The sequence below is a fragment of the Endozoicomonas sp. G2_1 genome (assembly GCF_017744155.1).
Lineage (GTDB): Bacteria > Pseudomonadota > Gammaproteobacteria > Enterobacterales > Alteromonadaceae > JAGHQT01.
Window position 1 is genome coordinate 1 of record NZ_JAGHQT010000004.1, and the last position, 57,671, is coordinate 57,671.

Here is a 57,671-nt window from a genome sequence, read left to right on the forward strand (position 1 = left end):
ACCTTGAATACCGTATTTATCTTGAGCCTGTTTGTAAGTCATCTCGCCTTTTTCAACTTGGTCGACGACCGCCAATTTAAAAGCGAGTGAGTAATCCTTTTGAGTTCGTTTAGTGGTTGATTTCATGGCACTCTCCAATTCATTGATTGAAAAGTGTCAACCTTATTTAGGACGGGTCAGTCTTGTGAGAAAAAGTCGGCATTAGCCGACTTTTTTTTGCCTAATGCTTTTTAATTGGCAAGCAAATGGTCTTTTTATCGATATCTGATTGTCGTTTTTATTATGCTTGCCACAGGTTTTTTTGAAGTAAAAAATAAAGTTTTGGTATAAAAATCCCTCGACTTGCTTGAAATCTCAGCAAACAGTTAAAAAATCAAAATAAATTGCAAAAAACTGTTTGACTTATCCCTGAGATCCATTAATATTCGCACCCACTGGTGAGGTGGCCGAGAGGCTGAAGGCGCTCCCCTGCTAAGGGAGTATAGGCGTTATACCCTATCGAGGGTTCGAATCCCTCCCTCACCGCCATTATCTTTACAGATAATATTACGGACGCGTAGTTCTACTGGATAGCTTATCTAGTTTATGTTGGCTACGAACAAGGTTCGTTATCTCTTCAACCTGAGATATAAATAAATGGTTATTGCGGACGCGTAGCTCAGCTGGATAGAGTACCTGGCTACGAACCAGGCGGTCGCAGGTTCGACTCCTGCCGCGTCCGCCACTTTCTTTCAAGTGGATAAATAATGAAAGCTAGCTACTATTAAGGCTAGTTAAAGAAATTAATAGACCGCGGACGCGTAGCTCAGCTGGATAGAGTACCTGGCTACGAACCAGGCGGTCGCAGGTTCGACTCCTGCCGCGTCCGCCACATTATAAAACCAGTCTGAAGACTGGTTTTTTTTCCTCTCTGATAAGCGAGTACCTTGAGTATTTAGGGAGTATCAACGTTAACCGTTGTAAGCTTATTATCTCTTTTACCTGAGATATAAATAAATGGTTATTGCGGACGCGTAGCTCAGCTGGATAGAGTACCTGGCTACGAACCAGGCGGTCGCAGGTTCGACTCCTGCCGCGTCCGCCATATATAAGAAACCAGTCTTTTGACTGGTTTTTTTTTGCCTTATTTTTGTCTTTTTACATGGTGCTGTTGTTAAGTGACTGTAGACGCCTAGCTCAGCTGGATAGGCTAATATTAGAAAAGTGGCTACGAGGGGCAGGCGGTCGCAGGTTCGGACTCCTGTAGCAATCGCTACATATAAGAAACTAGTCTTTTGACTGGTTTTTTTTCGCCTCGCTTTTGTCTTCTTACACATTGCTGTTATTAAGTGACTGCAGACGCCTAGCTCAGCTGAATAGGCTAATATTAGAAAACTGGCTACGATTCCTTACCTCAAACATAGGCAGTCATAGGTTAGTATCCTGTAGAAGTCTTTAACTGTTAAAAAGAAGTTTCATATATCAGGCTTTATTACTTCCAGCTTGCTCTCTTTTTTGAAACTTTGTTCAGCTTTGATTTACTTTCTATTAATAATTGTGCATTACACTGATACCGTCTTTTGATATCAAACTAGGATTGTTTTTAGTTGTCTCGACTAAATGTTGTGTAACAAATAATCATCTTGAAAGTGCCTGTATAACTTTGAGTTATGTGTAAGGTTTATTAGGTTATCTTATGCTAAATTGTATACAATTATCTTGTTTTACTCGCTATTCCATGTAATTCAATAAGTAGAGATTGTATACAATTTGCCATTTTCTGCTTTAAGTTATTGATTTTTACTTTTTATCCTTACATTTTTCATTGATATTATTTTATTTGCCTTTTTAGAGGTTGCTTTTTAATAATTCGAGTGATTATTCTATTTATCCATTTTCGGGGTGAGAATAATAACAATGGAACAACTTAACCAACTGTTTTTAGATGCTGGCATATTGATGCTTGCGGGTATGGTCTTTGTGTTTGTCTTTTTGGGTATCTTGGTTTTGTTTATCAACAAAATACTTGCGCCTTTAGCAGACAAATTTCCAGATGCTACACCTAAAACCCCTGTGAGGCAGTCTGCGCCTGCGCCACAGCAAGGGTTAAGTAATAATGTTGTTGCCGCTATTTCTGCAGCAGTAACTCAGTATCGCCACAACAATAAAATTCAATAATCAGGAGCCAGTCATGACTAAACCGTTAGGAATTACCGAAGTTGTCTTACGAGATGCCCATCAATCATTGTTAGCTACGCGTTTGCGCTTAGAAGATATGTTGCCCATTGCTTCAAAATTAGATGAAGTAGGCTTTTGGTCGATTGAGTCGTGGGGTGGTGCCACGTTTGATTCGTGTATTCGCTATCTAGGCGAAGATCCATGGGAACGCATTCGCGCGTTAAAAGCAGCGATGCCAAATACCAAGCAGCAAATGCTATTTCGCGGCCAAAATATTTTGGGCTACCGTCATTATGCCGATGATGTTGTTGAGAAGTTTGTTGAGCGTGCACACGTTAACGGTGTTGATGTTTTCCGTATTTTTGACGCGATGAATGATACTCGTAACTTAGAAACGGCGATTAAAGCCGCAGTTAAAGTAGGTGCACATGCTCAAGGCACATTGAGTTATACCGTTAGCCCTGTCCACAACCTCGAAGGTTGGTTAACCATGGCGAAAAAACTTGAAGACATGGGCGCTCACTCATTGTGTATTAAAGATATGGCTGGTTTACTCAAACCATATGACGCAGCAGAACTCATTGGTCGCTTGAAAGAAACCGTTGCATTGCCGATTGCATTGCACTGTCATGCAACCACAGGTTTGAGCATTGCAACTCACATGAAAGCGATTGATGCTGATATCGATGTGTTAGATACGGCAATTTCTTCAATGAGTATGACCTATGGTCACAGTCCTACAGAAACGATTGTTTCGACCGTTGAAGGTACTGATCGTGATACCGGCCTTGATATGGCTAAACTTGCTGAAGTGGCGGCATATTTTAGAGACGTTCGTGAAAAATATGCAAAGTTTGAAGGTAGCTTAAAAGGCGTTGATGCCCGTATTTTGTTAGCTCAGGTACCTGGTGGCATGTTGACTAACATGGAGAACCAATTACGTGAACAGGGCGCGGCAGACCGCTTAGATGAAGTATTAACTGAAATTCCAAAAGTTCGCGAAGATCTCGGTTTTATTCCTTTGGTGACACCTACCTCTCAAATTGTTGGTACACAGGCGGTGTTGAATGTGCTAACTGGCGAGCGCTACAAGTCGATTACTAAAGAAACTGCTGGCGTACTGAAAGGCGAATACGGTGAAACCGCAGCGCCTGTTAATGCTGAGTTACAAGCGCGCGTATTAGATGGCAGTGAAGCAATTACTTGTCGTCCTGCTGATGTACTTGACCCTGAAGTGGATAGCTTAACGGTAGAATTAGATAAATTGGCGCAAGAGAAGGGGATTACGCTTGCTGAAGACAAGATTGATGACGTATTAACCTATGCCTTGTTCCCGCAAATTGGTCTTAAGTTCTTAGAAAATAGAAATAACCCTGATGCTTTTGAACCTGCACCGGGTAAAGAAACAGTATCTGAGAAAGTTGAAGCTGCGCCAGCAGTTAAGCCAGCCACTCAAGGCCAAGCAGAGAGTTACGCTGTCCGCGTAGACGGTAAAGTATACGATGTGGTTGTTGCGCCAGGTGGCACTATTGAAAATATCGCACCAGCGAGTTCTGCCGTGCAACGCGATAGCGAAATTATGCAACAAAGTACCTCGGTTTCGGCAGAAGAAACGTTAAATGCGCCATTGGCGGGTAACATCTTCAAAGTCATGGTCAGCAATGGTCAGCAAGTTGCTGCCGGTGATGTTGTCATGATCATGGAAGCGATGAAAATGGAAACGGAAATTCGCGCCGTCAGTGACGGTCAAGTGGTTAACGTTCATGTCAGAGAGGGCGACTCTGTTGCCGTTGGCGATGTTTTACTAAGTTTGGCGTAGGAAACATCGATGGAACAATTACATACACTTTGGTTATCGACTGGCCTTGCTCATTTTGAGAGTGGCCAAGTGATTATGATGTTAGTGGGTTGTGGCTTGTTGTATCTTGCTATCGCCCGTAACTTTGAACCGCTATTGCTAGTACCTATGGGCTTTGGTGCCATCCTCACCAACATTCCGCTAGCGGGCTTTTCTGAAATTGGCGGATTACTGCACTATGTGTATTACGCCGGGATCGATACCGGGATCTTCCCCTTATTGATCTTTATGGGTGTAGGAGCAATGACCGACTTTGGCGCCTTAATCGCCAACCCTAAAACCTTATTTTTAGGGGCAGCAGCACAGTTTGGTATTTTCGCAACCTTGTTTGGCGCAATTGCTTTAAATGCGATTCCAGGCTTTGAGTTTACCTTACAAGATGCTTCAGCAATTGCGATTATCGGCGGTGCCGATGGCCCAACAGCGATTTTCTTAGCATCGAAATTGGCGCCAGATTTACTGGGCGCGATTGCAGTAGCTGCATACTCTTACATGGCCTTAGTACCGATCATTCAGCCGCCAATCATGAAGTTATTCACTAGTGAAGAAGAGCGCAAGATTGAAATGGCACAACTGCGCCACGTAACCAAAGTTGAAAAGGTTATCTTCCCGTTGGGAGTATTGATGATGACGATTTTCTTCTTACCAGCGGCAACGCCGTTAGTGGGCATGTTCTGTTTGGGTAACTTGATGCGCGAATGTGGTGTTGTTGACCGCTTGAGCTCAACTGCGCAAAACGAGCTAATTAACATTGTTACCATCTTTTTGGGCTTAGGTGTTGGTTCAAAGTTAAGTGCGGACGCATTCTTAAATGTTGAAACTTTGGGTATTTTGGCACTAGGTGCGGTGGCGTTTTCAATTGGTACTGCCTCAGGTGTACTGATGGCGAAATTTATGAACACCATTACCAAAGAGAAGGTTAACCCGCTTATTGGTGCTGCTGGTGTTTCTGCGGTACCTATGGCGGCTCGTGTGGCCAACAAAGTCGGTTTAGAAGCAAACCCACACAACTTCTTGCTCATGCACGCGATGGGACCAAATGTTGCCGGTGTACTTGGCTCAGCGGTTGCTGCCGGTATTTTATTAGCACTGGTTGGCCAAGGTTAACACTACTTTTTCCATTATTTTTTTAATAGCATTAAAAGGCTCTGTAACAGTTATTATAGAGCCTTTTTTATTACCATTTGATTTTTATTAGCGCTTGCATGTTTTAAATGCTTTGGCTACACCTAAAGATACTCGTCGATTTTAAGTGAAGGAATTACTTAACTTCAGCTTAGCCTGTAGCGAGTGAAAAAATTTAAATCACGGAGGAATTGAAATGAGTAAATTTGCTAATAACAGGCTGATGTTAAAACTCGTGTTGCTTTGCTGTTTAGTTGGCTTTAACAGTCAAGCTGCAATTATTCTCTTGGAAGACTTTGAGGATAACAACCTTACTTTCTCAGCATCTGATGGTTTGTTTTTCGATACAGGGCGAGATTTGTTTACTATTAGTCCACTTAACGGTGTTGCAAGCCCAATTGATGGTGCCTATAACGGCTTTAACGGTGAAAACTTTTTTGCCGCTGATGATATTGACGATCCTCAAGGGCCAGGCATTAGATCACAAACCTTGACGTTTAATCTAAACATATCAGGCTTTAACAATTTGTTGTTTAGTGGCTTGTTTGGCGCTGGTGGCAATAATTTGAACGGCAATGATAGTACTGCACGTTATGACAGTGCCGATGGTTTGCGAGTTCGAGCGCAGATCGACGGCGGTACGATTCAGGATTTGTTGTTTTTTGAAGCGGAACAACCAGGTGGCGACGTTACCAACAATCGATTGTTGCAAGATACCAATTTCGATGGCATTGGCGATGGCCTGTTACTCAGTACCTCTCTGACGGCTTTTAACAATATTGCCATTAACGGTCTAGGCTCTAGCTTGTCCTTGTTTATTGAAATACATGGCGATGCCCAATCGGAGTCTTTTGCCTTTGACGATATTACGATTGCTGGCGAGCGAATTAGTACACCACCACCAACCGATATTCCAACGCCAAGTAGCTTACCTTTGTTTTGCTTTGCCATAGTATTAACACTTAGCAATGTCGTCTGTAATAAACGGGCTTAGTATTTTTTAAGCTCTATAAAAGCAATAACCCGTTATCAAATGCTGAGTACTGCAAAATAACGGGTTGTTTGTACTATTGTTTTAGCCGGTATTTAGTGGGTAATTTGACTATGTTATTACGGGTGCAGTTTTAGCGTTTGCCAAGCTTGAGTTTGGCTGTCTTTTTCAAAACACAGCCTGTCGTGTAAGCGGCTCGCACGACCTTGCCAAAATTCAAAGTAATGAGGTTCTACTTGCCAGCCACCCCAAAATTCAGGATGCGGTACTTGTTCGCTGCCAGCGAATTTTTCTTCGTATTTTTTGACGCGATCCTTTAGCTCATCATCGTAGCTTAGTTGCTGACTTTGTTTCGACGCCCAAGCACCTATTTGACTGCCGTGATCACGACTGTGAAAGTAATTGGCCGATTGCTGAGATGATGTTTTGGTAACCGTACCTTCGATGCGAATTTGTCGTTGTAGGACGTTCCAGTGAAATAACAGAGCAACTTTTCTGTTTTCTGATAAATCAGCGCTTTTACGACTGCCGTAGTTGGTATAAAAAACGAAACCGTTTGGGTCAAACTCTTTTAGCAATACCATCCGTGAACTGGGTTGACCATCAGGGCTACAACTTGCAACAGACATCGCCTCTGGCAATAAAATGCCAGATTTATTAGCGTCGTTAAACCACTGCTCAAACAAAGCAAATGGATCTTTGGCCTCGGAAAATTCAGGCAAAGGCAGCGCGACACCTTGGCCAAAAGTAAACAAACAGCGAAGTTTTTCCAAAAAAGTCATGTTAGCTAACTTAGTTTATTGATTGATGTAAATATTTTGACTGAGAGTATAAATCTTTTTGCTAAATAAACTAGCGATTGTAGTACGTTGTTTGAAAGAAGTTTGATCAGCGATAAATTAAGAAGAACGGGATAAAAGTGAAATGCCCAGCCAGCTTTTTCATAACTTGGCTGGGCATTAGAGAGGTTAGTGCTTGTTCATATAGTCAATGGTGAGATCACTGAGCAGCTTAACACCTGTTTTCATGCCACTTTCATCAATGACGAAGTTCGGCGTGTGGTGGCTAGGAGCTTGTTCACTAGTCATATCTTTTGATCTACCGCCAACGAATAAGTAAAGCCCCGGTACTTTCTCCTGGAAAAATGAGAAATCTTCAGCCCCGGTGACTGCATTAGTTGGTACTACATTTTCTTTGCCTGCACTGGCTTGCAGCGAAGGTAACATTTCACGCATTAAGCTCGGTTCGTTGTAGGTAATAGGGTAGCTGTAATCAAGCGGTAGTGTCACTTCGGCAGTTGCATTCATACTTTGCGCAATACTGGTGGCCTTGTTGTGAACGGCTTGATGAATCATTTCTCGGGTCACAGGATTTAAGGAGCGGATAGTGCCGACCATTTCGACTTCGTTAGGAATGATATTAGAGCGATTGCCCCCTTCAATTTTGCCGACCGTAACCACAGCGGCACTGTCGATGAGTTCAACATTGCGACTGACAATCGTCTGTAAGCCCATAATGATTTGGGCAGAGGTTACAATAGGGTCGACACTGTGCCACGGGTACGCGCCGTGTGCTTGCTTGCCTTTAACAACAATTTTAAATGGATCAACCGCGGCCATAATGCCGCCTTCGCGGTAGCGCACTGTGCCTACTTCTACTTTCGATGAGATGTGAATACCGAAAATCACATCAACTTCAGGGTTGCTGAGTACACCTTCTTTCACCATGACTTCAGCGCCACCGACTTCACCCTCTGGTGCACCTTCTTCAGCGGGTTGGAAAATGAACTTCACTTTGCCTTTGAGCTGGTCTTTCATGTTAACGAGAATTTGTGCTGCGCCCATCAACATCGCCATATGTGTATCGTGGCCACAGGCGTGCATTACGCCGACATCTGCGCCGTTGTATTCTGATCTAACCGTTGATGCAAATGGTAAACCGCTGGTTTCAACAACAGGTAACGCATCCATGTCTGCTCGTAAGGCAACTACCGGCCCGGGTTTACCTGAATCAAGAATCGCGACAACACCTGTTTTGGCAACGCCTGTTTGTACTTCCAGCCCTAAATCCTTTAAATATTTAGCAATCGTTTTAGCTGTATTGAATTCGCGATTTGAGAGTTCTGGATTTTGATGGAAGTGACGACGCCACTTTATTACGTCCTCCTCAACTTGGTCTGCGTATTTGGCAACGTCTTGATTACTGGTTGAACTGGCGAAAACTGGTGCGCTTAAGCTGGTAAATAGCGCTAGGCACAAGCCACTTAATGGCAAGCGTTTAAAGGTTGGTAGTTTTTTCATGTTTGACCTAGATTTGTTGAATAATTGTTATAACACTGTCTACCATACGAAAATTTTTAGCATATTGCTAACAAGGCTAACGCTTTTTTATTACCAATCGTCGCTGTCATCAAAGAGCTCTTTGAGGCGCTTTTGCTCGAGTAAATCTTCAATGCGTTTTCGCGCTTCAGCGTTTCTGCGCGCTTGCTCGTCTTGTAGAATAATATCGTGGCTGGCATCATCGTTTTCGTGCTGATCAATTAAGTAAGTTTGGTTTTTTACTGACATCACTAACTCCTTATCTCAGACGTTTGTTTGAACATAGGCAATAAGTTTTTATTTTTCAAATTAGTTGGGCAAATTGATACACTTAGGTTATTACGTAGCGTCGGAAATTTTAGTTTGTCTAAACAATTAAATAGCTGGTTTGAATGTCGAAAAAACGAGTTGATGATCGCTGGTCATCGCCAGTTGATTGTGCTTGTTGGTGATCTTGATTGGGCGCTTGCTTATTTTGGCCAGTTATCTGCTCAAAGTGACGATAAACAAGCATTCACAAACTTGTTAGTGACTGATTTTGTCTTATCTGAGCAGCAGCACGCTGAGCAATTAGCGAGAAGTGTTGAGGTAACCAACAAAAATCATCGCCAGTTACTAGGCAGTGAATACCAACACATTTTGTTAGCTGCGCAGTCTTTTAACCCGGAAGCTTTTGCCGCACTGTCGGGGACCTTAGTCGCTGGCGGGAGTTTGTTTTTATTGCTATCACCAGCCGAGTACCAAGAGCCCAGTTACTTTCTGCAACGCTTTTTGATACTACTTAAACAGCAAGTAGGTAATGGTGTTTATCTTTTAAGGCAAGGGGACGAAAAAGACTTGATTGCTGATTTTGCGGGGGCTGATTTTGGCAGCCAAACGCAGAGTCAAGGTTTGCCGAAATGTGATGATAACCGAGCACACGAGCTGTCAGGTGAGTTTGCTTATCAATGTGCAACCGCCGATCAAGTAAAGGCTGTTGAAGCCATTATCAGGCAAGTCAGTGGCCATCGTCATCGCCCCTTGGTGTTAACTGCTGATCGCGGGCGTGGCAAATCTACTGCCTTGGCACTTGCTTGTGTCGAGTTGTTAAATGACGTTGATGAAAAGAACGCCACCGGTGGTGTAATCGATATTGTCGTGTGCGCCCCCCAGCTAGCAGCATTACAAGTTTTTTTTCGCCAGCTAAGCATTAATTTGCCTGAAGCTAAAGTGTGTTTACAAACCGGAACTTGTCAATATCAAGGCTCGACCATCACATTTTATCCAATCGATAAATTACTACTAGACAAGCCTAAATGTCAGTTATTAATGGTCGATGAAGCGGCATCGATTCCGGTTTACCTGTTAACTAAGTTGCTAGCTAATTATCATCGGATAGTGTTTGCCAGCACAGTGCATGGCTATGAGGGCGCGGGTCGAGGCTTTGCCATCAAGTTTAAAAAAGTGCTTAATGAGCACTATCCGAACTGGCGATCTTTAGAAATGACTCAAGCTATTCGCTGGCGAGAGGGCGATCCACTTGAAAATTTTGTCAACCGAAGTTGTTTGTTAGATGCAAGCTTGGCGGCGGCTAACTGCCAACAATTTAGCCAAGCGAACATTGATACCCTTAGCATGCGCTTAGTCACGCCAAGTGAATTATTAGCACAGCCGTATTTACTTGAGCAAGTATTGGCAATTTTGGTGACGGCACATTATCAAACCAGCCCAAACGATTTACAACTCATTCTAGACAATCCCAAAGCGCAGTTGCTAGTGCTTAAGACTGAGAGTGCAAACATTGAGCAAGTACAAGTTGTCGCCGTTACGTTATTGTTATCTGAAGGCGCTAATTCTGGCATTTCTGAATCAGAGATTAATGGCGTCATAGATGGCCGCAGGCGCTTAAAAGATCAATTTACTCCCCAGTCTTTAATTAATCACTGCGGTCTTTTTAGTGCATTTGACTGGCAATACTTGCGTGTGTTGAGAATTGCAGTTCATCCAGACTGCCAAGGTCTTGGTATTGGTCGTTATTTTTTAGGCAAAATTACTCGCTTCGCCAAGCAACAAGGGGGCGATGTTTTGTCGACAAGCTTTGGTTTGAACAGTGAACTGTTGTGGTTTTGGCAACGGGCCGGATTTAGCTTAGCTCGCATTGGTTTTAGCCAAGACCAAGCCAGTGGTGAATACTCAGGCTTGTTATTAAAAGCACTTAACGACAGTAGCGCAGAATTTGCTGGCATCGCGACAACCGGTTTTTATCAGCAATTGCCGTATTTATTGGCTCAACAATATCAACACCTTAGCGCTAACTTAGTTGCTGTTGTTGCCAGTGCTTGGCCTCAGTCGGTTCTACCTGTGCTTACTGAACTTGAGGAATATCAAATATCAGCATTCGCTGAAGGTAAAATGCAGTACGACAGTTGTGCTTATGCACTGCAGCACTGGCTAATCATTCATTTAGTGGAGCTTGCGAAGCAGCTAAAACCGACAGCACAAAATTCAACAACAAGTGTGTTACCTTTGATCAAGCGCTTGCTAATCCGAGCCAGTGTCGCAGAGATTTGTGCTGAGTTTGGCTTTACAGGTAAAAAAACGTTAAACCAATATTTAATTGATTACGTTAAACGGCACTACAGCCGCACTACTCGCATTACTAGTACTTAGCCATAACACGGTGACACAGTGAGCTAGTGCTGTTGGCTTTGCCAATGCCAGTATTTTCTCATTGCGTAATATTGGCACTGTTTGTCACCATCACAGGTAATATCACTGTCTTGCAGAATGCGGTTAATGTAGTAGTCAATCACCTTGGCAAGACTTTGGCTTGGGTGGTCGCTATAGGTTTGGGTGAGTATTGCTAGCCAGTCTTCCAACTGATTAGCGGGCTGTTTCAAGGCTGTTTCACTTTTAGTGGTGATTTGAGTATATGAGTCTGTTGCGGATTTAATTGCTACTGTTTCCATGCTGAGTCCTTGGTGTTGATTTGTTTAAACCGCTGAATTTTGAGCAACGCTGCTACTGAGCAAAGATTGCCAAATAATTTGTTTAGCGTTGGCGTCTAAACATTTACATTCGCTGCCTGGCAATAAACCCGATACAATAAGTTTTGCGAGCAAATCGCCAGATATTTCGACCTTAGCTGTGTCTGGTAAAACTTGTGATAGTGTTTGTCTGCTCATAACAGTTCTCCTTTGGTGTTATGAATTAAGATAGACTAAAATATTTTTTAATGCAAATGATAATTGTTATCATTTGTTGGGTTTTGTTATTTAGTGTGCTTTGTCAGTTAGATTCACTTTAGCGACTAAGCCCGCTTAACAGCTGTGCTTTCAATAGCTTTTCATATGATTTTTAGGATGACTTCGTTTTATCCTTTTTTGTTCAAGGAGTTACTTGCTTAATGAGTGAGCAAAGTGTTATCACCGTTCGCGGCTTAGTTAAGCGCTACGACGATTTAGTCGCGGTTAACAATATTGATTTTGACGTTCACCAAGGCCACTGTTTTGGTTTACTTGGCCCTAATGGTGCGGGCAAAACAACCACGATTGAAATGATGGAAGGAATTATTAAACCGACATCAGGTGAAATCAGCTATCGCGGCCACAAAAGTCTTGATGAAATTAGCCACCATATCGGCATTCAGTTTCAAAATACCGCCCTGCAAGACTACTTAACCGTACGCGAAACCTTGAAGTTGTTCTCCGCTTTTTACCAACATACGGTTGCACATGATGAATTAATTGAGCTTTGCGATTTGAGCGAATTTTTAGACCGTGATAATCGCCAGCTTTCAGGTGGCCAGCGTCAACGTTTATTGCTTGCACTTGCCTTGATCAATGATCCCGATATTGTTTTTCTCGATGAACCGACAACGGGCTTAGATCCACAAGCGCGCCGCCATTTTTGGCAGTTGGTAAAAAACATTAAAGCGAAAAATAAAACCATTATTTTAACCACGCATTATATGGATGAAGCCGAACAGTTGTGTGATGAGATAGTCATTATCGACAAGGGCCAGATCATCGAACGAGGTCAGCCTTTTAAACTGCTGAAAAAGCACTTTAGCAACACCTTTATTATGTTGCCAAAAGAGCAAGTTCCAGCGGATATAGTGACAGAGAATGGCTGGCAAATACGCGATGACAGAGTAGAGATATCGACCGCAAATGTAGAGCAAACACTTGCTGATTTGATGGCCAAGGGCATTTCATTGCAAGGCTTACATGTGCAATCAGCTAATCTTGATGACTTATTTTTAAAACTAACCGGCCACTCACTACGCGAATAGGACTATTGAAAATGAAACGATTTTGGGCTGTATTTCAAGCGCGTAATTTAGAATTTTTCCGCGACCGCGCCTCACTCGGTTGGAATTTACTGTTTCCGGTATTACTGTTAGCGGGTTTTTCTTTTATTTTTTCGGGCGACGGAAGGCCGGCTTATAAAATTGGTATTCTCAATCAAGGGCAAGCGCTGACTCAGGTGCAGTCGCCAATAGAACAAGCCTTTAGAGCGACCAAACACATTGAGTTTGTTGACTATGGCTCAGAAGAGAAAGCGCTGCGCAAACTCGACCAACACGGTATTGATTTGTTGATTTCCTACCCAACCAAGCAGTATTGGCTCAATACCGAATCACCGCAGGGCTACTTGGCAGAAAAAATCTTTCTTGGTAGCCATCAAAATTTTACTCGGCTTGAAACCAACAGCGCAGGCGTTCGTTATGTCGACTGGGTTTTACCGGGCATTTTGGCGATGAACATGATGTTTAGCAGTTTGTTTGGTGTTGGTTATGTCATTGTTCGTTATCGAAAAAACTCAGTACTAAAACGATTAAAAGCAACGCCGCTGTCGGCCTTTGAGTTCGTTAGTGCTCAGTTGGCTTCAAGGTTGTTTATCGTCATGTTTATGTCGAGCGTGGTCTACACAGGCTGTAACTTCTTTTTCGATTTTTACATGCAAGGTAGTTATTTGGACTTGTTTATTGTCGGTGCAATGGGGGCTATTTGCTTAATATCACTCGGCTTACTAGTCGCGAGCAAAAGTAAGAGCGAGGAGCTAACAGGTGGCTTGCTGAATATGACCTCTTGGCCAATGATGCTACTTTCTGGTGTCTGGTTTAGTCTTGAAGGCGCTCCGCAAGCATTAAAAACATTTGCCGATTTTTTACCTTTGACTCACTTAGTCACTGGTGCCCGAAAAGTTATCACTGAAGGCGCTAGCCTTGCTGATATTAGCTATCACTTAGGTATTTTGGCACTGATGAGCGCGGTCTTTCTTGGATTAGGTGCTTGGCTGTTTGATTGGCACACAGAGCGCAAGTAAATGAGCGTAAGTAACTAAACGTGAAGATTATGGACACGAACAGCTGAGTATGAATAACTAGAAATGAGGTTAATACGATGAATCGCAGGCGTTTTTTACTCGGCTCAGGTGTTGCTATTTCAGCACTGGCTGTCGGTGCTTATAGTACTTTGTCAACTCAAGTTGATGGCTCTACCTTAACGTTAACGAGCGCACTAGCAAAATTGGCGGAACTTGAACGAAGCAAGGTACAAATGGCAGGTGAGTGGAGCTGGGCAAAGGTACTCAATCATTGTGCGCAAAGCATAGAGTATTCAATGGTGGGCTTTCCTGAGCACAAGTCTACGCTGTTTAAACGTACTGTTGGCAATGCGGCTTTTGCTGTTTTTAGCGCTCGCGGTGAAATGCAACACAATTTAAGTGAGGCTATTCCCGGAGCCACTGAAATTTTACAAAGTAGTGAACTAAGTCTTGCCTATCAGAGGTTACGGCAGGCAATGCTCGACTTTCAAGGCTATCAAGGGCAACTCGCCGAGCACTTTGCCTTTGGCGTACTCGACAAGCCGGAATATGAATTAGCTCACGTTATGCATTTTTATAACCATTTACAAGAAGTAAAAGTTTTAAGCGTTTAATACTATGTTGAGCAGCCTCTTGGATTATTAATGGTGGTAGAGGTTAAACGAGCAAGCCTGAACTGTTTACCAAGTTATGAGCGATGATAGGAAACACTAAACTACCAGTTCGCTCACGTAACCATAATAAGACAAAGCCATAAGCGCCCGTGATCATTATGGGGAACGAAGAAAATTGCCACTCTCCATTACTATACATAACTCCGTGTACTAAGCCGAATAAGACAACTAGCAATAGCCCGGCTACATTAATTTTTGCACCTAATACGTTAAAACGAGACGATACTATTGCCAAAGACATAATGTATAGCAAGATACCTCTAAACATTGGCTCTTCATCGAGTCCAGGCATGGTCATTTGGAATAAAAAGTCTTCTGTCGTGCTTATTGAGCTATCACTTAACGATAGTGAAATAACAATGTGAATCGCCACGAATAATATTGTTGCAATAGCAGCTGGTACCGTTGAACCAGGTCGTTGTGAAAACGTAAAGCCAGCCTCAGCGGCGTTAAAGTTATTGCGTAACTTGAGTAATAAAACCAGCGTTACTATCCAGAGTAAAATAGCTGATACTTTTCCTCCCCAATTGTAACTGAGCCCAGGAAAGGCTTGATTGAGGGGAATTAATTGCCCTCCCATAAATAGAGCGGCGAAATATAGTGATATCAACACTAAAGATAGTAAAGCCCACTTAAGTCGCGCTTTAATTAACCCTGTTATCGAGAGAATGAGCACTACAATGGCAATAGCACCAGTATTTGCCAGCAGTGACATCATGAAGTCGATCATATAACCTTCCTTAATCTAATAAATTTAAGATCTACCAATTATTCAAAAGGCTATAAAGCTATCATAAAGCATATAATATTCAATGTATTATGTTTTTTTACTACTAGAAATATCAGCAGACGTTGTAGTTTTTGACAGTGTCACTAGCACAAGAGGCTCGTTGTGAGCTTTATTTAAAGGTTAGATAGATACATATTAACTATAAATGATATTGATTTTCATTTGTGATTGAGTGGGCGTTTTGATAACATTTGTTATATTGTAACAAACTAAAGAGCCATATTATGAAACCTAATATCCACCCTGATTATCAAAAAGTTGTTTTTCACGACACCGCTGCCGATACATATTTTCTTGTAGGTTCAACTCTTAAAACTGATCGTACGATTGAGTATCAAGGACAAACTTACCCATATGTGACATTAGATGTCTCAAGTGCTTCACACCCTTTCTACACTGGTGAGCAAAGAGTGGCTAAGAAAGATGGCCGTGTTTCTAAATTTAAAGATAAGTTTGGTACTATTGGCAGTAAAAAATGAAGGTCTTAAGTTCTTTAAAAAGTGCTAAAACGCGTCATCCAGATTGCCAAGTGGTAAAGCGGCGCGGGCGGGTTTACGTTATTTGTAAGTCGAACCCTAGATTTAAAGCGGTACAGGGGCGTAACTAACAGTATATTTAATCATTAAAAAACCCAGCAGAGCTGGGTTTTTACATATTTGGTTCCTGAAAGTTGTTGTTTTGGAGTTTGAAATTAAACTTCGTCAAGCATGTACTCTAAAGAGTCTTCATACAGCTTGAGTTCGCGCTCAAGTTCAAATTTCTCCTTCAGTTGTTCTATTTCTCGCCATTTGCGTTTGCTTTTGTTTTTTGTTTTAGGTTGATCAAATGAGTCCAAAATTTTGGTTAACTTATCCATAGGATACTCCTTCTGTGACAACTGCATCTTTTTAATAACACATCTGTCTGCAGATTAAAATATCTTTATGACTGTTTTTTTACCAAAAAACGAAAGTTTTATGTCCAGCAAAAGGTGTATTTAACAACATTTAGGTTATTGTTTGAGCAATTGTTATTGTTAAAACAGCTCGCTTAATTGCTGCTCTAATTTATCTTGGTCGATAGCAAAGTTGCGAATACCTTCAGCAAGTTTTTCGGTTGCCATTGGATCTTGATTCATCTGCCAACGGAAACTTGCTTCATCAATTGTCGCCAGCTTTTCAGCTTTTGCGTTATCTGCGTTTAGGTGCTGCGTCACTGGTTCTTCGCTATTGGCGAGTTCATCCATTAATTGAGGACTAATGGTTAAACGATCACAGCCTGCTAAAGCTAAAATTTCACCGGTATTTCTGAAGCTTGCGCCCATTACTACTGTGTTGTAACCGTTGGCTTTGTAGTACTGGTAAATGCTGCTGACAGAAACAACACCCGGATCTTCAAGGGCAGGGTAGCTGTCAACACCAGTGGCTTTTTTGTACCAGTCTAAAATGCGACCAACAAATGGTGAAATTAGATAAACACCAGCCTCGGCACACGCTTGCGCTTGAGCAAAACTGAACAACAATGTGAGGTTACAGTTGATACCTTCTTTTTCTAGTTGCTGTGCGGCTTTAATGCCTTCCCAAGTAGAAGCGATTTTAATCAAAATGCGATCGTTGCTAATACCGGCTTCGTTATACATTGCCATTAATTTACGGGCTTTAGCTAGAGTAGCTTGTGTGTCAAACGAAAGTCTGGCGTCAACTTCTGTCGAAATCCGACCCGGAACGGATTTTAGAATTTCTAAGCCAATTAATACTGAAAGTTTGTCTGCCGCATCAATCAGTTGTTGAGTGCTATCACTTGATTGCGCTTTTGCCCACTCCACTGATTCAGTCAATAAATTTTGGTAGTTCGGCAGTGCCGCTGCTTTTAATAGTAGCGATGGGTTAGTAGTGGCATCTTGTGGTTGAAACTTGGCGATTGCTTCTATGTCACCGGTATCGGCAACAACCGTGGTTAATTGCTTAAGTTGGTCAAGTTGGTTTGTCATCTTTTGTCCTTATCCGAGCAGCTGAGGGTGTTATCTACGAGCAATGACCTTGCTCAGCTGCTATGAATATTTTTAATTTGAAAAAATATTACAACAAAAACACCGGTAAGCGCAGGTTAATTTGGTAATATTTTATACTTATTTGGGTTTGTTACTTTCTTTTCTATGTTTTCGTTTATTAAGCTCAGTGCTTGCTGCACATGTTAATAGCTAATTGTAGAAGTAGCGTTAAAATCTCAAATATTGTCCGTTTGGTCAAGTTTTATCTGGCTACCTTTCACTAAGTTTAGTTACATCAAAAAAATCGATGAGTTCGAGCGAAATAACGGCAGTAGGTTTCACAGATATCTATGCTATAGTGAGCAAAAATTTTGACATTAATGTGAATAAATTATGTTACTTGTAGTTTCTCCTGCCAAAAATTTAGATTACGAATCACCAGTGGCGACGCAAACGTTTAGTCAGCCGGAATTACTTGCCGAGAGTGAGTTACTCATTGAGCGCTGTTTAAAGCTTTCTCCAGCTGATATTGGTTCACTAATGAGTATTAGCGACAAGCTCGCTGGCTTAAATGCCGCCCGTTTTGGCGCATGGCAACAGCCGTTTACTCCGGACAATGCTCGCCAAGCCGTTTTAGCGTTTAACGGTGATGTATATACGGGTTTAGACGCGGCTAGCTTTAGTGAAGATGACTTTGCATTTGCTCAAGATCACATGCGTATTTTGTCGGGCTTGTATGGCTTGCTTAAGCCACTTGATTTAATGCAAGCTTACCGCTTGGAAATGGGCACAAAACTCGACAATGTTCGCGGCAAAAACCTTTATGAATTTTGGGGCTCTATTATTACTGAATTACTCAATAAAGCGATTGCTGAGCAAGGTGATAAGGTCTTGGTCAATTTAGCATCAACTGAGTACTTTAAGGCGGTTAAAAAGAAAGAGCTAGACGCAAATATCATTACCCCTGCGTTTAAAGATTGGAAAAACGGCCAATATAAAATGATTAGCTTTTTTGCCAAAAAAGCAAGAGGGTTAATGGCCCGCTACATTATTCAAAATCAGCTGACTGATGTTGAACAGCTCAAAGGTTTTGATTTAGGTGGTTACCAGTTTAACGATGAGTTGACTAAAGGTAATGATTGGGTCTTTACTCGTAAAGAAGCCGAGTAAGTTATTAGTATTTAGCTATCAGCTGTCAGAAAACCACTGAACGCTGATAGCTAATAACTTGAAACTCAGTCGTGTTATTTCGTTTTCTTTGCCGATTTTTTCTTAATCTTCTTCGCTTTTGCTTTCTTCTGCGCTGCTGATTTTTTCACTTTTGGCTTTTTAAGTGGAATACGCGCTTCTTTGTGCTGTGGTCTTAACTCGTCAATAACACGACGCGGCAGACGCTCTTTTAGGTAGCGCTCAATTTTGCCAATCACTAGCATATCATGTGCTTCAACTAATGAAATCGCAGTACCTTTATTGCCAGCGCGACCTGTACGCCCAATGCGGTGCAAGTAAATGTCGGCTTTGCGTGGCATATCAAAGTTAATGACGTGGCTAATATCGTCGATATCTAGGCCGCGGGCAGCAACATCGGTTGCCACCAATACATTAACTCGGCCATCGCGTACGCGATCTACCGAGTTATTGCGCTTGTCTTGTGGCATATTCCCTTCAAGCCATGCACATGGGATTTCTTCGCCAAATAGTTTGCCCGATAAAAACTGTACGGTTTCACGTTTATTGGCAAAAACCACTGCACGGGTCACTTCCTCTTGTTTGAGGATGTTGGCGAGCAACGCGAATTTGTGGGCTTTGTTGTCGGCTAAGTGTAACCATTGGTGAATTTTAGCTTTTTCTTTGCGCGACGGATTTGCTTCGAGATAAACTGGCTCGTTAAGGACTTCCTTAGCAAACTTGATAACACCAGCACCTTCAAGTGTAGCGGAAAACAGCATACTTTGTTTGCGGTTGGCAGACTCGTCAACAATTCGGTTAATGGTATCGGCAAAACCCATATCGAGCATGCGGTCGGCTTCATCGAAAATCAATAATTCAATTTCTCTCGCGTCAAACTGCTCGTTGTCTATGTATTCTAACAAGCGTCCAGGCGTTGCAATCAGCATATCCGTGGTTGAAGTCAAAATCTCTTTGTGGCTGCCATAGTTAACACCACCGGTAATGACTCCGGTTTTAATATTAGTGTTTTTGGTGATTAACTCTGCTTGCTCAGCCACTTGCAACGCTAGTTCACGAGTTGGCGTTAGCACTAATACACGAGGGAAGCCCGGCTTAGTACGCGGGTAGTCGAGTAAATGCTGAGCGGCAGGTAGCAAAAAGGCGGCGGTTTTACCTGTACCTGTTGGTGCTGAGGCTAATACATCTTTACCTGCCATTGCTTCAGGTAACACAAGTTCTTGAATAGATGTCGGTTTTTTAAAACCAATATCGTCAAGCGCGCCGATAAGTTCGTGGTCGAGGTCAAATTGTGCAAACATGTTGTTGAGTTACCTAAATAAAATAATAAAGTGCGAGTACTTCAAAAAAAGTACGCATAAAAGTACAATGTAAAATCGATTGTATCGAGCTGATCTAAACGATCAACTCTGCGTATTCTTCTAAAATTTGAACCGCCCATTGATTGATGCGGTCATCGGTAAGTTGGTACTGGCTCTCATCGTCAATCGCTAAGCCAACAAAGTGGCTGCCATCTTCAGTCAGTGCTTTAGATGCGGCAAATTGATAGCCTTGATTTGGCCAGTAGCCAATAACCTTGCCTTGTTGAGCAATAACTTCGTCGTGCAGCATACCCAAGGCATCTTGGAACCAGTCGGTATAGCCAACTTGGTCACCCATACCATAAAGGGCGATGATCTTGCCTGATAAGTTTAGACTGGCAATATCAGCCCAGTGACTTTCCCAGTCTTCTTGAAGTTCACCATAATCCCATGTCGAAATGCCAAAAATCAAAAACTCGTAGTCAAGGCATTGCGATAATGGCACATCTTTAATGTTGTGAAGATCAACCAGTTCAGCCCCTAATGCCGCTTGTAACTTTTCCGCTGCCATTTCTGTGTAACAGGTTGTTGAGCCGTAAAAAAGGCCGATCTTCATACCATTTTCCTAAAAACCGATAAGGGGCGCGATTCTATCAGATTGAATAGTACTCAGTCTACATAAACACAATTGAGGTAAAGCGCTGGCTAAACTAGTTGAGTGGGGTTACGGGGCATTTGCATTTTCAGTAAAATGCAGGTAATTTTTCGCCATCTCTCACGGTCATCTTGGTCTAGAGTTTTCTACAGGATTTATTAATGAAGTATTTTAAACAGCTCGCTAGCGCCTCTTTGGTTCTGTCTAGCCTTTTTCTTGGTACTATTGCTAATGCAGAATTTAACCATGTAGCGCCGGCAGCAATCGCGCAAAGCGCGGCTTCTTCGTTCGACGCTGAAGCGCTTAAGAAAACCCTAACAACCAAGTTAGGTATGGTTGTTGAACAAGTAAAACCTGCGCCGATGCCGGGATTAGTTGAAATTATGACACCACGCGGTTTGTTTTATGCTAGTAGCGATGGCAGTTATTTATTACAGGGTAAGTTATATGGTTTGGGCGATCGCGTGAGCGACTTAACTGAGCGTAGTATGTCATCAGTTCGTCTCGCGGGTGTTGATCAGTTTAAGAATGACATGATTGTTTTTCCTGCGAAGAATGAAAAACACGTGATTACTGTATTTACCGATATTACTTGCGGTTACTGCCGTAAATTGCACGAACAAATAGATGATTACAACGACAAAGGCATTACTGTGCGTTACTTAGCTTACCCTCGAGCAGGTGTTACCGACCGCGCTGGTAACTATACGCAAGGTTTTGCTGATTTGCGTTCAATCTGGTGTCACGAAGACCCAAAAGCTGCAATGACTAAAGCAAAGGCTGGCTCTAACGTAGCTCAACGCATTTGCGATAAGCCAGTTGAAGCTGAATATAACTTTGGTCGCAAAGTGGGTGTTAGTGGTACGCCGGCGATTATTTTAGCCAATGGTATGATGTTACCGGGCTATCGCGGACCTGATGATATGCTGCAAATTTTAGAAAGCTTATAAGCGTATAAAGTTTAAAGATGTACTATCACGCGGGCAAGCTCTAATAGGGCTTGCCCGCGTTTTATTTTCTGTTTTATGCTTGTCGCTCAACCTTATTTAACCGCATTTAATATGTCGGTTGAAAAAATTTTCTTATAGGTCGCCATGAAAGCCAGTATTGTTCGTCGTCAGCTCATTGACGATAGTCACTTGCCACAGCATTTGCACCCCGTTGTTAAGCAAATTTACGCTCGCCGCGGCGTTAAGTCTGCCGATGAACTGGTGCTTTCAGCTCAGCAATTGATCCCACCTAGCCAGCTCTTTGGCGCTGACCAAGCGTGTGATGTTTTGCTTGACGCTTTAGCACAACAAAACAAAATTATTATTGTTGGCGATTTTGATGCCGATGGCGCCACCAGCACCGCATTGATGATGGAGGCACTGCGTTTATTAGGTTTTCGCAACCATCAATTTTTAGTCCCTAATCGCTTTGACTACGGCTATGGTTTAAGTCCTGAAATTGTCGAAGTTGCCGCTCAGCAAGGGGCTGAGCTGATTATCACCGTTGACAATGGTATTAGTTGTATCGCTGGCGTCAGTCGCGCTAAAGCACTTGGCATAAAAGTGATTGTCACTGACCACCACTTACCAGGCCAAACCTTGCCCGACGCTGATGCTATTGTTAACCCCAATCAAGGTGAATGTACCTTTGCCAGTAAAGCACTGGCCGGGGTTGGGGTTGCGTTCTACTTGATGCTGGCCTTGCGTCAGCGTTTGCGACAAATGAATTGGTTTGAACAATCGGGCGTTGCTGAACCTAATTTGGCTCAGCTTCTTGATCTAGTGGCGCTTGGCACTGTGGCCGATGTTGTGACTCTCGATGCCAATAATCGCATTTTGGTCGCACAAGGTTTAAAACGGATTCAAGCGGGACAAACGCGACCGGGTATTCAAGCGCTCATTGAAGTGGCTAAGCGCAATCAAGATCGCTTGAGTGCCAGCGATTTTGGTTTTGCCCTTGGCCCTCGTATTAATGCGGCTGGCAGGTTAGACGATATTTCTTACGGTATTAATTGTCTGTTAGAGCCAAATATTATGGCTGCTCGCGCGATGGCGCAAGAGCTCGACCAGCTCAACAGGGCACGCCGCGAAATTGAACAAGGTATGCAAGTTGAAGCTGAGCAAATTCTCTCACGCTTGAACTTAGCCGCTGCCAATGATGACAGCATTGAAATACCCAAGGCCATCGCGCTGTTTCACCCAGAATGGCATCAAGGGGTAATTGGTATTGTTGCTGGTCGCATCAAAGAAAAATTCCATCGCCCCTGTATTGTCTTTGCTGTCGCCAGTGACGAGCAGCCGCTAACCGATGACAGTGAAATTAAAGGTTCAGCGCGCTCTATAGTTGGCCTGCATATTCGCGATTTACTCGAACAAGTTGATAGTCGTTACCCAGATTTAATAAGTAAATTCGGTGGTCATGCGATGGCGGCGGGTTTAACCATTAAAAAGGCTAATTTTAAGCGCTTTGAGCAAGCGTTTAGCGAAGTGGCAAATGAATGGCTTAACGACGACCAGCTACAAGGTAAGATTTATTCTGACGGTAGCTTATCAAGCCGCGAATTAACCCTTGATTTCGCCGAGCTGTTGCGAGCTTCCGGCCCATGGGGACAACACTTTGAAGAACCCGTATTTGACGACATTTTTACGGTTGTCCAGCAACGTTTAGTTGGCGAAAAACACTTAAAATTAGTGGTGCAAAAAGACGGGTTAACGCTAGATGCTATCGCGTTTAATATTGATCTTAAAGCTTGGCCGAACCACAGTGCCGAGATCATCAGGCTGGCCTATAAACTCGACGTTAATGAATTTCGCGGCAAGCACAATCTACAACTGATGGTCGAACATATCGAACTTGCTTAATATGCCCAATCTGTCACTGATTTAATCGGTGATTATAAGTTATCACAACTATTACCGTTAATTCGCTGTTAGCTGATTTATTTCAGTGGTTAGATGCGCTAGAATACGCGACTATTTGCCTGCTGACTATGCCGTGGTTGGCCGCTAAATGTTAACAACATACAACGAAGTAACTAATGTTTGAAGTAAACCCTGTATTAAATGCACTAAAAGATATCCGCGAGCGCAGTAACTTGCTTAGGGGGTACCTTTGACTACGACGCCAAAGCAGAGCGTCTAGTTGAAGTTTGTCGCGAATTAGAAACACCTGAAATTTGGAACGAGCCTGAGCGCGCGCAAGCACTTGGCAAAGAACGTTCAGCGTTAGAAGCCGTTGTTGAGACGATTCAAACCCTCGACAGTGGTTGTGAAGATATTGAAGGGTTAGTTGAACTCGCCGTTGAAGAAGAAGATCAAGAAACTTTTGACGACGCTGAGGCTGAACTACAGGGCTTATTAGAGCAGTTAGATAAATTAGAATTTCGCCGGATGTTCTCGGGTGAGCAGGACGAAAACGACTGTTACTTGGATATTCAGTCAGGCTCGGGCGGCACTGAAGCACAAGATTGGGCTGAAATGCTAATGCGTATGTATTTGCGTTGGGGCGAAGCTCACGGTTTTAAAACCGAAGTTATTGAAGTCTCTGACGGTGATGTTGCCGGTATTAAGGGCTGTACCATTAAGTACTCGGGTGAGTATGCTTATGGTTGGCTGCGCACCGAAACAGGCGTCCATCGCTTAGTGCGTAAATCGCCATTTGACTCAAGTGGCCGCCGTCATACTTCGTTTGCTTCTGCGTTTATTTACCCCGAAATTGACGACAATATCGAAATTGATATCAACCCAGCAGACCTGCGCGTTGATACGTTTAGAGCGTCGGGCGCGGGTGGTCAACACGTTAACAAAACCGACTCAGCCATTCGTATTACCCATATTCCGACTGGTGCAGTGGTTGCCTGTCAGAATGACCGTTCACAGCACAAAAACCGCGCCACTGCGATGAAGTTATTGAAAGCCAAGTTATACGAGCTTGAAATTCAAAAGCAGAATGAAGACAAACAAGCGCTTGAAGAAGGTAAGTCTGACATAGGCTGGGGTAGCCAGATTCGATCTTATGTTTTAGATGATAGCCGAATTAAAGACTTGCGCACCGGTGTTGAAAACCGCAATACCCAAGCCGTATTGGACGGCGATTTAGATAAGTTTATTGAAGCTTCTTTAAAGTCAGGCCTTTAAAGAGTAATTAACGCTAATCAATAGCGTTAAGCCAATATAAAAAGTGATATTTTTACCGAGCTAGTCCAGTTCATCTGGGGTAGCTGTTTACTAACCAAGTTTGAGACTGAAAATGACAGACCAAGCCAAGCAAGACGAAAATAAATTGATTGCCGAACGTCGCGGCAAATTAGCGCAAATTCGCGAAAACTGCAGTGCCAACGGCCATCCAAACCAGTTTGACCGAAAACACTATGCAGCTGATTTACAAGCTGCGCACGGTGACAAAGACAAAGAAACGCTTGAAGCTGAAACTGAAAAGTACAGCATTGCTGGTCGTGTGATGGCAAAACGCGGTCCGTTCTTGGTGTTACAAGACATGACTGGTCGCATCCAAGCTTATGCTGACAAAAACGTACAAAAAGAAATTAAAGCCAACTTAGGCGGTGTTTTGGATATTGGTGACATCGTTGGTGTTACTGGTACTTTGCACAAGTCGGGCAAAGGCGATTTATACGTGAATATGGACGAGTACCAGCTGTTAACTAAGTCACTGCGTCCACTGCCAGAAAAATTCCACGGTTTGCAGGATACTGAAACTAAATATCGCCAGCGCTACGTTGATTTGATCATCAATGAAGAAACTCGTGAGACCTTTAAAGTACGCTCAAAAATTGTTGACGGCATTCGTCGTTTCCTCAGCGAGCGCGACTTTATGGAAGTGGAAACACCTATGTTGCAAACCATTCCTGGTGGTGCAACGGCGAAGCCATTTATCACTCACCACAATGCTTTAGACGTACAAATGTACATGCGTATTGCCCCTGAGCTTTACTTGAAGCGTCTAGTAGTTGGTGGTTTTGAGCGCGTTTTTGAAATTAACCGCAACTTCCGCAACGAAGGTTTATCAACGCGTCACAATCCTGAATTCACTATGATTGAATTCTACCAAGCCTATGCTGATTACCATGACTTGATGAACTTAACTGAAGACATGTTGCGCACGCTAGCTGAAGATGTCATGGGCTCATCAGTGATTCGTAACACAGTAAAAAATGCCGATGGTGAAGTAGTAGAAGAGAAGTTCTATGACTTTGGTAAGCCATTTGAGCGTTTGTCTATGGTTGATGCGATTTTAAAATACGCCCAAGACGGTGTTATTACTAGTGAAGACGAAGCTGCACTGCGCGACCCAGAAAACAACTTTGAGCAAATCAAAGCCTTGGCTAAAAAGGTTCACGTTAAAGAAGGCGATGCTGCCAAAGTTTGGGGTCCAGGTAAGTACATTTGTGAAATCTTTGAAGAAGTTGCTGAGCACTTGCTTGACCAGCCAACCTTTATCACTGAATACCCGTGGGAAGTGTCCCCACTTGCTCGTCGCAATGACGAAAACCCGTTTATCACTGATCGCTTCGAGTTCTTCGTTGGTGGCCGTGAGCTAGCTAACGGTTTCTCTGAGCTTAACGACGCTGAAGACCAAGCGGAGCGTTTTAGCAAGCAAGTTGAAGAGAAAGATGCTGGTGATGATGAAGCTATGCACTTTGATGAAGATTACATCAGTGCTCTTGAGTACGGTTTGCCACCAACAGCTGGTGAAGGTATTGGTATTGACCGTTTAGTGATGTTGTTTACCGACTCACCAACCATTAAAGACGTGATTTTATTCCCGCATATGCGTCCGCTAGCGGAATAAAATATTTGAGGAGTTATCTTCAGTTTTGATGTTTAAAAGCCTGCTCTCGAGCAGGCTTTTTTGTTGTTGAAGCATTTGAATCCACTATGGTTCAATCACTGAACTAACTTAATGTCTCTATCTACTTATTGCTCGGTTCAAATGGATAACTCAAACGCTGCCTTATTTTCTCAAGACAATAATTCGCTTCTTTAACCTTCTTTAATTATACTGAGAATATCTAGATAAAATTTGCTAATGGAAAGTGTTATGCAGTCACGAAAGCAGTCTATTGTTGAGCAAAATAATGGGCATGAAATGGATCGCCGTGGGCCGGAGCCTGAAAAATCTATTTGGTGGGATAAACTCACCCTTGCTCAAAAATTTTCGGCGAGCAGTTTGGCTAAGTTCGGCTATGAACTTGCCTTTGTTCGCTATCAAAGTAGTAATAACCTTGCGGTAATGACCTGTAATACAGGGCTTGCGACCATTTCAATTGATGGTGAAATCGATACCCAACCAAGCATTGATATGCGCTAGGGCGCTTAGCTAAGCTTATTTATAAAGTAGCGCTGATCTTTTAACTTTTCACGTCTCACTCGGTGTTAGCGCTACTCCTATCTACTATTTAGTTTAGTCATTTGGGATGTGGCTAAATGTCTCGATCAAACTCGGTGCTAGGTTAAGCAGTTGGTTAACGTGCTCTTCTAGTTCAAATAACTCAGGTTCAACATCGATTAATGATGCCTCTTGTTTTAATGAGGTTTCAATAACATTTAGGGTTTTACTCAAATTGGGCACCGCCGTGTAACAACAGGCACCGTTGAGCTTGTGTACTAAGCGTTTTACTTCGTTTTTGTCATCTGATTCAATGGCTTGTTCAATGTCGAAGCGATAGGTTGGTAAGCTTGCAATAAGGCCCGCAAACATCTCTTCAGCGATATGCTCTTTATTACCCACTCGAGTCAAAGCAAGCGGCCAATCGACAATATCTGGGGGTATCTGGTCGGCTTGACTATTTTCACCGTTCTGGGCATTAGTTTTGACTTCTTTATCTTCCAGCAGCGGCGCAGGTGTTGCCTCTATCACTTGTTCAATAACTGGGCTAATAAATAAATCGAGATCGCAATACTCGTAGATGGTGTGGTGCAGCATCGCTTCGTCGATTGGCTTGGTAATGTAGGCGCTAAAACCAAGTTGTAGCAGTTTTTCTTTTTCTCCTGCTAAGGCGTGAGCGGTAACTGCGACTATCGGGGTATCGTCGTTAAAGGTTTCGGCTTTAATTGCTTTGAGTGCGCTAATGCCATCCATTGTTGGCATTTGAATATCCATAAAAATCAGGGCGTATTTTTCACTTTGGCAGTATTCAACCGCTTCTTGACCATGGCTTGCGGTAACAACTTCGTTCACTTGTTCAAGCAGCAGCGCTTTTATGAGTTTCAAGTTTGCTTCGTTGTCATCAACCGCCAATACTTTTATCGGTACCTTAGCCTGGCCATTATCCGCTTGCTCCTGTGGCTGATGATTGTTTTGTCCGAGCATGGCTTTGAGCAATTTAGCGCGAGTGAGCGGTTTACTCAAACAGGCATTGGCACCGCCAGCGACTAGTAACTCTTGTAGACTTGGCGAGTTGCTGTTGATGGCTAAATAAACTTTATCTATTTTAGACTTGGTTAAGGTCACCAGTTCTTTTAATTCACTTACGGCAGTTGGGCTGACATCGTGACTGATCAAGGCTAAATCGAAGCGCTGTTGTTCATTATTGAGGGCAGAACTAAGCTCGTCTAAAGTGGTTACCGGTGTGATATCCATTTGCCAGCTTTGCAAAATTTCACTGGTCGCAATGCGGCTGTGAGTTTGTGTTTCAAAGTATAGAATGCGTTTCTTTTTCAGAGGCAACGGCGCTTCTAATTGAGCCATTTGCAACGGATTAATTTCACACTGGAAGGTAAACCAGAAAGTTGAACCTCGGCCCCCTTCACTGATAAAGCCAATATCACCGTGCATTTCGCGCGCTAATCGCTGTGAAATAACGAGGCCTAGCCCAGTGCCGCCGTAGAGCCGGGTAATACTTTTATCGGCCTGACCAAAGGCTTCGAAAATTGCGTCTTGTTGCTCGCTATTCATGCCGATACCGGTGTCACTGACCGTGACCTTGATGACCACCGACTGCTTATCAATGTGCTCGCTATCAATATCGACGGTTACTGAACCTTTTTCGGTAAATTTCAAGGCGTTATTGGCCAGATTTGTCAGTACTTGCTTAATGCGCATGGCATCGCCAATCAGCGAGTCTGGCAGGTGCTGCGCAATGCGCACCGAAAGCTCAATGTTCTTTTTGTGGGCGCTTGGTGCAAGTAAGGTAATGGCTTCATCCACAGAATCACGCAAGGTAAACGGGATGTTTTCAATAATCATTTTGCCCGCGTCGAGTTTTGAAAAATCGAGAATATCATTGATGATGGCAAGTAGGTTATTTGCCGAGCGTTCAATGGTTTGAATATAGTCGCGCTGGGTGTCATTAAGTGGCGTTTTTAACACTTGGCGGGTAAAGCCAATGACGCCATTAAGCGGCGTTCTTAACTCGTGACTCATATTAGCTAAGAACTCAGATTTTACTCGGTTAGCATCTTGTGCTTTTCGCTTCGCTAAGTTGAGCTCAACGTTTTGAATTTCAAACTGTTCGAGACTGTCGCGTAAATCAATGGTCGCTTGGTCAATACTGCGCTGCATTTCATCGTGGTAATCGCCAAGCGATTGCGCCATCGCATTGATACCATTTTTCAGAAAGTTAAGCTCGCCAATCAGTTGACCATTAACCCGGCTTTCCAGTTTGCCTTCGCGAATTCGGTCAACAGCTTGCACCATAGAGCTCACTGGCCGAGTTACATTTTGAATCAGCTTAAAGGTGAAAATACCGCTCAATAGCGAGCCGAGTAAGACAATACTAAAAGCAACAAGCAACTGACTTTGTTGGTTAAAGCGTATCTTGCTGCGGTCTATTTGCATCGCGATATAACCGACGACTTCAGGCCCAGAATTGTCGTTATTGGTCTGAAATAAGCTGTTTTCATTAATAATTGGCGTGCGAAAGATCAGGTAGTCATCAGTTGTTTCAAAGCTGGTGCTGGCGGGAATTTGCTGGCCTGCGCGCAGCCGCATTAAGTTGGTATCGCCGTGGTAAGCGCTAGTAATAAAAACTTGGTTGTCTTTGGTAAAAACCGCGATACTTTTGATCATGGTTGCGTGATTGCGATGGGCAAAGCCGATAATGTGGCGCAACTTTTCCCGCTGTCGATAAATAATCGGGTCGGTACTTGCAATAGCGAGTGGTTCAATGATGCTTTGCGAACGCTCGGTAAGAAAGTCATTGAGTTCGGTAAAACGGCTATAGGAGAAGTAGCCGGCAATTGAAAAACCGATAAGCGTCGTCGGGAGAATGGTAAGTAAAATAACCCAATCTTTTAGGCTGATTTTTTGCATGCTTTTTTATATGGCTTGATAATAAATAGTGTAGAATGACGGCCAACTCTCATAATGTCATATCGTCTAGTAAATTAGAACCTATCTCTCTGGTTATCTACTGGAATAAAGCAATATACTGGAATACCTGTGGTTAACTTCTATAAAGCAAAGAAACAACAAGCACTTATTGGTCAATCTGCGGTGGTCACCATTGTTCGACTCGATTTGAACGGTGCAGGTGTTGCTCGTTATCAAAACAAGCCCTTGTTTGTGGACGGTGCACTCGTGGGAGAGCAAGTGAAGGTTAAAATCAGCGAGCAAAAGTCTAAGTATTTACGTGCGAATTTGCTGGCGGTTCAAAAAGCGAGTGAGTATAGAGTAACACCTCAATGCCAACACTTTGCTGAATGCGGTGGCTGTGATTTACAACATTTAGACGCCAACCAGCATTTACAGTTCAAGCAAGAAAAGGTTGCCAACCTATTTGCTCGTAGCCAAGTGAAACAGCAATTGCCTTGGCAAGGTGCAGTAAAAGTGAATAGCTGGCATTATCGCCGCAAAGCGCGTATTGGTATTCAATACGCAAAATCAGGGCAAGCGATTATTGGCTTTCGCGCAAAACAGTCTAACCGAGTACTTAACATCAACGCTTGTCCTGTGCTGCTGCCCGAACTCTCAGAGCTATTTAAACACCTAAAAGCGCTTATTGGAGAGCTTAGTACGGATAAAAGTATTGGCCATATTGAGGTTATTGCGACCGAGCAGAAAGTGCTGGTAGTTCGACAATTAAAACCAATGAATAGCGCTGATAAAGCGCTTTGGCAAGTGTTTTCAACTGAGCATGACTATGCAATTTTAATTGACGATGGCAACGCCATAACACCATTAACAAGACCTGTTTCACTGCGTTATTTACTGCCAGACAACAGTGAGATAGCCTTTGCGAGTGACGACTTTATTCAAGTTAATCAAGCAGCCAATGATCGCATGGTCAATCAAGCGCTCGATTGGCTTGAACTTGCACCAAACGACACCGTATTAGACTTGTTTTGCGGTTTGGGCAATTTCAGTTTGCCGATAGCAAGACAGGTCAGCCAAGTGGTGGGTGTTGAAGGCGTTAGCGCTATGGTTGATAAGGCGAAAGCCAACGCCGAGCGCAATCAGTTAAACAACTGTCAGTTTTATCAAGCCAACCTACACGAGCCTTGGCTTGAGCAGGTTTGGGCACAACAAAACTACAATAAGGTATTGCTTGACCCAGCCAGAGCTGGGGCACTGCCAACTGTTGAGCAAGTCGCTAAATTAAAGCCTGAGCGTATTGTTTATGTCAGTTGTGACCCAGCAACCTTAGCACGCGATAGCCATGCATTAATAAACTTGGGCTATCAGATGAAAAAAATTGGCCTTGTTGAGATGTTTTCTCAAACTAAGCACGTTGAAACTATGGTATTGTTCTTACCAAGTTCATAATTAATTGCCTCATTCACGGTTGGCAATCAAGTGCAGTGGTATATCGACTAGGGAAGAAGTAAATGGTTTCTGTGCGTCAGTCACATTTGATCTCTGAAACAAATTTCGAACAATGGCTCAGTGCGCAAGTTCTTGGCCAAGCTAAACAGCAAGCATTAGAAAGCGTGTGGCAGCGAACGCAAAGTGCGTTTGCCCAAGCGCCAGCAGCGCAAGCCAAAGCACTCGAAATGGTTGAGATCCTCGCCGAGCTCAACCTCGACAAAGACGCTCTTGTTGCCGCTTTTTTGAGTCCGTTATTCGAGAGTCAATTACTGACCTTAGCGGATGTTGAGCAAGACTTTAGCCCTGCAGTTTACGCCTTGTGCCAAGGTGTTCAGCAAATGGAAGCGATCAAAGCGCTTCGTCCATCGCCTAATAGTGTTGCTTCGCAGCAAAAAAGTGGCTTAAACCAAATAGATAACGTCAGGCGCATGTTACTGGCGATGGTTGAAGACGTTAGAGCTGTGGTGATTAAACTCGCTGAGCGGTTGTGCTATTTACGACAAGTGAAAAACGACAGTGAAGACGTGCGAGTACTGGCGGCGAAAGAAACGGAAACTATTTACGCACCATTGGCCAATCGTTTAGGGATAGGTCAATTAAAGTGGGAGCTTGAAGATATTGCCTTTCGCTATCTGCACCCAGAGGTCTATAAAAAAATCGCCAAGCTACTCGATGAAAAGCGCCTTGACCGCGAACAGTATATGGTTGATTTTGTTGATGGTTTATCAACGCAACTGGCTCATGTTGGCGTCAAAGGGCAAGTTTACGGTCGACCAAAACACATTTACAGCATTTGGAAAAAGATGCACAAAAAGGGCCTGAGCTTTGAGCAACTTTTTGATGTTCGCGCGGTGCGGGTTATCGTCGACCAGCTACAAGATTGTTACAGTGCCTTAGGGGTTGTCCACACCAATTGGCAGCATTTGCCAAAAGAGTTTGATGATTATGTCGCAACGCCAAAAGCCAATGGTTATCAATCGATTCATACCGTTGTTTTAGGACCAGAAGGCAAAGCAGTTGAAGTGCAAATTCGTACCCAACAAATGCACGATGATGCCGAGCTAGGTGTAGCCGCCCATTGGCGTTACAAAGAGGGCAGTGCATCGGGTAAAAGCAGCGGCTTTGATGAGAAAATCAGTTGGCTGAGAAAAATCCTGCAATGGCAAGAAGATGTTAGCGAAAGTGGTGAGGTTCTTGACGAGCTTCGCAGTCAGGTCTTTGAAGATCGCATTTATGTCTTTACGCCAAGTGGTGATGTTATCGACTTGCCAGCGGGATCAACACCTCTCGATTTTGCTTATTATATTCATTCAAATGTCGGCCACTGCTGTATCGGTGCTAAGGTTTTTGGCCGTATTGTGCCGTTTACCTATCAGCTGCAAACGGGTGAACAAGTAGAAATTCTTACCAGTAAACAGCCCAATCCGAGTCGAGATTGGTTAAACCCGAGTTTGGGTTATATTCACAGCGCTAGAGCACGTTCGAAAGTACAGACCTTTTTTAGATCACAGGATCGCGACAAGCACATTGCCAGTGGTAAAGAACAGCTCGAGGCTGAACTGGCTAAGCTAGATTTAGACGAAATTGATTTGCTGGCGGCGGCAAAGCGTTTCAATGTTGGTCAAGTTGCTGATTTATACGCAGCTATTGGTTCGGGCAATGCGCGTTTGCAGCAAGTGCTTAATTTCTTGCAGCAGCAAGATGACAAGCACAAACCACCGGTAGAACTGGCACCAGAAGAAATTATTAAACCGACGAATAATCAACAAAAAGTTGATAAAAACGGTATTACCGTTTCAGGTGTCGGCAATTTGCTAACCCACGTGGCTCAGTGTTGCCAGCCTGTACCGGGCGATAATATTCTTGGTTTTATTACGCAGGGACGCGGTATTTCCGTGCACCGTCAAGATTGTGAGCAGCTCGGGCATTTGCTCAGCCAGCAGCCCGAGCGTGAAATAGAAGTGCAATGGGGCGAACAAAACCAACAGAAATATCAGCTGTCGATTTTAATTATCGCAAACGACAGACAAGGCTTATTGCGCGATGTGTCGAGTATTATTGCCAACGATCGCATCAGTATTCTCGGGCTAGAGACTAAAACAGACAGCCAACAAGTAACGCGAATGAGTATCAAGCTTGAATTGGTGCACCTTGATACTTTGGCGAAGTTAACTAATAAGTTATTGCAACTTGACGATGTAATTGAAGTAAAAAGACTATGAGTGAATCACTAACCCGTGCCAATGGTGAACAAGCCCGTGTAGAGACAACTGAATGTGCTGAGCACATTAGCAAGGGAATTAACCAGCCGCCGTCAATGGAAAAGCTGCGCTGGATTATGTCTGAGCTGCGCGACCCAGAAACCGGTTGTCCGTGGGACTTAAAGCAAACCTTTGCGACCATAGTGCCACATACACTGGAAGAAGCTTACGAAGTTGCCGATGCTATCGAACAAGGTGATTTTAGCGAACTTGAAAAAGAGCTTGGCGATTTATTGTTTCAAGTGGTGTTTTACAGTCAATTGGGACAAGAACAAAAGCGCTTTGATTTTGATTCTGTTGTTGCTGCGATTTGCGAAAAGTTAATTCGTCGCCACCCTCACGTATTTGCAAGTGAAGCCTTTGCCGACGAAGCGGCAGTGAAAAGCAATTGGGAAAATGAAAAAGCCAAAGAGCGTGCTAGCAAGCACCAAAAAGGTCAACACCCAAGGCAAAACTTGAGTGTCTTAGCGGATATTCCCAAGAACTTACCGGCTTTATCTCAAGCCAATAAAATTCAAAAACGCTGCGCTCATGTCGGCTTTGATTGGGACAATAAAGATGACGTTTTCGCTAAAATTGAAGAAGAAGTGCAAGAAGTTAAAGAGCACGTCCACGGTGACCAAACCTTACTCGGCGAAGAATTAGGAGATTTGCTGTTCGCGGTCGTTAACTTGTGTCGTCACGCTAAACACGATCCCGAGGCTTTGTTGAGGGCGGCTAATCAAAAATTTACTCGTCGTTTTCACGGTGTTGAAGCACAAGTAGAGGCTTCTGGTAAAGATATTCGCGAGCATGACTTAGCAACTCTCGATCAGTTTTGGCACCAAGTGAAACAACAAGAACAAAATAAGTAGACTTGGCAGATGTTACTTAAAATAGTTGGCTTATTCTTTGTTGGCTTGGCAATACTGGGCGTAGTGTTACCGATTTTACCAACAACGCCCTTCTTGCTGGTCGCGGCTGCGTGTTTTGCTAAATCATCCCCGTATTTATACGACAAACTACTGAGTAATCGTATTTTTGGCCCAATGATTCGAGATTGGCGCGCCCACCGCAGCATTCCCAAGCGGGCCAAGCGTATCGCGTTGTTGACCATGTTACTGGCGCTGATTTGGTCGTGTTATCGACTTCAGCACTGGTATTGGCAAGCTCTGGTATTGGTGTTAATTGTCCCGCCAGCAATTTTTGTTGCCCGCTTACCGCTTAGTGAGCATATCAAAGAGTCGAAGTCCTCAAATAAGTGTTAATAACGCTCTCTGTTTACTGTTGACTAGTATTTTGCCAATGCCGTTAAACAGGCTTTAACGTGCTGTGAGCCGTGGTTTGGCGCGATAGTTTCATTGTTTAGCTGTAAACCAAAGGCTTGCTGTTGTTTATCGTAGTCGAGTATTAAGCCGGTCAAATAACTGAGTTTATCTTCAATATCGCCAATCGGTATCTGCTTTAGGCTTAACCAAATGTCATCGCTTTGCGGCGCGCCGTATTGCTTACTAAACCAACCTTGACCTGTTGCTACTTGTTTCCATGCGATATGAGCCAGAGATTGCCCTTGCTGGTATGGGGCTAGCTGTAAAAATTCTTCCATTTGTTGGTGGTCGTAAACTTGGTTGGCGTTGTTGTCATCTTCACTAACTTGTCGGTTGTTATCGTCTTTTCTGTAGTGACTGGCCAGTTGTTTAACGCTCGGGTAAACAGTTGCGGTTAAATCGAGATCGAGTTTAGTCCATGTGGTAAAAAGTCCAAGTGGGTATTGGCTGACAATTTTGAGTCGAGTTAGTGGCGCTAAACCGCGTCGATTAAAATAAAGCGGCACCGTAATGTCATTACTGCCTTTAGCGCAATGCCAGTGACTAGTTGTTGGATGCTGATCAAATTGAGCACTGAGGTGGTACCTAGGTTTGCTGGTCGTTAACTCAATCGAGAGCTGGCTCGCCTTGTCCGCAAAGCAGTGAGGCTTTGCATAGCTGCTAACCGTTAGCCCAGAAAGATTGAAAAAGCTGTGGTGCATGGCAGTAACAAAGATACTTGCCAGTAAAAAGCTCAATAAAATAATGATATTGTTTTGATAGTTAGTGCCCAGTAAAAACAAAACAACGGTAAATAGGAGATAAACAACACCGAATCGGCTCGGTAGGATAAAGATGTTTTTGTGGTTGAGCTCTTGTTTGTGGGCAGGTGGCATGCGTTGGTTGAGCCAACCATTCATGCTTTTTTGCCATTTGCTTTTGAGCTGAGTGAATGCCATCGCTATTGTCGTTATCTAATAAGAAAATTAATCAAATGTTAGGTTATTGGCGTCAACTTGATTGAGGATCTGGGCAAATAACGGCGTATTTTGGTTATTGGCCAAGTGATGGTTTTCGCCGTCGATTCGGTGACTGGCAACCGCGTCAAATACGGCCTGAACGTCTTCTGGTAAAACAAAGTCTCTATTGTCGATAAACGCCCATGCTTTGGCTGCGCTCAGCAATGATTTTGCCGCTCGTGGAGAAAGTGGCAAACCGGCAAAATCTGCGCGGCGCGTCGCACTAGTCAAAGCTAAGATATAATCGATAATCGCTGCTGAGCTATGAACCTCTTGCACCGCGTTTTGCATCTTGAGCAGTTCTTCTGAGCTCAAACAGTGACTCAAGCTTTGATAATCAATGCGCTGTTGCTGATGAGTTAACATTGCCCGTTCAGCAACCAGCGGTGGAAAGCCCATAGTAATACGCATTGTAAAGCGATCAAGCTGAGATTCTGGCAGTGGGTAAGTGCCCGCGTGGTAAACCGGATTTTGAGTGGCAATGACAAAAAACGGTGTTGGCAACGGGTAACTAGTGCCATCAACACTGACTTGACCTTCTTCCATCGCTTCTAACAGCGCGCTTTGAGTTTTTGGACTGGCGCGATTGATCTCATCAGCGAGTAAGATTTGATTGAAAATAGCCCCTTGATGAAAGCTAAAACTGTTATCGTTTTGCTGATAAATATTGACGCCAATAACGTCGGCGGGCAGTAGGTCACTGGTGAACTGAATGCGCTGATAGCTAAGCCCCAAACTGTGTGCCAAGCTGTGGGCTAAGGTAGTTTTGCCCATGCCGGGTAAGTCTTCAATTAACAAATGGCCTTTGGCAAGAACACAAGCCAGTGCTAATTTTATTTTATCTTCTTTACCTAGAATGATTTGATTGAGTTGATGGATAACTTGATCGAGTTGCTGTGGCATTGGCGCTCTGGTAACAAACTGAGGTTGTAGTTCTTGTACCACAATTTATCCGAGGCAACCAGCGTCTTATCATTTCTCTTGCGTGAGTAAGCTGATTGGTGTTGAACTGTCGTCAGCCAATACCCGTAAAACGTCTAACACAACAACGGTTATTCAAGGCTTGCTATCTAAGCTTATGAAAAATTTATTGAATATTCTTATGTTTCAAGGTGCGTGGTTTGCACTTGTCTTAGCAGGAAACCATGCGGCTCTTTGGTTGTTGCCGATATTAGCGATTCATTTGCTTTTACAACAAAGACCATTAGCTGAACTTAGTTTAATCGCAGTTGCCAGTGTGATTGGTATTTTTGCAGATACCCTGATTTTCAATTTAGGTGGTTACCAGTTTACCTCAAACGTGCAAATCGAATTTCTAGGTATTGCGATTATCCCTTGGTGGCTAATGTGCTTGTGGTTATTTTTTTGCGCGACGTTGCGTCATAGTCTCGCTTTTTTGCAACAAAAAAAACTACTCGCCTCAATACTGGCGGCAACTTCAGGGCCGCTCAGTTACTTTGCCGGCATGAAGCTCGGTGCGGTTAGCTTTGGCTGGTCACTACCAACAGTTATTGCGATATTAGCTTTGTTGTGGGCAATTTTACTGCCGTTATTTTTCTGGTTGAGCCGTTATCTTGACGACAAGCTCGCCGCGCCAACTGTAAGAACTTGGTAATCCGAACCTGACCTTGGCTCGTAATGATACTTATTAATAGCTTAAGCACAGCGACTAATGAATTCGACCAATAAAACCTTAGCTGATGACGTGTCAATGTCGATAGTGTCCGCATTAGTGTTAATTATGCTGATAGTTCCGACTCCAACGAGTTACGCAGATAATCAAGGAAGCGCTATGACAGATAAGCCTAATATTTTGATGTCAACCGATGCGGTTGACCAATCGTCGGCAGGGAAGGTATTGGAAACTTTGACGTGGCAGGAAGTTGGTCGTGTTCGCTTTTCGGTATTATTTTGGAAAGTCTATGACAGCCGTTTGTTAACACTGACCGGAGACTATGATGAAGATAGCTATCCCAAACAGCTTGAAATCACCTATTTACGCGATATTGATAAACAAGACTTAGTCGACAATACCGAAAAGCAGTGGCAACACTTAAATTACTCAGCTGAGCAGTACCAAGAGTATTTACCTTGGCTCGCTGAGGTATGGCCCGATATTAAAAAAGGGCAGCAGCTCAGCATTGTCGTTGATCAAGACACTAGTCAGTTCTATTTTAACGGTCAAGCAATTGGATCAGCGCGCAGCAGAGTCTTTGGCGATATGTTCCTGGCGATTTGGTTATCGCCTAACACCAGTGAGCCGAAGCTTAGAGCGGAACTTATCGGCCAACCTACAAAGTCAGCAAGTAAGGCGCGTTCAACAAATAAAGGAGCAAGTGAATGAAACTTCGTCATATAACTGACATATTCACGGTAATTACGTTTGTTTTTTTGCTCGCTAGCTGCACAACTCATATCGAGGAGTATCAAGAAACTACTCCCAACTTCGATATCGCTGAATATTTTAACGGCGAGCTGGTCGCTTGGGGTATAGTACAAGATTACAATCGCAAATTAACCCGGCGCTTTTGCGTTGAGCTCAATGGCCAGTGGCAAGGCAATCGTGGCGATTTATATGAACAATTTTATTTTGCCGATGGTGAGCGTTCAAGTCGTCACTGGCGTTTAGAAAAGCTGCCTTCTGGTATCGTGACGGGGACCGCCGACGATGTTGATGGCGTTGCCAGTGGTCAATCGCAAGGTATGGCATTTCAGTGGCAGTATTACCTCAATGTCGCTGTTGGTGATACTAGCTACGAATTTTTTCTTGACGATTGGATGTACCAACTCGATCAATATCGACTGTTTAATCGCTCCTACATGAAAAAATTTGGTGTGACTTTAGCCGAAATTAGTATCTTTTTTGATAAAGAAGCCACAAATAAAACTTGTTCTACCTTCAAATAATCGTTTATATTGTGTTTTGTCCAAACGGTTAAGCTTTTGAAAGTAAATAAATTGATTTATTTACTGCTCTCACCTAGTCGCTAGCCCAGTCCCAATGGGCTGTAATCTGTTTGTCATATTTCTGAAATCAAAACTACATATTTGTAAAACATTTCTGTCATTTTTGCTTCGTAGCATATCCGCGTTTTCAAATTTACAACTTTAAATACTCAAAGCTGCGGAGCAGACAATGCAAATCAAAACCTTTTTTAAAGTAAGCGCAATTGCTGGTGCATTAGCACTTGCTGGTTGTGGCGGTGGTGATATCAACTTATCGTCAAATGTTGATAACTCAACTTCAACGACAAACAACAATAACTCTGGCGGTAACAGCGGTGGCAATACAGGTGGTAACAACGGTGGTCAAAATGTTACTTTGCCGGGTATTCCAAATACGGCACTAACCACACAAATTAGCACTGCTTTAGGTTTTGACGTTCAAGTTCAAACATTACGCGATAGCATCTCTGGCGATGTAACGCTTCCAGCTAGAACAGGTAACCGTCCAGTATTCTACGCCATTCAGGGTGAATTGTCCGTTGGTACTCCAGGTAGTGCAGCTCGCACCAGTCGTGGTAACACTGATGTTGCTAAATTGACTATTGAGCCTGGTGCCGTACTTTTTGGTCAATCAGGTCGCGATTACATGGTTGTACACCGCAATGCGACTATTGAAGCCAATGGTACAGCGGCTAACCCAATTATTATGACCTCTTTACAAGATGTGACTGGCGCGGCTACTGCTCCGGGCCAATGGGGTGGTTTAGTTGTTTTAGGTAACGCGCCGTCTAACCGCTGTCCAAGCGACGGTAGTGACTGTGCACTACAAGTGGAAGGTGTAAGTGAAGGTGGTGTCTTTGGCGGTACAATTGCTGATGATAACTCAGGTACTTTACGCTATGTTGTTGTTAAGTACGCAGGTTTTGAAATTGCACCTGATAATGAGTTAAACGGTATCACATTCGGTGGTGTTGGTTCAGGTACAACAGTTGATTTCATCCAAGTGCACGCTAACGCAGATGATGGTGTTGAATTCTTTGGTGGCTCTGTCAACGTTAAGCACTTAGTATTAACCGGTAACCAAGACGACAGCGTTGACTGGGATAATGGCTTCACTGGTAAAATGCAGCACGTTTTCATCCAACACGCAACTGATTCATCAGAAGCGAATCGTGCGATTGAAGCGGATAACGACGGTTCTACACCAAACGCAGAGCCGCGCTCAAATCCAACGATTTCAAATATGACTATCATTGGTAACAACTTTGATACTGCTGATACCGACTCAGAAGGTATTTATCTGCGCGAAGGTACTGCTGGTAAGTTTTACAACACTGTTATTACTGGTCCTGCGGAAATGGGCGAGTGTTTAGAGTTTGAAGCCGGTGCAACCGTAACCAATGCAACCAGTGGTAACATTGTTTTCCAAAATAGTGTTATGGCTTGTACCAATAATGAAAATTTTAAAAACGCTGGTGATTTTGATTTAGGTAACTGGTTCAGAACTGCTTCAACCAATGGCGCTAACCAAGTGTTAACCTCTATTTTGATTGATCAAAACGGCGTGCCTAACAGCAATTCTCCACTTATCGCAGCTAACGCTGGCCAAAACCCTGCTTCTGTTGATTCATTCTTTGACACTGCTGCTTACGTAGGTGCGTTTGATGGTACAACGGACTGGCGCCGTGGTTGGGCTTTTGGCTTTGGTGGTGGTGTTGTAACACAACAACCAACTGCACAAGGCTGTCCAACAGGTACAACTGCAATTACTCCTGCGGACGGTAATACTACGACTTGTCAAATCTCTGGTCGTATCACCAGCAATATGACATTAACCGCTAACAACTTGTACGCACTAGATGGCGCAGTATTCGTTGGTGGTGACAAAACTGATTCAGCAACACTTACGATTGAAGCTGGTACTAAAATCTTTGGCCGTTCAGGTAATGACTACTTAGTTATCAGTCGTGATTCACAAATCCAAGCCAATGGTACAGCTGCTAACCCAATTACTTTCACTTCATCACAAGACATTTCTGGTGCTACTACTGGCGCTGGCCAATGGGGTGGTTTAGTTCTTTTAGGTAACGCTCAGTCTAACCGTTGTCCTGATGATGGCAGTGCATGTGCGCTTCAAGTTGAAGGTGTTCAAGAAGGTGCTGTTTTCGGTGGTACTGACGATGCAGACAGCTCAGGTACACTTCGTTATGTCGTGGTTAAGCACGCTGGTTTTGAAATTGCACCAGACAACGAATTAAACGGTATTACTTTCGGTGGTGTTGGTTCAGGTACAACTGTTGAGTTCATCCAAGTTCACGAAAATGCCGATGATGGTATCGAGTTCTTCGGTGGTACGGTTAACGCTAAATATGTTGTTTTAACCTCTAACCAAGATGACAGTGTTGATTGGGACAACGGTTTCCGCGGTAACTTGCAATACGTTTTAGTTAAGCACAACCCTGACAATAGCCAAGCTAACCGTGCTATTGAAGCGGATAACGACGGTTCTAACCCAACTGATACACCGCAATCTAACCCAACTATCGCTAATATGACGATTATTGGTAACGCATTCGATACAGCTGATACTGACTCTGAAGGTGTTTACTTGCGTGAAGGCACTAAAGCACAACTTTATAACTTTGTTGTAACTGGTCCAGCTGCTATGGGTGAATGTTTAGAGCTTGAAGCCGGCGCAACTGTTGACCAAGCGCTTGCTGGCGATACCGTTATCACTAACTCAGTATTTGCTTGTAGCGAGAACTTCAAAGATACAGCTAATTCAAGTAATGCAGCCTTTGACTTAAGTGATTGGGTGTTAAATGCTTCAGGAAATGCAGCTAATAGCGAAGCGGCTAACCAAGGTGCAGTGTTAAACGGTATCTTTACTATCGATACAACAACACCTCGCGACCTTTCAGGTAACAGCTTCTTTGAAAATGCAAACCACATTGGTGCTGTTTCTTCAAGCAACAACTGGACTACGGGATGGACGGTTGGTTTAGAGTAATTCTAACGAGTTACTGTTAACACAACAGCCCGTGTTAATTAAATAAAGCCACCAGCTTAGGCGGTGGCTTTATTGCTTACCAAAACAATGAATAACACGGCCTTTACCAACTTTAATCTAATGTTAGATTAGCCATTCTTAAGAGGTTAAACATGAAAAACTCATTTCGCAGCTTTAGCTTATCTAGCTTAACAGTTGCCGTACTAACTAGCATGACGATGTCGTCAGCTGGCGTTCAAGCACAAGAGAGCGACGCTACTGAGGATGCGATTGAAGAGCTAGTAGTAAAAGCGAGTCGCTTAAAAGGTACTGCTAGTGCGGTATTAGATGAGCGTAAAAACCAAGCGTTTGTCGCTGATATTTTGGGTGCAGAGCAGATTTCTCGCACCGGTGATAGTGATGCTGCCGCAGCACTTCGTCGCCTTCCAGGTTTGACGCTGGTCGACGGCAAGTTTATTTATATTCGCGGTTTAGGTGAACGTTACTCAAGCACCACCCTTAACGGTGCTGCGGTGCCGAGCCCGGATCCAACGCGCTCTGTTATTCCACTGGATTTATTCCCGTCAATTATTATTGAATCACTGTCGGTACAAAAATCATATTCTGCTTCTAAGTCTGCCCACTTTGGCGGTGGTTCGGTAGATATTCGTACCAAATCAATTCCAAGTGATTTTGTTTTTAATATTGCTGGCAATATTGGTGGTAACACCGATAACTTTGGCGAAGGTTTTACCTATAACGGTGGTGGCAATGATTGGTATGGTCGCGATGACGGTACTCGTGCAGCGCCTGAATCATTGCAGACACTGTGGCGCAACTTTGACCCATTAAACGATTTATCGCAGGCCGATAACCGTTTGATTGCTGCAGAACTTTATAATGATTACGATCCAACGCCAGAAACGTTAGATCCAGATGTTGGTCTCGATTTAGCATTAGGTGACCGTTTTGAAGGTGACACCATCACTTTTGGTTACTTGGCGTCTTTGTCTTATGACAACGAATGGCTATATACCGACGGTTTTGAAGGGCAAGATTTTACCCGCCAAAACGACGGTACTTTTACCTTGTTACGTGGCTTCGACGACCTTAAAGAAACTACGCATAATGTTAGATTCTCTGCCATGCTCAACTTTGGTTTAGAGATTACCAATAATCACAAGTTTGAATTTATTAACCTTGCGCTAAACGACACCGAAGATCGCATTGAAGACAAATTGGGTAACACCAACAACGTCTTGTTAAGTGAAGGTTTAAGAGTTCGTGATATCGAAGTGACTTACGAAGAGCGTACCTTGTTGTCTAATCAAATTAGAGGTACACATACTTTTCCTGAGTTAAACTTCTTAGGTATTGATTGGAAATACTCAAGTGGTCGTTCAATTCGTAAAGCGCCAGGTAACTTTGAAAGTCGCTTTATTTTAGCCGATACCAATAACGACGGTATTTTCGACATCAATAACGAAAGTTCACTGCGCCGTGCGACAACTGCCGCTCGTTACAGTTTCCAAGAGTTGCACGATAAAGTAGAGAACTACGGTTTTAACATTTCATTGCCGATTACCTTAGAAACCACTGAAATTGAGTTGAAAGCAGGTGCCGATTTTACTGAAAAATCTCGTAACGGTTTTGGTCGTCGTATCGATTTAGACACCTTGGCTTTTGATGGTCTTGATCTGTCAGGTAATCGCATTACCAGTATTTTAACGCAAGAAAATTTGTTAAATGCTCCTTTGTCTAGTTCGGGTCGTAACCTTATTCGCGATACTTCAATTGACGGTGATGATTACCTTGCTGGTCAGTTAACCGATGCTGTTTATGTTGAAGGTGATTTTTTCTTTGATAACACTTGGCGAGTTACTGCAGGTGTCCGCTGGGAAGATTTCCGCCAAGTCACCGTTGGTTTAAAACCATCAACTGGTGAGTTCGACTTACCGCGTTCACCAACTGAACAAGATTTAGCCGAGTTAGCCCTACAAGATGATGATTTTTATCCATCGCTTGCGGTCACTTATTTCTTAACGCCAGACGTACAGTTTAGAGGCTCCTATGCCGAGACGGTTGTTCGTCCAGATTTTCGTGAAGTGGCTAGTGCGACTTACTTAGATCCGTTAACTGGTGACCCAATTGGCGGTACGCCATCAACGCAGATATCTCAAATTAAACACTATGATTTCCGCTGGGAGTGGTATTTAGATACTGGCGAAAACGTTTCAGTCGGTTTGTTCTATAAAGACATCACTAACCCGATTGAATCAGTGCAATCACCTGCGCAGGATGGTCCACCACTTATTCGTATTGCCAATGCCGATACTGGTGAACTTTACGGTGTTGAAGTGGACTTCTTAAAAGACTTTACGTTCTTGAAAGATTACGGCTTTGGCGAATATGCTGATGCTTTTTTCTTATCAGGTAACGTCACGTTAAGTGACTCAGAAGTGAAAATTAACACGCAGCGTGTTGTTGAGCAAACCGGGGTTTCTACGGCTATTACCAACACTGAGCGTCGTTTAACTGGTCACTCTCGTTATGTGGTTAACTTAAACTTAGGCTTTGATGCGCCTAATGGTAAACACGCGGCAACACTTGCCTATAACGTGTTTGGTCCGCGTATTATTTTACCGGGTATCGATACGTTTGCTGATAGTGAAGAGCAACCATTCCACTCACTTGACTTGGTTTATACTTATTTTCCAACGTTTTCAACCAGCGTGAAGTTTAAGGTCCAAAATATTTTAGACCAAGAACGAGAGTTGAGCTTCGATGATACCATTCGACGCAGCGAAACTCGTGGTATTGGTTTTGATTTAGCGTTTAAATGGGAATTCTAACCATTTAGTCATTGTTCTTAAAAAGGCCAGCTAAATTAGCTGGCCTTTTTTATTATTTATGCAAAATTTATCGTAGTTAGAGCAATGCTATAGAGATGTTTATCTCTTTGAAATGCTGACCATTTGGTTATGTATTTTCATAAAAATGTCACTAAAATGTCACTTAATAAAGATGAAATATTACTGAAACCTAATTGTAATATTCCGTCTTTAGAATACCGCCCCATAGTAATATCAACATAGATTTTTTGCTCAAGTATGCGTTTGGCAAACTTGAGTTAACTCGTATCTAGCAATCAATCAAAACTTAAGGTTTTAATATGAAATTGTCTAAACTGGCCCGTATTAGTCTTATGACTAGTGCATTAGCCGTTACTTCTGGCATTTCGCCACAGTTATTAGCCCAAAACAGCGGTATCGACGACGTTGCTAAGGCCGGTCAGCAAATCAATCAATCTGCGAGCAAATCACAAGCTAAGATTGACAAAATCAGTGATCAAATTCAAAGCAAGTTGCAGCAGTTTAAAACCGTTAACAAAGAGATTGATGGCTTAAACGTATACAACGGTCAGATGCAAACTCAAATCAATAACCAAATGGAAGAGCTAGAGCAAATTGCTGTTTCAATGGAGCAAGTGAGTGTTATTGAGCGTCAAGTTTCACCGTTAATGGCGCGTATGATCGATACCTTAGCCATGTTTGTTGAGCTAGATGTCCCATTCTTAGAAGAAGAGCGCAGCAAGCGCATCGACGGTTTAAAAACGTTATTAGAGCGCGCTGATATTGCCGTTTCTGAAAAATTCCGCCGCGTACTCGAAGCCTACCAAGTTGAAGTTGACTATGGTCGCACAATTGAAGCGTACACAGGTTTAATCGAGGTTAACGGTCAAGAGCGCGATGTTGACTTCTTGCGCATCGGTCGCGTGACTTTGGTTTATCAAACGCGCGATGGCAACACTATGGGTATTTGGAATCAAAAAGCGCGCTCTTGGCAAGAACTTCCGAGCAGCTACCGCACAGATATCAATAAAGCATTGCGCATTGCCCGTAAGCAGTTAGCACCAGACTTAATTGTTGTGCCATTAAACGAAGCTGAATAAACCTGGAGAACAGACGTGAAAACTAAAATGAAGCAATTTTTAGCAGTTTTATTCGCAGGTAGTTTTGCCTCAGCTGCAATCGCACAAGAACCGGCGAGTCTTGATGAATTACTCGCGCAATTAGAGCAAGGTAAAGTCGCTCAAACTGAGCAAAACAAAGCTCGTGAAGCTGAGTTTGTTGCTAAAAAAGCACAACAAGATCAATTGTTAGCTGCCGCTAAAAATGAGCGCAACGACAAGATTAAATTAAGTGCTAAGTTAGAAGACGATTTTCAAAAAAACGAAATTGAAATTGCCAACCGCGCCGACGCACTAAACAAGCGTTTAGGTGAGTTAAAAGAGTTGTTTGGTGTGCTTCAGCAAGTGTCTGGTGATACCAAAAGCAAGTTCCAAAACTCTGTAATTTCAGCGCAAATCCCAGGCCGTGAAGTATTTTTAGACGAATTCGCACAGTCTATGGGGTCAAGCTCGAAATTGGCCTCAATTGAAGAAATCGAAAAAATCTGGTTCGAACTTCAACGTGAAATGACCGAAAGTGGCAAAGTAACAACCTTTAACCGCGAAGTTGTATTGGCCGACGGTCAGCGTGTACCAACAGATGTAACTCGTGTTGGTAGCTTCAACCTAGTCGCTAACGGCAAGTACTTAGAGTACATCTCTGAAACGGGTTCCGTGGCTGAACTTAAGCGTCAACCTTCAGGCCGTTACTTAGGCACTGCAGCTGACTTAGCTAAGGTTAACAACGAGCAAGTGGCATTCGCCTTAGACCCAACGGGTGGTTCTATCTTGAGCTTACTTGTTCAAGCACCTAACCAACGTGAGCGCGTTGACCAAGGTGGTACGGTAGGTTACATCATTTTAGGTATTGGTTTAGTTGGTTTACTAATAGCCATTGAGCGTTTTGTTAGCTTGTTCTTAATTGGCTCTAAAGTAAATCGCCAGCTTAAATCATCAACTGCTAAAGACGACAACCCATTAGGTCGCGTTATCTTAGTGAAAGAGCAAAATCCAAATATCGACACTGAAACACTAGAGTTGAAATTGTCTGAGTCAATTTTACGCGAAGTACCAAAACTAACTTCTCGTTTAACCTTGATTAAGATTATCTCAGTGGTAGCGCCGCTTATCGGTCTACTTGGTACGGTAACAGGTATGATCAATACCTTCCAAGCAATTACCTTGTTTGGTACTGGTGACCCGAAATTGATGGCCGGTGGTATTTCACAAGCGCTTGTTACTACTGTACTTGGTCTTGTTGTGGCGATTCCTATGGTGTTTATCTCTACACTACTAAATACGCGTAGCCGCGGCATCATCAACATTCTACAGCAGCAAAGTGCCGGCATTATCGCTGAGCGTGCTGAGGCAGAGAAGGGAGCATAAGCCATGATTTTATTCATCGACATGATGAATAGCATCCGTGAGTTTATGGACACTGGCGGTCAAGTTCTGACCGTCATCGCTGCCGTCATTTGTTTAATGTGGCTGCTGATTTTTGAACGTATCGCCTTTGTTTTCTTTGGCTACCGTCAATACAAAAAATCAGTAAAAGCAGCATGGTTTGGTCGCGTTGAGCGCGACTCATGGAATGCTGAAATGATTCGCGAAGCAATGGTTTCACGCGCATCTGCAAAATTGAATAACAATGTCCCATTGATTCACAGCCTCGTTGTTTTATGTCCACTACTTGGGCTACTCGGTACTGTGACCGGTATGATTGAAGTGTTTGACGTAATGGCTATTTCAGGTAGCGGCAATGCTCGCTCAATGGCGTCAGGTGTTTCAAGAGCGACTATTCCAACAATGGCTGGAATGGTGGGTTCATTATCAGGGGTTTTTGCTGTGACTTGGCTACAGCGTTTTGCAAAGCGTGAAACTGAGTTATTAGAAGATAGTTTACCAATGCAACACTAGTTTGACATTTATACGGCGTTAGCGCTTGCTCATGTGGTGAACCACACTACACAAGCGCTGCCTTGTCTAAATGCCAAACATGCAGCAACAAATTAAGCGTGATATTTACTAACCATTGGGATTAGTAAGTACAGATAGGTTTTATTATGCGTTCACAATTATCAAAAGTTTTACAAGAGCAAGAAGAAGCAGAAGAAATTAACATGACGCCAATGCTTGACGTTGTTTTTATTCTTTTAATCTTTTTTATCGTTACTGCATCATTTGTCAAAGAAGCAGGTATCGAAGTTAACCGCCCAGAAGCAGCGACAGCCGTTAAAAAAGAGCGTGCTAACATTTTAGTTGCGATTAGTGACAAAGGTGAAATTTGGATCAACAAGCGCAAAGTTGACGTGCGAGCAGTACAAGCAAATATCGAGCGCTTAAAAGCGGAAAATCCACAGGGTACAGTAGTTATTCAAGCTGACAAGAAAGCGACTACTGATGTCTTGATCAAAGTTATGGACTCAGCACGTGCCGCTGGTGTCTTTGATGTTTCAATCGCGGCTCAAGAGGCCTAGTTATGTACGTTAAAGAGTCAGGTATGCTCGGTGTAGGTTCCCGTTACGGAATTGCCTTAGCGCTAGCGGTCATCATGACTTTTGGCTTGTTGTGGGGCATGCAAACACTAATCTCTGGTGGTAACGATGCCCTCACTGACGCGCCTAAAGGCCGCGTGCTTGATTTTGTTCGCTTGAAAAAAGAAGAAGCGGTACAAAAGAAAGAGCGCAAGCCACAAAAGCCACCTAAGCCAGAAACGCCACCACCACCAATGCAGCAGCCGCAAATGCAGCAAGCTAACCCTAACGCCAATGCTGTTAGTAATAGCTTTACTGCCGATGTTCAAGCTGACGCTGGTTTATCAGGTGGTTTGAGCTTAGACAGTGGTGACGGCGATTATTTGCCATTGAGCCAGGTTGCGCCGATTTATCCGCGCCGTGCTCAGTCTCGTGGTATCGAAGGTTATGTAATTCTTGAGTTTACTGTGACTAAAACTGGTTCAGTAAAAGATCCAATCGTTGTTGAATCTCAACCTCAAGGTATTTTTGACCAAGCAGCGATTAACGCAGCATTAAAATTCAAGTACAAGCCTCGTGTTATCGATGGCGTTGCTATGGACGTTGCTGGTGTGCAAAACAAAATTACCTTCGAAATTGACGGTTAATTGCGGCAGAGGAAGATAAAATGAAAGCTAAAAAACTAATCCTTTCTGTCTTAAGTGCATCACTTGTTTATCAGATGCCATTAATCAGTGATCTTAGTTTTGGTACTAACGTCGCCAGTGCACAAGCAGAGCAAGCGGCGCCAGCACGTAAAACTAAAAAAATACCGACGATGCGCAACAAGGTTTATACGCAGTTTGCTCGTGCCCAAAAAATCGCTGATGAAGGTGATATACCTAAGGGTATTCAGGTGTTGGATGAAGTACAAGAGCGCATTAGTAGTATGAATGACTATGAAATTGCTACTATGTGGAATTTCTACGGTTTTTTACACTACGCCAACGAAGATCTTGACAAAACTATCGAGTATTTCAGCAAGGTTGTTGAAATCGAGGCAATTCCTAATAACTTGTATTTATCGACCTTGTATTCGTTAGGTCAGCTAGCAATGCAGCAAGGTAAATACGATAAAGCTATTGAATATTTGACTCTGTGGCGTGACAACAACCCTAAGCGCATGCTGGCGAGCCAATATGCTTTGTTCGCTCAGGTATACTATCAGGACAAGCAGTATCAAAAAACCATTGATAACATTGTCCTAGCTAGAGAAAACAACTTTGTTGCTGACGTTTTGCAACCGCCAAAAGAAAACTGGTTGATTTTGCAACGTGCGGCCTACTACTCGCTAAAGCAGCCTGAAAAAGTCACCGAAGTGATTGAAGAGTTGGTGCGTTACTACGACAAGCCGGAATACTGGATTCAACTCGGTGGTATGTACGGCGAGATTGGCCAAGAGAAAAAACAGCTCGGCATTATGGAAGCGGCGTGGCAAGCTGGCTACTTGAAAAAGTCGTCTGAGCTTGTCATGTTGTCTCAGCTTTATTTGTACCACGAATTACCGTACAAAGCGGCGAAAGTGTTAGATGATGCAATTGCCCAAGGTATTGTCGTTGCCGACGTTAAGCGTTTAGAGTTAATGGCACAATCATACGTCATGGCGAAAGAAGATGAGAAAGCAATTCCAGTACTGATTAAAGCGGCTAAGATTGCTGAGAATGGCAAATACGACGCACAGTTAGCACAAGCGTACCTCAACTTGGAGAAGTGGGACTTAGCAATTGCTTCTGCTGAAACTGCCTTAGAGCGCGGTGAACTAGCCAATGAAGGTAATATGTACCTAGTACTTGGCATGTCTAACTTCAACTTGAAAAACTTTGACCAAGCTTTGACTGCTTTTACTAAAGCGCAAGACTTGCCAAAAGTCGCTAAAACTGCCAAGCAATGGCATGCTTATGTCAGCAAAGAGAAGAACTATCAAGAACAAGTTGCACTGTTAAGTGCGGGTAACTAATTATTGTTAGTTGACTTACTGAGATGATAACGAAAAAGCCGATCAAACGATCGGCTTTTTGTTTTCTAGATAATAATAGAAAGTGTTAACGACTACAGCGTTTTTGACATCACAATCGCATCTTCATAGCCAATCGCTTTCGGGTAGTAACCCGTGCGTCTGCCTATTTCGCTAAAACCATAATTGATGTAAAGCATTTGAGCGCTAATATTGCTGGCTCTGACCTCGAGAAATAACTTTTCTGCACCGAGTCGTTTGGCGTGGCTAATAAACTCGGTCAGTAAGACTTTACCATAGCCTTGGCCTTGCTCAATCGGATTGACGCAAATATTCATTAAGGTCGCTTCTCCAGCGACGTAATCTCCAACATAAAAGCCTACTGTGCTATTTCGGTTGGCGTTTTGCTGCTCTATTGTTAAATACTGGCCAAAATAGCGACCGCCAACACAACTGCGAAACAAAGATTCAGTCCACGGATGGCTATGGCTGGCATTTTCAATAGGCATTAAGTTGTCGACATCACTCAAACTAATCGGATGAAATTGGTTTGCCATGCTATTACTTACCCTTGCTGTTGAGATGTTGAGCAGTGAATAGTTGCCACAGTTGTTTTTTTAGCGTTGGCGTTGCTGCTATATCTTTGAGTTCAGGCGTGGTTAAGCACTGGTGTTGAAATTGGCAGCTGCTAGCACTGTCGGTGTTAAATTGCCAATTAATCAGGCCTAAGTCGATGTGACTTTGATGAAACTGAATATCGGCTTTATCAACGCCAATGCTTTGCAAAATATCACTTAACAATCTCGATGAAGATAAGGCTGGTTGGTCAAGCTGAGCAAGGTTTTTTGAGTTTGTTTGTGACGCTTGCTGATGCTCTGTCACTGTTGATGACTTTCGTTGCCAGAGTTCGATACCCATAGCATTGAGATGCTCAAATTGTTGTCTCGACAGCGGCATAAATAATCAGTGTTAGTTTGTTAATGTTTAAGTTGTTATTCTACGGAATTTAAGCGCTGAAACAACTGCGATAAAACAATAAGATTATTGAGAATTTTTTGATAACAAGCTGAGTATTGAGAATATCAAGAGAAAAGAAGTGGCAGGGGTAGAGAGATTCGAACTCCCAACCGTCGGTTTTGGAGACCGCTGTTCTACCAATTGGAACTATACCCCTGCAATGGACTGGCATTATACTGATGCCGAACTAAAGGTAAAGCCTTTATCAACAAATTTCTTGTCAAATTGAACCGTTTGCTCAAATTGCCAGCGATTGCTGGCAATTCGCTTAATAGCTGTACAGTTATTTATGAACAATAAAGCTATCCTAAATCTCGACTGAATCTCATTTTTTTCGGGTAAGGATAAACATCTCGAATAATACCGTTGGCGACGTCCCTTTGGCAGGCTTGCCAATAACTAGCCTCGAGCAAATTGGCGTGATGAGTGTTAAAGGCTTCTCGATACTGACGGTTTGCCAAGGCAAAAGTGGCGAGCTCTTCGGGGAAAACATCACCAGGGGCGACGCTGTACCAAGGCTCGGCAGCAAATATTTGCTCTTCGGTCTTAGGCTCAGGCTTCACTCTAAAGTTCACTTCATTCATATAGGTGATTTCGTCATAGTCATAGAAAATCACTCGGCCGTGGCGTGTAACACCGAAGTTTTTCAATAGCATATCACCGGGGAAAATATCAGCAGCAATCAGTTGTTTAATCGCTTTACCATATCCGTACATAGCACTGTTGATGGCCTCTTGATCGCCATCTTTACTGGCTTGAGCTAAATACAGGTTGAGTGGTGTCATCCGGCGTTCAATATAAACGTGTTTGATAATCACTAAATCATCTTCAAAGCGAATTATTGACCCAGCGACCTTGGTTAACTCTTCTAGTAGCTCGTCGGAAAAGCGCTCTTTGGGAAACGCCACTTCTGAATACTCCATGGTATCTGCCATACGGCCGACTCTATCGTGCAGTTTTACTAGGCGATACTTACCAATAACGTCTTTCTTGGTCATTTGCTTAGACGGTGCAAATTTGTCTTTGATCACTTTGAAAACATATGGGTAAGAAGGCAAGGTAAATACCGACATCACCATGCCTTTGATACCCGGTGCCAGTTCGAGCTTGTCTGTTGAGTCGTCTAAGTGATGTAAAAAGTCGCGATAAAACTGAGTTTTACCTTGTTTGTGAAAACCAATAGATGAATAGAGTTCTGCTTTGGTTTTATTTGGCATTAATTTGTGAAGAAAGTGCACTAGCGCGCAAGGTTGCAGGCATTCAACAAAAAAGTAAGCACGGGCAAAGCCAAACACTACCGCCATTTCTTCGCTGCTGGTGAGCAGTGCATCGATGTAAACGGCACCTTCGCCGCTATTGGCATTTTCGCGGTTAAGCAAGGCAACAATAAACGGTGTGTCACCGGCAGGGGAACGCACACGCCCTATTAAGTAAGCGCCTTTATTGCGATAGAAAATACTATCGAGAATATCGAAATGCATCAATGACAAGTCAAATAAGGTTTTGTCTGCCCGCTGACGAAAGGCTTTAATGATGTTGTTGATGTCGCGGTCTAGATCTTCAAATGGCAAATCTAAATGCGGCTTGGTTAGAATGTCTTTAACGGTCTCAAATAAGCCTTTTTCGCTGGGCTGATAACGAGTATAAATTGGTGTTTCAGCACGAGTTCGACCTTTAGTTAAGCTAGTTTCAACAAATATGTAGTTATTGTTGTAATACTTGCGCTCGAACAGCTTACAAAACACTGAATTGTAAAAACTCTCCGCTAAGTCGGCCTGTAAATGCGGTTGCAGTAATTTGACGTAGGCGCGTTTAACCTCTTGCCATAACTCGCTGTCGAGTTCGCTAATATTAAAGCTTTGTTCAAGGAGCTGGAGAGTTTCGTTGACCCTTTTATCGTAAAAGTCGGTGCGTTCTTTGGCAGCGTTTTGAACACCTTGCCAATCGGCATGAGCAAATCTCAAGCGGGCAGTTTGGCTGATGCGGCTAAAAAGTCTTATGTGGCGGTCAAAGCCGGAAAGTATCGTATGGGCGATAGTATGGGCGAGGGTTTGCATCCTAATTACCTGTATCAATCGGTGTTTCGGTCACCTTAGCGAGCTTTCTTTCACGAGCTTAAATTATTTACTAAATACTGGCTATGAATTTGGTGAATATAGTGCGTTTTTTTAGCACTAAACTTGCTATTGTTGGCGCTCAGCACTAGACTAGCGCGGTTTTGTTTAATCTGGCCGCAATTGCTTATTAAAGAATAATTGAAATATTCAAATTATGCGCGTGCTAAAGGTTAAGCTAGTTAGTTTTCTTCTTTCTAGAATACTGTTCCCCACTCATTCATAGCGAGCTAAGTTACTGGTGTAAATCAGGAAATACTTGTCAGTGCTATAAATGTTATTTGGAGGCGCTAGAAAGTTGTTTGTTGTCTCAAGCTGAGGTTAAATATGCGCGTTGCTGATTTTTCTTTTGACTTACCTGAACATTTAATTGCCCGTTATCCGAAAGCCGATCGAACGGCGAGTCGTTTAATGACCTTAAATGGCAATTCAGGCCAGATTGCGCATCAGCAGTTTACCGATATTATTGATCAGCTTTCTGAAGGTGATTTATTAGTTTTTAACAACACCCGCGTTATTCCCGCGCGTATGTTCGGTCAAAAAGCCAGTGGCGGTAAGCTTGAAGTGTTGGTTGAGCGCATGCTCGATGAACGTCGATTACTCGCTCATATTCGCGCCAGTAAATCGCCAAAGCCGGGCACCGAAATCATCCTTGAAGGCAAAGTTAAAGCGACTATGGTGGCGCGTCATGACGCTTTGTTTGAACTCGAAGTACACAGTGATAAGCCAGTACTTGACGTTTTAGAAGAAATTGGCCACATGCCATTGCCGCCTTATATCGACCGCCCAGATGAAGACAGCGATCGCGAGCGTTATCAAACCGTTTACAATGAAAAGCCGGGGGCGGTTGCCGCACCGACGGCAGGTCTACATTTCGACGATGAAATACTGGCAAAAATTAAAGCCAAGGGCGTTAATCTAGCATTTATTACCTTACACGTTGGTGCAGGGACCTTTCAGCCAGTTAGAGTTGAAGAGATTAGCGAGCACGTTATGCACGCTGAATACGCTGAGCTGTCGCCTGAAGTTGCAGAGCAAATTGCACAAACTAAAGCCAATGGCAATCGCGTTGTTGCGGTGGGTACCACCTCGATGCGCACCCTTGAAAGTGCAGCCAAAGCGGCGGCTGAACAAGGCGAGTTAATTGCACCGTTTTACCAAGACACTGACATTTTCATTACCCCCGGTTTCGACTTTAAGGTGGTTGACGCCTTGGTAACAAATTTTCACTTGTCTGAATCAACCCTGTTAATGTTAGTCAGTGCATTTGCTGGTTACGACAATATTATGACTGCATACCAACAAGCAGTTGAAAACGAATATCGCTTTTTCAGTTATGGCGATGCGATGTTCTTAACTAAGAAAACTACTTAGTTAAAATAGATAAATTTTGTTTGTCAGGATAGTGTTACTGGCAAGGTAGTTAAGCCGTTGGCCTGTTTCGCTGACTGGCAGAGGAAAAGTAATGAAATACGAACTAATTAAAAAAGACGGTAAAGCCCGTCGCGGTAAACTGATTTTTGATCGCGGTGAAGTGCAAACACCGGCATTTATGCCCGTTGGTACTTACGGTACGGTTAAAGGCATGAAAACCGAAGAAGTTGCCGAAACCGGCGCTGAAATTCTATTGGGTAATACCTTTCATCTAATGTTGCGTCCAGGTACTGAGATCATTGAACAGCACGGTGATTTACACGACTTTATCAATTGGGATAAGCCAATTTTAACTGATTCAGGCGGTTTCCAAGTGTTCAGTCTTGGCGCAATGCGCAAAATTACCGAGAAAGGTGTTGAATTTAGATCGCCAGTCAATGGTGAAAAGATCATGTTAACACCAGAGCGTTCAATGGAAGTGCAAAAGAGTTTGGGCTCAGACATCGTCATGATTTTTGATGAATGTACACCGTACCCAGCCAGTCACGATGAAGCAAAAACTTCAATGGAGCTGTCATTGCGTTGGGCACAACGCTCAAAAGACGCCCACGGCGATAACCCGTCAGCATTATTTGGCATAGTGCAAGGCGGTATGTACGAAGACCTGCGCGAAGTATCAGCAGCAGGGCTGCAAGCGATTGATTTTGACGGTTATGCCATCGGCGGCTTGTCGGTTGGTGAGCCAAAAGAAGACATGATTCGAATATTAGATCACACTACCCCCTTGATTCCTGAGGATAAGCCCAGATATTTGATGGGAGTGGGTAAGCCGGAAGACTTAGTAGAAGGCGTGCGCCGCGGTATCGACATGTTTGATTGTGTGATGCCAACTCGCAATGCTCGCAATGGTCATTTGTTTGTGACCAATGGCGTCGTAAAAATTCGCAACTCGCGTCACAAAACCGATACCGGCCCGTTGGATCCTGAGTGTGATTGTTACACTTGTAAGAATTATTCGCGTGCCTATTTGCATCACTTAGATAAGTGTAATGAGATTTTAGGATCGCAGTTAAACACTATGCACAACTTGCGTTTTTATCAACGCGTTATGCAAGGTTTGCGCGATGCGATTGCCGAAGGTAGATTAGAAGAATTTGTTGCTGAGTTTTACGCCTTGCGCGATTTGCCAGTGCCGCCGTTGAAAGGCGCTGACCAGGCTGAGCCAGCACAGTAAAAACAACAGATTTTAGTGTTATTAATACAGGGGATATTATGAGTTTATTTATTAGTCAAGCACATGCTGCCGCAGCACCAGCGCCTCAAGGTGGTGGTTTTGAAATGATCATTATGCTGTTGGTTTTCGGTTTAGTGTTTTACTTTATGATTTACCGTCCACAAGCTAAGCGCGTAAAAGAGCACAAAAACCTAATGTCGCAATTGTCAAAAGGCGATGAGGTGTTAACCCAAGGTGGTGTGGTTGGCAAAATCACTAAAGTTGCCGACGACAAAGACTTTATCGTAGTAAGCATTGCCGAAGGCACTGAAGTAACTGTTCAAAAAGGCGCAGTTTCAGCAGTATTGCCAAAAGGCACAATGAAGTCTTTATAAGTTTTGCAAATGGCTGCGTTTAACGCAGCCATTTTGTTTTTCAGAGTATTGAATAAAACAGGATAGTCCTTGTGTTAAACAAATATCCATTGTGGAAAACCCTGATGGTGATCATCATAGTTGCCATTGGCGCTTTGTATGCTTCACCTAACTTATACGGTGAAGATCCAGCCGTACAAATTTCAGGTAAGCGCGGTGTTGAAGTAACCGCAGCAACACTTGATAAAGTGAAAGCTGAATTGAACCAAAAGCAAATTGGCTTCGCCAGTATTGCCCTTGAAAACGGCCAGCTATTGGCGCGTTTTGCCGATACTGAAAACCAATTAAAAGCCCGCGATATGCTAGACAGCGCCTTAGGCGATAACTACTCAGTGGCACTTAACTTAGTACCAGATACCCCTGAGTGGCTGGCAAGCTTAGGCGGCGTACCAATGAAATTGGGCTTAGATTTGAGCGGTGGTGTTAGCTTCTTGATGGAAGTTGATATGAACGCCGTTATCACTAAAGCACAAACGGAAGCGGTTAGTGATTTTCGCAGTCAATTACGCCAAGAAAAAATCCGTTACCGCAGCGTTAAAAAAGCCGGCGATAGCGTCGCTATTCAATTGCGCAACGAGGAAGACCTGAGCAAGGCTGACTCATTTTTAAAGCGCACCTATCGCGATTTCTTATTTGTTGATGACAGCAGTACTTTAACTATTACTGCGATGATGACTGAAGAAAAACTCAAAGAAACCCGCGAGTATGCACTTCAGCAAAACATTACTATTATTCGCAATCGTGTTAACGAGTTAGGTGTTGCTGAACCATTGGTACAACGCCAAGGGCAAAAACACATTGTCATTGAATTGCCGGGTGTTCAAGACACGGCAAAAGCGAAAGAAATCCTCAACGCGACCGCAACCATTGAGTTTAGAATGGTTGACCAAGAAGGCGATTTAAACAATGCCTTGAACGGTCGAGTGCCAGCGAGTTCACAATTGCTCTACGATCGCGATGGTCGTCCATCACTGCTGAAAAAGCGCATTATGCTCACCGGTGACCATATTGTTGACGCCAACTCTGGTTTTGACGAAAACGGTCGCTCTCAGGTTAACATCACTCTTGATTCGCCGGGTGGCAGCAAGTTCTCTAACGCCACCAAAAACAACATTGGTAAGCCAATGGCAACGGTATTTATCGAGTACAAAGCAACCGATAGAAAAAATGCCGAAGGCAATACCATTTTTGAGAAAAAAGAAGAGATTATTTCAATCGCAACTATTCAGGCGCGTTTGGGCAAAAACTTCCGTATTACAGGCTCTGGTTCTCCATCAGAAGCTCACAACTTGGCGTTATTACTACGCGCTGGTGCGCTCATTGCGCCAATTCAAATTGTTGAAGAGCGCACCGTAGGTCCATCGTTGGGTAAAGAAAACATCGAGTTAGGTTTTACCGCAATTATGGCCGGTTTCGCCTTAGTATTCTTGTTTATGATGTTTTGGTATCGTGCCTTTGGCATCGTGGCAAACTTGGCACTAGGCGCTAACTTGGTACTGATTGTCGGTGTT

At 43.3% G+C, this 57,671-nt stretch carries 51 protein-coding genes, 5 tRNA genes and 1 pseudogene (1 of these 57 running past the window's edge); 39 read left to right on the plus strand and 18 right to left on the minus strand.

The window, feature by feature from the left end; genetic code table 11:
- Positions 1-126, minus strand: a pseudogene (locus J7384_RS06745) (IS3 family transposase); the annotation flags it as partial.
- Between the two features lie 310 nt (positions 127-436).
- Between J7384_RS06745 and J7384_RS06750 the strand changes: the two are divergent.
- From J7384_RS06750 to J7384_RS06785, 8 genes are all read left to right on the plus strand, one after another.
- A tRNA-Ser gene (locus J7384_RS06750) sits at positions 437-528 on the plus strand.
- Positions 529-647: 119 nt separating this feature from the next.
- A tRNA-Arg gene (locus tag J7384_RS06755) sits at positions 648-724 on the plus strand.
- A gap of 70 nt (positions 725-794) precedes the next feature.
- Positions 795-871, plus strand: a tRNA-Arg gene (locus J7384_RS06760).
- Between the two features lie 136 nt (positions 872-1,007).
- Positions 1,008-1,084, plus strand: a tRNA-Arg gene (locus J7384_RS06765).
- Between the two features lie 812 nt (positions 1,085-1,896).
- Positions 1,897-2,157, plus strand: a complete 261-nt coding sequence (locus tag J7384_RS06770) for an OadG family transporter subunit (protein ID WP_209112376.1) — start codon at positions 1,897-1,899, stop codon at positions 2,155-2,157.
- Positions 2,158-2,170: 13 nt separating this feature from the next.
- Positions 2,171-3,976: a sodium-extruding oxaloacetate decarboxylase subunit alpha gene (gene oadA / locus J7384_RS06775; RefSeq protein ID WP_209112378.1), complete on the plus strand. Its 1,806-nt coding sequence runs from the start codon at positions 2,171-2,173 to the stop codon at positions 3,974-3,976.
- A gap of 9 nt (positions 3,977-3,985) precedes the next feature.
- Positions 3,986-5,122, plus strand: coding sequence for a sodium ion-translocating decarboxylase subunit beta (locus J7384_RS06780; RefSeq protein ID WP_209112380.1), 1,137 nt, complete (start codon positions 3,986-3,988; stop codon positions 5,120-5,122).
- A 214-nt stretch (positions 5,123-5,336) separates the two neighbouring features.
- Positions 5,337-6,134 carry a hypothetical protein gene (locus J7384_RS06785; protein ID WP_209112382.1) on the plus strand — a complete coding sequence of 266 codons (798 nt, stop codon included), beginning with the start codon at positions 5,337-5,339 and terminating at the stop codon, positions 6,132-6,134.
- Positions 6,135-6,250: 116 nt separating this feature from the next.
- On the opposite strand, the gene pdxH is transcribed toward J7384_RS06785, so the two are convergent.
- From pdxH to J7384_RS06800, 3 genes are all read right to left on the minus strand, one after another.
- Positions 6,251-6,913 (minus strand): pyridoxamine 5'-phosphate oxidase, encoded by a 663-nt coding sequence (gene pdxH, locus J7384_RS06790; RefSeq protein WP_209112383.1) that lies wholly within the window; start codon positions 6,911-6,913, stop codon positions 6,251-6,253.
- A 186-nt stretch (positions 6,914-7,099) separates the two neighbouring features.
- The gene (locus tag J7384_RS06795) at positions 7,100-8,431 is read right to left on the minus strand and encodes an amidohydrolase (RefSeq protein WP_209112385.1); all 1,332 of its coding nucleotides are present in this window, start codon (positions 8,429-8,431) and stop codon (positions 7,100-7,102) included.
- Positions 8,432-8,521: 90 nt separating this feature from the next.
- Positions 8,522-8,698: a hypothetical protein gene (locus J7384_RS06800; RefSeq protein WP_209112386.1), complete on the minus strand. Its 177-nt coding sequence runs from the start codon at positions 8,696-8,698 to the stop codon at positions 8,522-8,524.
- Positions 8,699-8,812: 114 nt separating this feature from the next.
- Between J7384_RS06800 and J7384_RS06805 the strand changes: the two genes are divergently transcribed.
- Positions 8,813-11,098, plus strand: coding sequence for a GNAT family N-acetyltransferase (locus tag J7384_RS06805; RefSeq protein WP_209112388.1), 2,286 nt, complete (start codon positions 8,813-8,815; stop codon positions 11,096-11,098).
- Positions 11,099-11,121: 23 nt separating this feature from the next.
- Here J7384_RS06805 and J7384_RS06810 read toward each other — a convergent pair whose 3' ends face one another.
- Together J7384_RS06810 and J7384_RS06815 are read right to left on the minus strand one after the other, a co-directional pair.
- The gene (locus J7384_RS06810; protein WP_209112390.1) at positions 11,122-11,397 is read right to left on the minus strand and encodes a hypothetical protein; all 276 of its coding nucleotides are present in this window, start codon (positions 11,395-11,397) and stop codon (positions 11,122-11,124) included.
- Between the two features lie 24 nt (positions 11,398-11,421).
- Positions 11,422-11,613 (minus strand): hypothetical protein, encoded by a 192-nt coding sequence (locus J7384_RS06815; RefSeq protein ID WP_209112392.1) that lies wholly within the window; start codon positions 11,611-11,613, stop codon positions 11,422-11,424.
- Positions 11,614-11,834: 221 nt separating this feature from the next.
- Between J7384_RS06815 and J7384_RS06820 the strand changes: the two genes are divergently transcribed.
- The 3 genes from J7384_RS06820 to J7384_RS06830 all read left to right on the plus strand — a co-directional run bounded on the left by J7384_RS06820 (position 11,835) and on the right by J7384_RS06830 (position 14,373).
- Positions 11,835-12,722 carry an ABC transporter ATP-binding protein gene (locus tag J7384_RS06820; RefSeq protein WP_209112394.1) on the plus strand — a complete coding sequence of 296 codons (888 nt, stop codon included), beginning with the start codon at positions 11,835-11,837 and terminating at the stop codon, positions 12,720-12,722.
- Between the two features lie 11 nt (positions 12,723-12,733).
- Entirely contained in the window at positions 12,734-13,759 is a 1,026-nt protein-coding gene (locus tag J7384_RS06825; RefSeq protein ID WP_209112396.1) for an ABC transporter permease, read from the plus strand.
- Between the two features lie 77 nt (positions 13,760-13,836).
- The gene (locus tag J7384_RS06830) at positions 13,837-14,373 is read left to right on the plus strand and encodes a DUF1569 domain-containing protein (protein ID WP_209112398.1); all 537 of its coding nucleotides are present in this window, start codon (positions 13,837-13,839) and stop codon (positions 14,371-14,373) included.
- Positions 14,374-14,416: 43 nt separating this feature from the next.
- Here J7384_RS06830 and J7384_RS06835 read toward each other — a convergent pair whose 3' ends face one another.
- The gene (locus J7384_RS06835) at positions 14,417-15,163 is read right to left on the minus strand and encodes a CPBP family glutamic-type intramembrane protease (RefSeq protein ID WP_209112400.1); all 747 of its coding nucleotides are present in this window, start codon (positions 15,161-15,163) and stop codon (positions 14,417-14,419) included.
- A gap of 284 nt (positions 15,164-15,447) precedes the next feature.
- On the opposite strand from J7384_RS06835, the gene J7384_RS06840 reads away from it, so the two are divergent.
- On the plus strand, positions 15,448-15,702 hold the full coding sequence (locus J7384_RS06840) for a type B 50S ribosomal protein L31 (RefSeq protein WP_209112402.1): 255 nt from the start codon (positions 15,448-15,450) through the stop codon (positions 15,700-15,702).
- Positions 15,699-15,830 (plus strand): type B 50S ribosomal protein L36, encoded by a 132-nt coding sequence (gene ykgO, locus J7384_RS06845; protein ID WP_209112403.1) that lies wholly within the window; start codon positions 15,699-15,701, stop codon positions 15,828-15,830. Before J7384_RS06840 ends, ykgO begins: the two co-directional genes overlap by 4 nt.
- Before the next feature lie 84 nt (positions 15,831-15,914).
- On the opposite strand, the gene J7384_RS06850 is transcribed toward ykgO, so the two are convergent.
- Together J7384_RS06850 and tal are read right to left on the minus strand one after the other, a co-directional pair.
- Positions 15,915-16,079 carry a DUF3545 family protein gene (locus J7384_RS06850; protein WP_209112405.1) on the minus strand — a complete coding sequence of 55 codons (165 nt, stop codon included), beginning with the start codon at positions 16,077-16,079 and terminating at the stop codon, positions 15,915-15,917.
- Between the two features lie 159 nt (positions 16,080-16,238).
- Positions 16,239-17,192: a transaldolase gene (tal, locus tag J7384_RS06855; protein ID WP_209112407.1), complete on the minus strand. Its 954-nt coding sequence runs from the start codon at positions 17,190-17,192 to the stop codon at positions 16,239-16,241.
- 393 nt (positions 17,193-17,585) lie between these two features.
- Between tal and yaaA the strand changes: the two genes are divergently transcribed.
- Positions 17,586-18,362, plus strand: a complete 777-nt coding sequence (gene yaaA, locus J7384_RS06860; RefSeq protein WP_209112409.1) for a peroxide stress protein YaaA — start codon at positions 17,586-17,588, stop codon at positions 18,360-18,362.
- A 74-nt stretch (positions 18,363-18,436) separates the two neighbouring features.
- Here yaaA and srmB read toward each other — a convergent pair whose 3' ends face one another.
- Both srmB and fldB read right to left on the minus strand, forming a co-directional pair.
- Positions 18,437-19,681, minus strand: a complete 1,245-nt coding sequence (gene srmB, locus J7384_RS06865; RefSeq protein ID WP_209112411.1) for an ATP-dependent RNA helicase SrmB — start codon at positions 19,679-19,681, stop codon at positions 18,437-18,439.
- 94 nt (positions 19,682-19,775) lie between these two features.
- A complete protein-coding gene (gene fldB, locus J7384_RS06870) occupies positions 19,776-20,297 on the minus strand; it encodes a flavodoxin FldB (protein WP_209112413.1) in 522 nt (173 codons plus the stop codon).
- A gap of 200 nt (positions 20,298-20,497) precedes the next feature.
- Here fldB and dsbC point away from each other — a divergent pair, with 200 nt between their 5' ends.
- From dsbC to J7384_RS06895, 5 genes are all read left to right on the plus strand, one after another.
- A complete protein-coding gene (gene dsbC / locus J7384_RS06875) occupies positions 20,498-21,286 on the plus strand; it encodes a bifunctional protein-disulfide isomerase/oxidoreductase DsbC (RefSeq protein WP_209112415.1) in 789 nt (262 codons plus the stop codon).
- A gap of 144 nt (positions 21,287-21,430) precedes the next feature.
- Positions 21,431-23,188: a single-stranded-DNA-specific exonuclease RecJ gene (gene recJ, locus J7384_RS06880; protein ID WP_209112417.1), complete on the plus strand. Its 1,758-nt coding sequence runs from the start codon at positions 21,431-21,433 to the stop codon at positions 23,186-23,188.
- Positions 23,189-23,364: 176 nt separating this feature from the next.
- A protein-coding gene (gene prfB, locus J7384_RS06885; protein ID WP_209112419.1) for a peptide chain release factor 2 occupies positions 23,365-24,463 on the plus strand; the annotation gives its coding sequence in 2 pieces (ribosomal slippage) (positions 23,365-23,439 and positions 23,441-24,463; 1,098 coding nt in all).
- 112 nt (positions 24,464-24,575) lie between these two features.
- Positions 24,576-26,135, plus strand: coding sequence for a lysine--tRNA ligase (gene lysS, locus J7384_RS06890; protein WP_209112421.1), 1,560 nt, complete (start codon positions 24,576-24,578; stop codon positions 26,133-26,135).
- 249 nt (positions 26,136-26,384) lie between these two features.
- Positions 26,385-26,654, plus strand: coding sequence for a hypothetical protein (locus J7384_RS06895; RefSeq protein WP_209112422.1), 270 nt, complete (start codon positions 26,385-26,387; stop codon positions 26,652-26,654).
- Between the two features lie 93 nt (positions 26,655-26,747).
- On the opposite strand, the gene barA is transcribed toward J7384_RS06895, so the two are convergent.
- Entirely contained in the window at positions 26,748-29,597 is a 2,850-nt protein-coding gene (gene barA, locus J7384_RS06900; protein ID WP_209112424.1) for a two-component sensor histidine kinase BarA, read from the minus strand.
- A 129-nt stretch (positions 29,598-29,726) separates the two neighbouring features.
- Here barA and rlmD point away from each other — a divergent pair, with 129 nt between their 5' ends.
- From rlmD to J7384_RS06920, 4 genes are all read left to right on the plus strand, one after another.
- Entirely contained in the window at positions 29,727-31,049 is a 1,323-nt protein-coding gene (gene rlmD / locus J7384_RS06905) for a 23S rRNA (uracil(1939)-C(5))-methyltransferase RlmD (protein WP_209112426.1), read from the plus strand.
- 62 nt (positions 31,050-31,111) lie between these two features.
- Positions 31,112-33,313: a GTP diphosphokinase gene (gene relA, locus J7384_RS06910; RefSeq protein ID WP_209112428.1), complete on the plus strand. Its 2,202-nt coding sequence runs from the start codon at positions 31,112-31,114 to the stop codon at positions 33,311-33,313.
- The gene (gene mazG / locus J7384_RS06915; RefSeq protein ID WP_247741673.1) at positions 33,310-34,206 is read left to right on the plus strand and encodes a nucleoside triphosphate pyrophosphohydrolase; all 897 of its coding nucleotides are present in this window, start codon (positions 33,310-33,312) and stop codon (positions 34,204-34,206) included. Before relA ends, mazG begins: the two co-directional genes overlap by 4 nt.
- 9 nt (positions 34,207-34,215) lie before the next feature.
- Positions 34,216-34,599 carry a YbaN family protein gene (locus J7384_RS06920; RefSeq protein WP_209112430.1) on the plus strand — a complete coding sequence of 128 codons (384 nt, stop codon included), beginning with the start codon at positions 34,216-34,218 and terminating at the stop codon, positions 34,597-34,599.
- 23 nt (positions 34,600-34,622) lie between these two features.
- Here the strand turns inward: J7384_RS06920 and J7384_RS06925 are convergent, their stop codons facing one another.
- Entirely contained in the window at positions 34,623-35,558 is a 936-nt protein-coding gene (locus J7384_RS06925; protein ID WP_209112432.1) for a DUF58 domain-containing protein, read from the minus strand.
- 66 nt (positions 35,559-35,624) lie between these two features.
- The gene (locus J7384_RS06930) at positions 35,625-36,602 is read right to left on the minus strand and encodes a MoxR family ATPase (protein WP_348523850.1); all 978 of its coding nucleotides are present in this window, start codon (positions 36,600-36,602) and stop codon (positions 35,625-35,627) included.
- A gap of 40 nt (positions 36,603-36,642) precedes the next feature.
- Here J7384_RS06930 and J7384_RS06935 point away from each other — a divergent pair, with 40 nt between their 5' ends.
- The 11 genes from J7384_RS06935 (at position 36,643) to J7384_RS06985 (ending at position 50,011) form a co-directional block, all read left to right on the plus strand.
- Positions 36,643-37,272, plus strand: coding sequence for a DUF2878 domain-containing protein (locus tag J7384_RS06935; protein WP_209112434.1), 630 nt, complete (start codon positions 36,643-36,645; stop codon positions 37,270-37,272).
- Positions 37,273-37,449: 177 nt separating this feature from the next.
- Positions 37,450-38,001 (plus strand): chalcone isomerase family protein, encoded by a 552-nt coding sequence (locus J7384_RS06940; RefSeq protein ID WP_209112436.1) that lies wholly within the window; start codon positions 37,450-37,452, stop codon positions 37,999-38,001.
- Entirely contained in the window at positions 37,998-38,564 is a 567-nt protein-coding gene (locus tag J7384_RS06945; RefSeq protein ID WP_209112438.1) for a DUF3833 domain-containing protein, read from the plus strand. The genes J7384_RS06940 and J7384_RS06945 overlap by 4 nt, the downstream gene beginning before the upstream one ends.
- Positions 38,565-38,793: 229 nt before the next feature.
- Positions 38,794-41,613 carry a hypothetical protein gene (locus tag J7384_RS06950; protein ID WP_209112440.1) on the plus strand — a complete coding sequence of 940 codons (2,820 nt, stop codon included), beginning with the start codon at positions 38,794-38,796 and terminating at the stop codon, positions 41,611-41,613.
- A 152-nt stretch (positions 41,614-41,765) separates the two neighbouring features.
- Positions 41,766-44,444: a TonB-dependent receptor gene (locus tag J7384_RS06955; RefSeq protein WP_209112442.1), complete on the plus strand. Its 2,679-nt coding sequence runs from the start codon at positions 41,766-41,768 to the stop codon at positions 44,442-44,444.
- Between the two features lie 320 nt (positions 44,445-44,764).
- Positions 44,765-45,544 (plus strand): DUF3450 domain-containing protein, encoded by a 780-nt coding sequence (locus J7384_RS06960; RefSeq protein WP_209112444.1) that lies wholly within the window; start codon positions 44,765-44,767, stop codon positions 45,542-45,544.
- Positions 45,545-45,559: 15 nt separating this feature from the next.
- Positions 45,560-46,927, plus strand: coding sequence for a MotA/TolQ/ExbB proton channel family protein (locus tag J7384_RS06965; protein ID WP_348523851.1), 1,368 nt, complete (start codon positions 45,560-45,562; stop codon positions 46,925-46,927).
- Positions 46,928-46,930: 3 nt separating this feature from the next.
- Positions 46,931-47,458 carry a MotA/TolQ/ExbB proton channel family protein gene (locus J7384_RS06970; protein WP_247741674.1) on the plus strand — a complete coding sequence of 176 codons (528 nt, stop codon included), beginning with the start codon at positions 46,931-46,933 and terminating at the stop codon, positions 47,456-47,458.
- Positions 47,459-47,604: 146 nt separating this feature from the next.
- Positions 47,605-48,018, plus strand: a complete 414-nt coding sequence (locus J7384_RS06975) for a biopolymer transporter ExbD (protein ID WP_209112446.1) — start codon at positions 47,605-47,607, stop codon at positions 48,016-48,018.
- 2 nt (positions 48,019-48,020) lie between these two features.
- Entirely contained in the window at positions 48,021-48,662 is a 642-nt protein-coding gene (locus J7384_RS06980; RefSeq protein ID WP_209112448.1) for an energy transducer TonB, read from the plus strand.
- A gap of 20 nt (positions 48,663-48,682) precedes the next feature.
- A complete protein-coding gene (locus J7384_RS06985) occupies positions 48,683-50,011 on the plus strand; it encodes a tetratricopeptide repeat protein (RefSeq protein WP_209112450.1) in 1,329 nt (442 codons plus the stop codon).
- A 92-nt stretch (positions 50,012-50,103) separates the two neighbouring features.
- Here J7384_RS06985 and rimI read toward each other — a convergent pair whose 3' ends face one another.
- The 4 genes from rimI to aceK all read right to left on the minus strand — a co-directional run bounded on the left by rimI (position 50,104) and on the right by aceK (position 53,082).
- Positions 50,104-50,565 carry a ribosomal protein S18-alanine N-acetyltransferase gene (gene rimI, locus J7384_RS06990; protein WP_209112452.1) on the minus strand — a complete coding sequence of 154 codons (462 nt, stop codon included), beginning with the start codon at positions 50,563-50,565 and terminating at the stop codon, positions 50,104-50,106.
- A gap of 4 nt (positions 50,566-50,569) precedes the next feature.
- Positions 50,570-50,965, minus strand: coding sequence for a DNA polymerase III subunit psi (locus J7384_RS06995; RefSeq protein ID WP_209112454.1), 396 nt, complete (start codon positions 50,963-50,965; stop codon positions 50,570-50,572).
- A gap of 140 nt (positions 50,966-51,105) precedes the next feature.
- A tRNA-Trp gene (locus tag J7384_RS07000) sits at positions 51,106-51,182 on the minus strand.
- Positions 51,183-51,327: 145 nt separating this feature from the next.
- Positions 51,328-53,082, minus strand: a complete 1,755-nt coding sequence (gene aceK, locus J7384_RS07005; protein ID WP_209112456.1) for a bifunctional isocitrate dehydrogenase kinase/phosphatase — start codon at positions 53,080-53,082, stop codon at positions 51,328-51,330.
- Between the two features lie 384 nt (positions 53,083-53,466).
- Here aceK and queA point away from each other — a divergent pair, with 384 nt between their 5' ends.
- From queA to secD, 4 genes are all read left to right on the plus strand, one after another.
- On the plus strand, positions 53,467-54,513 hold the full coding sequence (gene queA, locus J7384_RS07010; protein WP_209112458.1) for a tRNA preQ1(34) S-adenosylmethionine ribosyltransferase-isomerase QueA: 1,047 nt from the start codon (positions 53,467-53,469) through the stop codon (positions 54,511-54,513).
- A gap of 91 nt (positions 54,514-54,604) precedes the next feature.
- Positions 54,605-55,747, plus strand: coding sequence for a tRNA guanosine(34) transglycosylase Tgt (gene tgt, locus J7384_RS07015; protein WP_209112460.1), 1,143 nt, complete (start codon positions 54,605-54,607; stop codon positions 55,745-55,747).
- Between the two features lie 38 nt (positions 55,748-55,785).
- A complete protein-coding gene (yajC, locus tag J7384_RS07020) occupies positions 55,786-56,121 on the plus strand; it encodes a preprotein translocase subunit YajC (protein WP_209112462.1) in 336 nt (111 codons plus the stop codon).
- Between the two features lie 71 nt (positions 56,122-56,192).
- Positions 56,193-57,671, plus strand: partial view of a protein translocase subunit SecD gene (gene secD, locus J7384_RS07025; RefSeq protein ID WP_209112464.1) — the 5' portion only. It continues 369 nt past the right edge of the window; only the first 1,479 of its 1,848 coding nucleotides appear in the window; it begins with the start codon at positions 56,193-56,195; its stop codon lies off the right edge, out of view.

What these genes read in the sequence shown, in the direction of transcription:
- J7384_RS06835 (WP_209112400.1), bottom strand. Translation starts at nt 15,163, where the DNA reads ATGATCGACTTCATGATGTCACTGCTGGCAAATACTGGTGCTATTGCC.
- J7384_RS06960 (WP_209112444.1), top strand. Translation starts at nt 44,765, where the DNA reads ATGAAATTGTCTAAACTGGCCCGTATTAGTCTTATGACTAGTGCATTA.
- J7384_RS06925 (WP_209112432.1), bottom strand. Translation starts at nt 35,558, where the DNA reads ATGAATGGTTGGCTCAACCAACGCATGCCACCTGCCCACAAACAAGAG.
- mazG (WP_247741673.1), top strand. Translation starts at nt 33,310, where the DNA reads ATGAGTGAATCACTAACCCGTGCCAATGGTGAACAAGCCCGTGTAGAG.
- yajC (WP_209112462.1), top strand. Translation starts at nt 55,786, where the DNA reads ATGAGTTTATTTATTAGTCAAGCACATGCTGCCGCAGCACCAGCGCCT.
- J7384_RS06975 (WP_209112446.1), top strand. Translation starts at nt 47,605, where the DNA reads ATGCGTTCACAATTATCAAAAGTTTTACAAGAGCAAGAAGAAGCAGAA.
- rimI (WP_209112452.1), bottom strand. Translation starts at nt 50,565, where the DNA reads ATGGCAAACCAATTTCATCCGATTAGTTTGAGTGATGTCGACAACTTA.
- pdxH (WP_209112383.1), bottom strand. Translation starts at nt 6,913, where the DNA reads ATGACTTTTTTGGAAAAACTTCGCTGTTTGTTTACTTTTGGCCAAGGT.
- J7384_RS06770 (WP_209112376.1), top strand. Translation starts at nt 1,897, where the DNA reads ATGGAACAACTTAACCAACTGTTTTTAGATGCTGGCATATTGATGCTT.
- dsbC (WP_209112415.1), top strand. Translation starts at nt 20,498, where the DNA reads ATGAAGTATTTTAAACAGCTCGCTAGCGCCTCTTTGGTTCTGTCTAGC.
- J7384_RS06950 (WP_209112440.1), top strand. Translation starts at nt 38,794, where the DNA reads ATGCAAATCAAAACCTTTTTTAAAGTAAGCGCAATTGCTGGTGCATTA.
- J7384_RS06815 (WP_209112392.1), bottom strand. Translation starts at nt 11,613, where the DNA reads ATGAGCAGACAAACACTATCACAAGTTTTACCAGACACAGCTAAGGTC.
- relA (WP_209112428.1), top strand. Translation starts at nt 31,112, where the DNA reads ATGGTTTCTGTGCGTCAGTCACATTTGATCTCTGAAACAAATTTCGAA.
- J7384_RS06970 (WP_247741674.1), top strand. Translation starts at nt 46,931, where the DNA reads ATGATTTTATTCATCGACATGATGAATAGCATCCGTGAGTTTATGGAC.
- fldB (WP_209112413.1), bottom strand. Translation starts at nt 20,297, where the DNA reads ATGAAGATCGGCCTTTTTTACGGCTCAACAACCTGTTACACAGAAATG.
- J7384_RS06920 (WP_209112430.1), top strand. Translation starts at nt 34,216, where the DNA reads ATGTTACTTAAAATAGTTGGCTTATTCTTTGTTGGCTTGGCAATACTG.
- J7384_RS06820 (WP_209112394.1), top strand. Translation starts at nt 11,835, where the DNA reads ATGAGTGAGCAAAGTGTTATCACCGTTCGCGGCTTAGTTAAGCGCTAC.
- J7384_RS06945 (WP_209112438.1), top strand. Translation starts at nt 37,998, where the DNA reads ATGAAACTTCGTCATATAACTGACATATTCACGGTAATTACGTTTGTT.
- recJ (WP_209112417.1), top strand. Translation starts at nt 21,431, where the DNA reads ATGAAAGCCAGTATTGTTCGTCGTCAGCTCATTGACGATAGTCACTTG.
- J7384_RS06810 (WP_209112390.1), bottom strand. Translation starts at nt 11,397, where the DNA reads ATGGAAACAGTAGCAATTAAATCCGCAACAGACTCATATACTCAAATC.
- ykgO (WP_209112403.1), top strand. Translation starts at nt 15,699, where the DNA reads ATGAAGGTCTTAAGTTCTTTAAAAAGTGCTAAAACGCGTCATCCAGAT.
- yaaA (WP_209112409.1), top strand. Translation starts at nt 17,586, where the DNA reads ATGTTACTTGTAGTTTCTCCTGCCAAAAATTTAGATTACGAATCACCA.
- J7384_RS06995 (WP_209112454.1), bottom strand. Translation starts at nt 50,965, where the DNA reads ATGCCGCTGTCGAGACAACAATTTGAGCATCTCAATGCTATGGGTATC.
- J7384_RS06940 (WP_209112436.1), top strand. Translation starts at nt 37,450, where the DNA reads ATGACAGATAAGCCTAATATTTTGATGTCAACCGATGCGGTTGACCAA.
- J7384_RS06955 (WP_209112442.1), top strand. Translation starts at nt 41,766, where the DNA reads ATGAAAAACTCATTTCGCAGCTTTAGCTTATCTAGCTTAACAGTTGCC.
- lysS (WP_209112421.1), top strand. Translation starts at nt 24,576, where the DNA reads ATGACAGACCAAGCCAAGCAAGACGAAAATAAATTGATTGCCGAACGT.
- J7384_RS06825 (WP_209112396.1), top strand. Translation starts at nt 12,734, where the DNA reads ATGAAACGATTTTGGGCTGTATTTCAAGCGCGTAATTTAGAATTTTTC.
- J7384_RS06840 (WP_209112402.1), top strand. Translation starts at nt 15,448, where the DNA reads ATGAAACCTAATATCCACCCTGATTATCAAAAAGTTGTTTTTCACGAC.
- J7384_RS06795 (WP_209112385.1), bottom strand. Translation starts at nt 8,431, where the DNA reads ATGAAAAAACTACCAACCTTTAAACGCTTGCCATTAAGTGGCTTGTGC.
- J7384_RS06850 (WP_209112405.1), bottom strand. Translation starts at nt 16,079, where the DNA reads ATGGATAAGTTAACCAAAATTTTGGACTCATTTGATCAACCTAAAACA.
- queA (WP_209112458.1), top strand. Translation starts at nt 53,467, where the DNA reads ATGCGCGTTGCTGATTTTTCTTTTGACTTACCTGAACATTTAATTGCC.
- J7384_RS06895 (WP_209112422.1), top strand. Translation starts at nt 26,385, where the DNA reads ATGCAGTCACGAAAGCAGTCTATTGTTGAGCAAAATAATGGGCATGAA.
- J7384_RS06830 (WP_209112398.1), top strand. Translation starts at nt 13,837, where the DNA reads ATGAATCGCAGGCGTTTTTTACTCGGCTCAGGTGTTGCTATTTCAGCA.
- tgt (WP_209112460.1), top strand. Translation starts at nt 54,605, where the DNA reads ATGAAATACGAACTAATTAAAAAAGACGGTAAAGCCCGTCGCGGTAAA.
- oadA (WP_209112378.1), top strand. Translation starts at nt 2,171, where the DNA reads ATGACTAAACCGTTAGGAATTACCGAAGTTGTCTTACGAGATGCCCAT.
- srmB (WP_209112411.1), bottom strand. Translation starts at nt 19,681, where the DNA reads ATGTTTGCACAATTTGACCTCGACCACGAACTTATCGGCGCGCTTGAC.
- barA (WP_209112424.1), bottom strand. Translation starts at nt 29,597, where the DNA reads ATGCAAAAAATCAGCCTAAAAGATTGGGTTATTTTACTTACCATTCTC.
- J7384_RS06780 (WP_209112380.1), top strand. Translation starts at nt 3,986, where the DNA reads ATGGAACAATTACATACACTTTGGTTATCGACTGGCCTTGCTCATTTT.
- J7384_RS06980 (WP_209112448.1), top strand. Translation starts at nt 48,021, where the DNA reads ATGTACGTTAAAGAGTCAGGTATGCTCGGTGTAGGTTCCCGTTACGGA.
- J7384_RS06800 (WP_209112386.1), bottom strand. Translation starts at nt 8,698, where the DNA reads ATGTCAGTAAAAAACCAAACTTACTTAATTGATCAGCACGAAAACGAT.
- J7384_RS06785 (WP_209112382.1), top strand. Translation starts at nt 5,337, where the DNA reads ATGAGTAAATTTGCTAATAACAGGCTGATGTTAAAACTCGTGTTGCTT.
- aceK (WP_209112456.1), bottom strand. Translation starts at nt 53,082, where the DNA reads ATGCAAACCCTCGCCCATACTATCGCCCATACGATACTTTCCGGCTTT.
- J7384_RS06985 (WP_209112450.1), top strand. Translation starts at nt 48,683, where the DNA reads ATGAAAGCTAAAAAACTAATCCTTTCTGTCTTAAGTGCATCACTTGTT.
- tal (WP_209112407.1), bottom strand. Translation starts at nt 17,192, where the DNA reads ATGACAAACCAACTTGACCAACTTAAGCAATTAACCACGGTTGTTGCC.